41 protein-coding genes, 5 pseudogenes and 2 riboswitches are annotated in these 48,855 nt (G+C 71.7%); of the genes and pseudogenes, 17 read left to right on the forward strand and 29 right to left on the reverse strand.

The window, feature by feature from the left end; genetic code table 11:
- Positions 1 to 114, forward strand: a pseudogene (locus QC282_RS28355) (IS5/IS1182 family transposase); the annotation flags it as partial.
- Positions 115 to 168: 54 nt separating this feature from the next.
- On the opposite strand, the gene QC282_RS28360 reads toward QC282_RS28355, so the two are convergent.
- Positions 169 to 654, reverse strand: coding sequence for a Rho termination factor N-terminal domain-containing protein (locus QC282_RS28360; protein ID WP_279552434.1), 486 nt, complete (start codon positions 652 to 654; stop codon positions 169 to 171).
- A gap of 437 nt (positions 655 to 1,091) precedes the next feature.
- Here QC282_RS28360 and QC282_RS28365 point away from each other — a divergent pair, with 437 nt between their 5' ends.
- A complete protein-coding gene (locus QC282_RS28365; protein WP_279552435.1) occupies positions 1,092 to 1,625 on the forward strand; it encodes a hypothetical protein in 534 nt (177 codons plus the stop codon).
- A gap of 67 nt (positions 1,626 to 1,692) precedes the next feature.
- Here QC282_RS28365 and QC282_RS28370 read toward each other — a convergent pair whose 3' ends face one another.
- The 4 genes from QC282_RS28370 to QC282_RS28385 form a co-directional block, all read right to left on the reverse strand.
- On the reverse strand, positions 1,693 to 2,097 hold the full coding sequence (locus QC282_RS28370) for a hypothetical protein (protein ID WP_279552436.1): 405 nt from the start codon (positions 2,095 to 2,097) through the stop codon (positions 1,693 to 1,695).
- Positions 2,098 to 2,145: 48 nt separating this feature from the next.
- A complete protein-coding gene (locus tag QC282_RS28375; protein ID WP_279552437.1) occupies positions 2,146 to 2,718 on the reverse strand; it encodes a hypothetical protein in 573 nt (190 codons plus the stop codon).
- A 70-nt stretch (positions 2,719 to 2,788) separates the two neighbouring features.
- Positions 2,789 to 3,523 (reverse strand): DUF2071 domain-containing protein, encoded by a 735-nt coding sequence (locus QC282_RS28380; protein WP_279552438.1) that lies wholly within the window; start codon positions 3,521 to 3,523, stop codon positions 2,789 to 2,791.
- A gap of 128 nt (positions 3,524 to 3,651) precedes the next feature.
- Positions 3,652 to 3,909: a hypothetical protein gene (locus QC282_RS28385; protein ID WP_279552439.1), complete on the reverse strand. Its 258-nt coding sequence runs from the start codon at positions 3,907 to 3,909 to the stop codon at positions 3,652 to 3,654.
- 1,763 nt (positions 3,910 to 5,672) lie between these two features.
- On the opposite strand from QC282_RS28385, the gene QC282_RS28390 reads away from it, so the two are divergent.
- Positions 5,673 to 6,248, forward strand: a complete 576-nt coding sequence (locus tag QC282_RS28390) for a class I SAM-dependent methyltransferase (RefSeq protein ID WP_279552440.1) — start codon at positions 5,673 to 5,675, stop codon at positions 6,246 to 6,248.
- 153 nt (positions 6,249 to 6,401) lie between these two features.
- On the forward strand, positions 6,402 to 6,689 hold the full coding sequence (locus QC282_RS28395) for a hypothetical protein (protein ID WP_279552441.1): 288 nt from the start codon (positions 6,402 to 6,404) through the stop codon (positions 6,687 to 6,689).
- Between the two features lie 94 nt (positions 6,690 to 6,783).
- Here QC282_RS28395 and QC282_RS28400 read toward each other — a convergent pair whose 3' ends face one another.
- From QC282_RS28400 to QC282_RS28420, 5 genes are all read right to left on the reverse strand, one after another.
- Entirely contained in the window at positions 6,784 to 6,954 is a 171-nt protein-coding gene (locus QC282_RS28400) for a hypothetical protein (protein WP_279552442.1), read from the reverse strand.
- A gap of 36 nt (positions 6,955 to 6,990) precedes the next feature.
- Positions 6,991 to 7,347 carry a PRC-barrel domain-containing protein gene (locus QC282_RS28405; protein ID WP_279552443.1) on the reverse strand — a complete coding sequence of 119 codons (357 nt, stop codon included), beginning with the start codon at positions 7,345 to 7,347 and terminating at the stop codon, positions 6,991 to 6,993.
- 344 nt (positions 7,348 to 7,691) lie between these two features.
- Positions 7,692 to 7,892, reverse strand: coding sequence for a hypothetical protein (locus tag QC282_RS28410; protein WP_279552444.1), 201 nt, complete (start codon positions 7,890 to 7,892; stop codon positions 7,692 to 7,694).
- 335 nt (positions 7,893 to 8,227) lie between these two features.
- Positions 8,228 to 8,794 (reverse strand): VanZ family protein, encoded by a 567-nt coding sequence (locus QC282_RS28415; protein WP_279552472.1) that lies wholly within the window; start codon positions 8,792 to 8,794, stop codon positions 8,228 to 8,230.
- 157 nt (positions 8,795 to 8,951) lie between these two features.
- A complete protein-coding gene (locus QC282_RS28420; protein WP_279552445.1) occupies positions 8,952 to 9,935 on the reverse strand; it encodes a YihY/virulence factor BrkB family protein in 984 nt (327 codons plus the stop codon).
- 837 nt (positions 9,936 to 10,772) lie between these two features.
- Here QC282_RS28420 and QC282_RS28425 point away from each other — a divergent pair.
- The 3 genes and pseudogenes from QC282_RS28425 (at position 10,773) to QC282_RS28435 (ending at position 12,915) form a co-directional block, all read left to right on the forward strand.
- Complete coding sequence (locus QC282_RS28425) at positions 10,773 to 11,126, forward strand: hypothetical protein (protein WP_279552473.1); 354 nt, start codon at positions 10,773 to 10,775, stop codon at positions 11,124 to 11,126.
- A 58-nt stretch (positions 11,127 to 11,184) separates the two neighbouring features.
- A pseudogene (locus QC282_RS28430) lies at positions 11,185 to 11,971 on the forward strand (transposase).
- A gap of 785 nt (positions 11,972 to 12,756) precedes the next feature.
- Positions 12,757 to 12,915 carry a hypothetical protein gene (locus QC282_RS28435; RefSeq protein ID WP_279552446.1) on the forward strand — a complete coding sequence of 53 codons (159 nt, stop codon included), beginning with the start codon at positions 12,757 to 12,759 and terminating at the stop codon, positions 12,913 to 12,915.
- 311 nt (positions 12,916 to 13,226) lie between these two features.
- Here QC282_RS28435 and QC282_RS28440 read toward each other — a convergent pair whose 3' ends face one another.
- Complete coding sequence (locus QC282_RS28440) at positions 13,227 to 13,592, reverse strand: STAS domain-containing protein (protein WP_279552447.1); 366 nt, start codon at positions 13,590 to 13,592, stop codon at positions 13,227 to 13,229.
- A gap of 7 nt (positions 13,593 to 13,599) precedes the next feature.
- Positions 13,600 to 15,165 (reverse strand): PP2C family protein-serine/threonine phosphatase, encoded by a 1,566-nt coding sequence (locus tag QC282_RS28445; protein WP_279552448.1) that lies wholly within the window; start codon positions 15,163 to 15,165, stop codon positions 13,600 to 13,602.
- A 147-nt stretch (positions 15,166 to 15,312) separates the two neighbouring features.
- Here QC282_RS28445 and QC282_RS28450 point away from each other — a divergent pair, with 147 nt between their 5' ends.
- Positions 15,313 to 16,146, forward strand: coding sequence for an RNA polymerase sigma factor SigF (locus QC282_RS28450; RefSeq protein WP_279552449.1), 834 nt, complete (start codon positions 15,313 to 15,315; stop codon positions 16,144 to 16,146).
- A gap of 98 nt (positions 16,147 to 16,244) precedes the next feature.
- Positions 16,245 to 16,547, forward strand: a pseudogene (locus tag QC282_RS28455) (ATP-binding protein); the annotation flags it as partial.
- A gap of 429 nt (positions 16,548 to 16,976) precedes the next feature.
- Here the strand turns inward: QC282_RS28455 and QC282_RS28460 are convergent.
- On the reverse strand, positions 16,977 to 17,963 hold the full coding sequence (locus tag QC282_RS28460) for a ferric reductase-like transmembrane domain-containing protein (RefSeq protein WP_279552450.1): 987 nt from the start codon (positions 17,961 to 17,963) through the stop codon (positions 16,977 to 16,979).
- A gap of 269 nt (positions 17,964 to 18,232) precedes the next feature.
- Positions 18,233 to 18,383: riboswitch (cobalamin riboswitch) on the forward strand.
- A gap of 251 nt (positions 18,384 to 18,634) precedes the next feature.
- Here QC282_RS28460 and QC282_RS28465 point away from each other — a divergent pair.
- From QC282_RS28465 to QC282_RS28485, 5 genes are all read left to right on the forward strand, one after another.
- Positions 18,635 to 19,429, forward strand: a complete 795-nt coding sequence (locus QC282_RS28465) for a hypothetical protein (protein WP_279552451.1) — start codon at positions 18,635 to 18,637, stop codon at positions 19,427 to 19,429.
- A complete protein-coding gene (locus QC282_RS28470; protein ID WP_279552452.1) occupies positions 19,398 to 20,147 on the forward strand; it encodes a class I SAM-dependent methyltransferase in 750 nt (249 codons plus the stop codon). Before QC282_RS28465 ends, QC282_RS28470 begins: the two co-directional genes overlap by 32 nt.
- An 89-nt stretch (positions 20,148 to 20,236) precedes the next feature.
- Positions 20,237 to 20,358: riboswitch (cobalamin riboswitch) on the forward strand.
- 48 nt (positions 20,359 to 20,406) lie between these two features.
- The gene (locus QC282_RS28475; RefSeq protein WP_279552453.1) at positions 20,407 to 21,426 is read left to right on the forward strand and encodes an ABC transporter substrate-binding protein; all 1,020 of its coding nucleotides are present in this window, start codon (positions 20,407 to 20,409) and stop codon (positions 21,424 to 21,426) included.
- On the forward strand, positions 21,423 to 22,538 hold the full coding sequence (locus tag QC282_RS28480) for an iron ABC transporter permease (protein WP_279552454.1): 1,116 nt from the start codon (positions 21,423 to 21,425) through the stop codon (positions 22,536 to 22,538). Before QC282_RS28475 ends, QC282_RS28480 begins: the two co-directional genes overlap by 4 nt.
- The gene (locus QC282_RS28485) at positions 22,535 to 23,320 is read left to right on the forward strand and encodes an ABC transporter ATP-binding protein (protein ID WP_279552455.1); all 786 of its coding nucleotides are present in this window, start codon (positions 22,535 to 22,537) and stop codon (positions 23,318 to 23,320) included. The genes QC282_RS28480 and QC282_RS28485 overlap by 4 nt, the downstream gene beginning before the upstream one ends.
- 847 nt (positions 23,321 to 24,167) lie before the next feature.
- On the opposite strand, the gene QC282_RS28490 is transcribed toward QC282_RS28485, so the two are convergent.
- Positions 24,168 to 24,656 carry a GNAT family N-acetyltransferase gene (locus tag QC282_RS28490; protein WP_279552456.1) on the reverse strand — a complete coding sequence of 163 codons (489 nt, stop codon included), beginning with the start codon at positions 24,654 to 24,656 and terminating at the stop codon, positions 24,168 to 24,170.
- Between the two features lie 56 nt (positions 24,657 to 24,712).
- Here QC282_RS28490 and QC282_RS28495 point away from each other — a divergent pair.
- Positions 24,713 to 24,835, forward strand: a pseudogene (locus QC282_RS28495) (ATP-binding protein); the annotation flags it as partial.
- Positions 24,836 to 25,265: 430 nt separating this feature from the next.
- Here the strand turns inward: QC282_RS28495 and QC282_RS28500 are convergent.
- Positions 25,266 to 26,489, reverse strand: a complete 1,224-nt coding sequence (locus QC282_RS28500) for a PP2C family protein-serine/threonine phosphatase (RefSeq protein WP_279552457.1) — start codon at positions 26,487 to 26,489, stop codon at positions 25,266 to 25,268.
- A gap of 522 nt (positions 26,490 to 27,011) precedes the next feature.
- Between QC282_RS28500 and QC282_RS28505 the strand changes: the two genes are divergently transcribed.
- Complete coding sequence (locus QC282_RS28505) at positions 27,012 to 28,106, forward strand: glutamate--cysteine ligase (RefSeq protein WP_279552458.1); 1,095 nt, start codon at positions 27,012 to 27,014, stop codon at positions 28,104 to 28,106.
- 50 nt (positions 28,107 to 28,156) lie between these two features.
- Here the strand turns inward: QC282_RS28505 and QC282_RS28510 are convergent.
- From QC282_RS28510 to QC282_RS28550, 9 genes and pseudogenes are all read right to left on the reverse strand, one after another.
- A pseudogene (locus tag QC282_RS28510) lies at positions 28,157 to 28,264 on the reverse strand (aminoacid decarboxylase); the annotation flags it as partial.
- A 180-nt stretch (positions 28,265 to 28,444) separates the two neighbouring features.
- Positions 28,445 to 31,159 (reverse strand): SWIM zinc finger family protein, encoded by a 2,715-nt coding sequence (locus tag QC282_RS28515; protein ID WP_279552459.1) that lies wholly within the window; start codon positions 31,157 to 31,159, stop codon positions 28,445 to 28,447.
- The gene (locus tag QC282_RS28520) at positions 31,156 to 34,005 is read right to left on the reverse strand and encodes a DEAD/DEAH box helicase (RefSeq protein WP_279552460.1); all 2,850 of its coding nucleotides are present in this window, start codon (positions 34,003 to 34,005) and stop codon (positions 31,156 to 31,158) included. The genes QC282_RS28515 and QC282_RS28520 overlap by 4 nt, the downstream gene beginning before the upstream one ends.
- 192 nt (positions 34,006 to 34,197) lie before the next feature.
- Positions 34,198 to 34,773: a sugar kinase gene (locus QC282_RS28525; RefSeq protein ID WP_279552461.1), complete on the reverse strand. Its 576-nt coding sequence runs from the start codon at positions 34,771 to 34,773 to the stop codon at positions 34,198 to 34,200.
- Positions 34,770 to 35,936, reverse strand: coding sequence for an ROK family glucokinase (locus tag QC282_RS28530; protein ID WP_279552462.1), 1,167 nt, complete (start codon positions 35,934 to 35,936; stop codon positions 34,770 to 34,772). The genes QC282_RS28525 and QC282_RS28530 overlap by 4 nt, the downstream gene beginning before the upstream one ends.
- Before the next feature lie 204 nt (positions 35,937 to 36,140).
- A complete protein-coding gene (locus QC282_RS28535; protein WP_279552463.1) occupies positions 36,141 to 36,932 on the reverse strand; it encodes an ATP-binding cassette domain-containing protein in 792 nt (263 codons plus the stop codon).
- Positions 36,929 to 37,957 carry an ABC transporter permease gene (locus QC282_RS28540; RefSeq protein WP_279552464.1) on the reverse strand — a complete coding sequence of 343 codons (1,029 nt, stop codon included), beginning with the start codon at positions 37,955 to 37,957 and terminating at the stop codon, positions 36,929 to 36,931. The genes QC282_RS28535 and QC282_RS28540 overlap by 4 nt, the downstream gene beginning before the upstream one ends.
- Positions 37,954 to 38,958, reverse strand: a complete 1,005-nt coding sequence (locus QC282_RS28545; RefSeq protein ID WP_279552465.1) for a sugar ABC transporter substrate-binding protein — start codon at positions 38,956 to 38,958, stop codon at positions 37,954 to 37,956. The genes QC282_RS28540 and QC282_RS28545 overlap by 4 nt, the downstream gene beginning before the upstream one ends.
- Before the next feature lie 224 nt (positions 38,959 to 39,182).
- A complete protein-coding gene (locus QC282_RS28550) occupies positions 39,183 to 39,920 on the reverse strand; it encodes a GntR family transcriptional regulator (protein ID WP_279552474.1) in 738 nt (245 codons plus the stop codon).
- A gap of 128 nt (positions 39,921 to 40,048) precedes the next feature.
- Here QC282_RS28550 and QC282_RS28555 point away from each other — a divergent pair, with 128 nt between their 5' ends.
- Positions 40,049 to 41,071 carry a Gfo/Idh/MocA family oxidoreductase gene (locus QC282_RS28555; protein ID WP_279552466.1) on the forward strand — a complete coding sequence of 341 codons (1,023 nt, stop codon included), beginning with the start codon at positions 40,049 to 40,051 and terminating at the stop codon, positions 41,069 to 41,071.
- Positions 41,072 to 41,224: 153 nt separating this feature from the next.
- Here the strand turns inward: QC282_RS28555 and QC282_RS28560 are convergent, their stop codons facing one another.
- The 5 genes from QC282_RS28560 to QC282_RS28580 form a co-directional block, all read right to left on the reverse strand.
- Positions 41,225 to 42,259: a hypothetical protein gene (locus QC282_RS28560; protein WP_279552467.1), complete on the reverse strand. Its 1,035-nt coding sequence runs from the start codon at positions 42,257 to 42,259 to the stop codon at positions 41,225 to 41,227.
- Between the two features lie 5 nt (positions 42,260 to 42,264).
- Entirely contained in the window at positions 42,265 to 43,104 is an 840-nt protein-coding gene (gene ddaH, locus QC282_RS28565; protein WP_279552468.1) for a dimethylargininase, read from the reverse strand.
- Complete coding sequence (locus QC282_RS28570; RefSeq protein WP_279552469.1) at positions 43,101 to 43,898, reverse strand: 4'-phosphopantetheinyl transferase superfamily protein; 798 nt, start codon at positions 43,896 to 43,898, stop codon at positions 43,101 to 43,103. Before QC282_RS28570 ends, ddaH begins: the two co-directional genes overlap by 4 nt.
- A gap of 60 nt (positions 43,899 to 43,958) precedes the next feature.
- A complete protein-coding gene (gene fabG, locus QC282_RS28575; protein WP_279552470.1) occupies positions 43,959 to 44,663 on the reverse strand; it encodes a 3-oxoacyl-ACP reductase FabG in 705 nt (234 codons plus the stop codon).
- A gap of 153 nt (positions 44,664 to 44,816) precedes the next feature.
- Positions 44,817 to 48,710 (reverse strand): amino acid adenylation domain-containing protein, encoded by a 3,894-nt coding sequence (locus QC282_RS28580; RefSeq protein WP_279552471.1) that lies wholly within the window; start codon positions 48,708 to 48,710, stop codon positions 44,817 to 44,819.
- Between the last annotated feature and the right edge of the window lie 145 nt (positions 48,711 to 48,855).

Genomic DNA, 48,855 nt, shown 5'->3' on the forward strand with positions numbered 1-48,855 from the left:
TGGCTCGCCGGCTGCCGCCGCCTCCACCGGCGCTACGAACGCAAAGCAGACCACTTCCTCGCCTTCACCAGCATCGCCTGCACCCTCATCTGCTACCGCAGGCTCACCAAATGAGATGACGTCTAAGGCGTGATCATGCCGGTCCGTCCTGGCCACCGATTCGCCGCCCTAGGACCCGCGCTTGCCGCTGATCGCGTCGATAAGCTCTTCCTTGCGCATGTCGTGAACACCGCTGAGGCCCTTGTCGCGGGCCATGTCGCGCAGCTCGTCCATGTTCATCTCGCGGAGTTGCTCCTCGGAGACCTCCTGGGACGACGCCTCGGACGTTCCAGACATCTCTGCCCCGCCGCCCATGGAGGCTCCGGCAGGCGTCGTCGCGCTGGGCGGGGACGTGGGGTACCCCTCGCCGGCGTCGCTCGATCCCATCTGCTCGGCCGGCCGACCCAGCAGCTGTTCCGTCTCGCGGCACTCCTTCGCGGACAGCTCGAAGTACGGAGTGCCCGCGAACTCCTCGGCAGCGTCCGCGCTCGCGCGCAGGACCGTGCGGGTCGCCTCGATGATCGCCATCGTCGTCGGCGCGTCGTATCCCGTCTGGCGGGCCAGGATCCGGGCCGCGACCGTACACAGGTCGGCGCAGTCGTTGTCCAGGCGCACACTTGATGGACATCACGATCTTTTCCGGGTCCTGCTCGGCGGCGGCCGCGTCGGCGCAGGTCAGGCAGACGCCGGCGCACTCGTACAGCTTGTCGACCGCCTCACCCAGCATTCTGGGCGGCATCCCGGTCTCGGCGGGGTAGGCGTCGAGCAGCTTCTCGACCAAGGACACGGCATCCTCCGTGCATCAGGAGGTGGGGTCGGAAACGTCTGTTTCGCGCGATTCGCGCCACGGGTATCCGCACCTGCGCTCGCCGCCCACTCCGGCGGTGTGTAGCGGGCCGCGGATCTCGCCGGTACTCTGCGCGGTCCGTGTGCCGGGCCCGGGCGGCGTGGGAGAGATAGGGCGACACGGTCGGGGTACTCCCCGCCCACCGGGACGCCGACCGCCGCGCGACCGGTGGGTGAAGGCGGTCGTACCGGGTACTCGCCAGGGCATGATCAAGCGCGCACTGTGGCAGGGACTGCTCGCGGGTACCGCCGGAGGCGTCGTGATGACTCTCGGCGAGAAGATCGAGCAGGCCGTCACCGGCCGGCCCGACTCCCATGTGCCCGCGCGGGTTCTGCAGCGGCTGACCGGCCTGCCCGAACGACCCGGCTCCCAGCCGCTGCCGGTCAACTGGGCCATGCACTACGGCCAGGCCGCCCTCCTCGGGGTGCTCCGGTCGGTCATGGCCCAGGCCGGACTGCGCGGACCGGTCGCCTCAGCCAAGTTCGCCGTCGTCCGCCTCACCAACGACCAGATCCTGGAGAACGCGACCGGCGTCGGCGCCCCACCGCAGACCTGGCCCCGCAAGGAACTCGTCGTGGACCTGCTGCACAAGGCCGTTTACGCCTTCGCCACGGGTGCCGTCGCCGACGTCCTGGCCGCCCGCGGCGGCCCGGGTTCCGGACAGCGCCACGCCGCCGCCCGCCCCGGCCGCCACGCCCACGTCGGGCCCCTGCCCCGCAGGCATGCCTACGGGGCATGAATCCGGCAGTCGTCACCGAACGGCGCGTCAGGAGCAGCTGTCCGGGCGGTCAAGGGAAGCCGCTCGTTCACCGTCGGCCGCTCCTGACGTCCCCTGTACTCCGCGCTGGGGACGAACGCAGCCAGGCGGTGATCCATCCGGTCTGCATCGCGGCGTCGAGGAGGTACGTCGGCCGAATCCGCCCCTTGGGTACGTAGACAAGGTCGACGGCCAGCAGGGTGAGGGCGGTGCCCAACCCGATGCGGCGGGCGTGGCCCGGGCCTTGCGCGTCCCCGGCCGCCGCGAGCTGGGCGACGCCGGCGGAGGCGAGTAGTCCGCCCGTCGTCATCTGCAGCCACACGTCGGTCTTCGGGCCGAAGACCCACTCGAAGCTGCGCAGGTGCAGCAGGGGCCACAGTCCGCCCACGATGTTGAAGGCACCGTGCGCGACCGCGAGCGTGTGGGCGGGCTCCCGCACTCCGGTTCTGCTCAAGAGACATCCCTTCGTAGGTTCCGGCCGGGTACCCCTGCCCAGGCGCCCTCAGTCCGGGCCGAGTTCGACCGTCGTCGTGACCCGGGTGGCGGAGGGGTTCCTCGGCGCCGAACCGAACCCGAAGCGCACGGGCGGCTCGACCGGTGCCATCGCCCCGAGGTCCGCGCCCTCGTAGTCCGCCGACACGGCACGGATCGGCAGCAGGTCCCTGGCGCCGTACCACTCCCGGCGGCCCCGGCCGGCACTGCCGCGGGTGCGCACGCCGGGCAGCAGCAGGCGGGCGGGCCGGTCCGTCAGCGCGCTCCATGCCGGACGGCGGGCGAGCGCGCCGGGCACGGTCCGCAGCGCGAAGCCCAGAAGCCCTCGCCGGCCGGTGATGAAACGCAGGTCGAGTGGCCCGGCGGTGATGGTCCAGGCGTCGTCCGTGACGCTCACCTCGACCGGGACCACATGGACCGTGTCGAAGATGTAGGTGCCGCTGATGAAGTCCGCTGTCTCGCGTGTGGGGGCCAGCAGCAGCCTGTGCCCGTCGGCCCGCTCCAGCATCACGTCACTGAACGCTCCGAAGGGTGACTGTTGCCAGTGTCCGAGCACGATCCGTGTGCCGGATGAGGTGCCCATGCCCGCGATCCAGCCGTCGAAGCGCACGCGCCGGCGTCGCGTGACGGCGCCGGAATTCGGGCGAGGGGTGTCAGGAAGGCTGGGAGACGTGCTCCGGGACGCACGGCCTGGAGGGCCCGAGCCGTACATGCCTGACTCCTTCCGAGAAATGCACCAAGGGCTCACCGAGGGGGGCTTCCCGCAGGCCCGCCGCGGCGGTCAGCGTCTCCTCCAGTACATCGACGCCGGCGGTGGCCAGCGGCCACGGCTCGTGCTCGACGGGCGTCTCCCAGAGCATGCCGAGCCTGCGGGTGTACGCCCGCCAGCGCGAGGTCAGCCACACGTCCCGCTCCGTCGGCTCGATCGGGTCGCCAGGCCGGACGACCAAGCGGTAGGACGCGTCACCGATCCATCGGGAACCGGAGTACGAGACGGTGTCCCCGTCCGTCGACACGCGGAGGGTGCCCGGGTTGTACGGTGCGCCGATGGCCCGGGCCGCCACCATCGGGGGGAAGGCGACCTCGATGGACAGGAACCAGAGCCCGTCCCGGCCGTCACGGTGCCGTACGTACGTGCGCAGGTTGGTCTCCGCGAACGTCGGCAGGCCGGGCAGCGAGGCGGGAACACCGGGTGGTCGCACGTCCGCCATGACAAAGGGGGTGAACCCCACCCAGGCGGCCCCCTCGTACTCGTCCACGACCAGTCCCCCGGGCAGGAGCGCCTGGACCGCCTCAGGCCGGAACTGCCAGTGGACGAACGTCTGCGTCAGCCAGCCCGCCCGCAGCGCCGGCAGGCGCACCCGCTGCTCTGCTCCGTATGCCGCCACGGGTGTCGGGTCCCCTGCGCATGAACGAAGGAAACCCACGGTGCCTGGCACGGCGGGCGGAACGGCGCCGCGCCGGGCCATGAAGAGGGCCAGGACGCCGGGCGTCCGGGCGAAACGCCTCGCCCGGCTCAGGGAAGGTAGTAGGTCTGCCGCAGGAACGCGGCCGTGTCCCGCAGGGCCTGGGTATAACCCGCCTTGTAGCGCGCGTCGGTGTCGGTGCGCCGGCTTTCGGCCTCCGCCCACTGGTCGAGGTGCAGGGCGATGTCGAGGTGGTTGCGGTAGAGCGTGCCGTGTACGCCGTCGAGGGCCGCTCGTGTGCGCTCCTCGTCCCAGTCCTCAAGCTCGCCGGTATCGAAATCCAGCAGTTCCTCATCAGGCCGCTGCACGGTTTCCTCCTTCGTTCCCCTCGGGCCGAGGACGAGCAGTCCGGTCGTCCCTTGCAGGTACCCGTCATCGGATCCCAGTCGCGTCTGATGACCGGCTTCCAGACGACGGACTTCTCGTCGACAGACAGGAAATAGCGTCGCTTCTCCTCGCGGTCTGCCACTGCACCTGGCTGAGGCCGAGTGCGCGCGCTTCAGCCAGCACGGCCTCCATCAGTACCGGAACCACCCCCCGACCCCGTGGCCGTCCCTCAGGAACAGGCAGTCCATGCCGCCCTACCGCGGCGGGTCCTCGCCCGCCTGCTCCTGACGTGGGGCCGTTGCCGGGGTTCATCCGGCCTGGTCGGCCGTTTGCGGTATGTGCAGGTGGGGGCCCGGCTGCTCATGACCACGACGCCACGCCGTCGGATGCGGCAGAACCGGGTCCTGTGGCTGCTGGACCGCCCGGAACGAGACCCTCGGAACGACTGATTTGGCCCGCGGAGGGCCGGAGTACAACGGTGCTCACGCCAGCCGCTGCACTGCGTCACAACCTCTGTGCACAGAAGCCCCGGCGGAACTTCGTCGTGGCACGGAGCCCGTATGGAGGGTATGGAGGGGGCCTACAGGAAAGCGGACCGCAATGCGGGAAAGGCGTTGGGCTTTGCAGGGGTGAAGGCTACGACTTGGTTGGTCTCGAAGAGTCCCGGGTCGGATGCTGCGCGTCGGCCGTGCGACGCGTGTCGTCACCGCGTCTTCCTTCGGGTGCTCGAGAGAGGAGAGCCGGAGTGCGACGTGCTCACGGCGGACAAGTAACCCCACGTACTCAGAGGCCCCGCCGGGCCGCACCTGCGGGGCTTCTCGTCGCACGCCGTTACAACCCGTGCCATGTGGTACCGCGGGACGGACCCAGGATCAGCACTGGGGCCTCTTCCGGCCCGTGAAGGGTGTTCGGCACTGTCTCACTCACGCCCCAGACCCTCTCACGTCTCACGAAATCCCACACAGCCGGGGAAACCGGTGACCCGATGCATCCGCGGCTCGACTCGTCGGGCACTGCCGACGGCCTCATCGATCGAGACTGAGTCTCTCCTACGTGTCTACTGCCGACCCCCGTCCGCACCCGTGCCGCAACCAGACCTGGACCTTGCGCTGAGCGAGGTAGCCACACTGCTCGCCGAACCTGACCCCCTCAACCGCCGTCTCCCAGATCCGAGCCGGTCTCGCCGCGCTCTAGCTGGCCCGCGACCGAACAAGCTCCAGGGTGGACCCGTTGCGCGACGTCCTCGCCGATGCAGCTGCTCTGGACGCGTACCCCCCGGGACGTCCTGACCCACGCTGTCACGTGCGCATCCCTGACCGGCGAGCAGCGTCGCAAGCTGGACAGCACGTCGCCGCGTCAGGACTGGGGGCGCGGCGCTTGCCCGAACACTACATGTACGCGCTCACGCAGGACAAGGGAGAAGTCTGCACTTCGCAGCTGGTCTGACATGCCCATTCCGCCCCCCGGCAGCGTCACAAGTCGATCATCACCTGGAAACCTCATTCGTCACAGCCGTTTCCGACGGCGATTCGGCCGGACCTCTCCGCTCGGGAACGGCCCAAAACACCGCGTCCGCACGTTCACCCCCTTGTACTCCAAGGCCCTCAGCGCGTCCGGAATCGAGCGCGTTCGATTCCGGCGTCGCGTCGTTATGCCGTGCACCGCCGACCAGGCCCGGACTGATGCAGGACCTGCGGAACCTCCAGCAGGACCAAGCCGCCTAAAGCTCCGAAGGGAACAACGCGTGACCGCCTCCCCCGTCGACTACTGGGAACCCCTGTGGGCCTCCGGCCGCCGCTATCGGCAGATCACCGACACCGAGACGCGACTCCTCGCCGGCCACCTCGGCCCCGGGCACGGTCGGCCGGCCCTCGACGTCGGATGCGGCGACGGCGCCTTGGCCCGCCACCTGCACCATCAGCTCGGCTACCGGACCACCGGCATCGACTGCGCTCCCAGCGCCGTCACCGTCGCCACGGATGCTGGCCCGAACTCAAGCCGTCAGCCCCGATTCCAGGTCATGGACTTCGCCGCTGACGACCTGAGCGAGCTGCCCGACCCCGCCTACGCGGTCATCACCTGCCGGCTCGTCTTCCGGTTCATCACCGACAAGGCCGTCTTCCTGGAAAAGGTCCGTCAACTCCTCGTCCCCGGCGGGACCTTCTGGATGGTCACCGAGCTCGCCGACCGGCGGGCCGACGACGATCCCCTCAAGAGCCTGGGCATCACCACGCCCGACGTCGAACTCCTCACCGCCCGCTGGTCCACCGTGACCGCCGTCGACCTCGACCGGCTGGCCTGCTTCGCCCTCCGCCCGTGACCCAGCACTTCCGATCGGAGATCGGCACTCAGGCCCGCCACGCCACCGTCCACGACGCGCAAGCCGCTCAGTACGCCCCCAACGCCAGCATTCCGACCCGCGCCGCACCCACCGTCGCGGATCCCGCATGACCCGATCGACGAAAGGCCCACCGTGACGACACCTCCCACCACCGAACTCGACGACATGGGCGCCCTGCGCCACCAGCTGGCCGACCAGCTCACCGACGCAGGCCACATCCGCACCCCCGCGGTGAACAACGCCCTGCGCACCGTGCCCCGCCACGCTTTCGCCCTCGAAGTACCAGCCGAAAAGGCGTACACCAACGACATCGTGCCCACCCGCCGTAGCGACGACGGCCGCACCGTCAGCTCGGCGTGCGGGCGGTGGTCAGCGGGTGCACCGCCCTTCCGCACCCAGGATCTTCCCGAACGTCCGTGAACGTGGAGCTTCCAGCAGTGACTCATGGATCAATGCCGTGTCGACGACAAACACGGTGAACGCCGCGGCGGTTGAAATCTGGGGCTGTCTGGCGTTATCGGATGGGGCGGCGGCCGGAGCGCCGGGACCAGCGCACCGCGATGAAGGCAACAGCGGCCACGAGGACCACGATGCCGATGATCAGCAGATAGCCCAGCCCTTCCACCACCACGCCGACGATTCCCAGCACGACGGCGACCAGAACGAGAAACAGGAACAGAGCCATGACACGAACACGTCCTTCGGGATGAGCACGGGACGGTCAGCGGCGCGCGAGTTGCCTCTCGCCGCCCGCACCCGGCCGGTAGGTCAGGTCATAGTGCTGGAAGATCGCTTCCTCGGCCTCGGCGGGCAGGATGTCGTCCATGCCGACCGTGGGCGCCTTCTTCACCAGCGCCTTGTCGTAGGAGACCTTGACGTAGTCCGGTCCCAGGATCGCCTCGTCGAGGGGCACGAAAGCCAGCTGGTGACGGGTGGGAAGCCCGATACGGACCGTGGCCATGGCCGGTTCGTCGGTGGTGGTGTCCACATAGACGGCTTCGAGCACGCCGATCTTGCGGCCCTTGGGGTCGACGACGCTATGGTTGCGCCACTCACGGATATCGGCTGCATGGATCATGGTCTGTCCATCTCACTCTGCTCTGTCGTCTGGTTCGGTCAGCACCGCCTCGTCACCCTCGCCCTTACCGGCACGGGCAGGCGTCAGCCCTATCAGCATGGCCCCTGGGAACGGATCGCGGTGATCGCTTCGGCGAGCTGCCCACGGCAGCCTGCCCACATCCTCCCGCCCCGCCGCCGCAGCGGCCGGGCTCTCGGCGTCCTCCTGTTCCGGTCGTTCACGCTCACCCCGTGAAGGGTGCCCCGAAACCGGTTCCCCCAACGCCCCGTCCGGACGCTGCCGCGTCCGACATGGCCCCCGCATACCGGCCGCCGACGGGAGGGTCGCCCCGTCGGAGCGCGAGGTCAGTGGACCCGATCGGTGCACCCACCCAGCTCGAAGCAGTGGTCCGCCGGCGGCGCGTCCTGCCCTTCCGCCCGCCTCTCCTGGAGCCTGGTCACGTCCGAGGCGAGCTCGGGCAGTTCCTCGCGCAGCCGGGCCGCCCACCCTTCGGCCAGTGCCTGGCCGAAGGCGTACAGCTCCCCGTCGACGCCACCGACCGCCACCAGCACCCCCGCGCTGCGAAGGAATCACCATCGCGCCGACTGCCCCGGGAACCTTCCCCCGCCGCACCAGGGCCTCGGCCGCAGCCCGGCCCGGGCCATCGCCGCCTCATCGACCGGCGGCGGGCCCGGCGGCCCGGGCGGGCTCCAGCATCACCACTGACGTCATGGACGGCGGCTCGGACCAGCACTGTCGTGACCGCCCTGCTCGCCGACCTCGTCGACACCGCGCGACACCTCACCCGCCGGAGGGGCGGCTGAAAAGGCTCCCTACGTTGTTCTGCGGGATACGGTGAGCCCTCCGTATGGTTGACCCGCCCAGGGGTGCCGGGTGTGGTTCAGAAGAGTTGTGTCGAATCCGTAGCAGTCACCGGATGTTTGGTGAACCGGTGCCACCAGTGACGGCGCCGGGGATGCACTGCACGGCCCAGCCGGAGGCCGATCAGCAGGTAACCCAGAAGAGCGCCCGTGGTGTTGAGCAGAACGTCATCGATGTCGAAGGTACGCCCGATGATCAGGGCTCCTTGGACGAGTTCCACGAGGAGCATCACGAGAGCGGTGACCACCGCAACCCGGGCCAGCCCTCGCGTTCGGGGCACCAGCACCGGCAGCAGCACACCGAACGGCACACCCATCACGATATTGCCGCCGAGCTGCTTGACCGTGTCGAGGGACGCGGGCTGGGCGAGATAGGCACGGATGGAGTCACCAGGGCGCAGATTGCTGTGCGTCAACGGCACGGACGCCGCCGACGGTTCCAGCGTCAGCCGGGCCAGTACCACCGCGAATCCCACCATCGCCGCGAAGGCCAGCAGCATGGCCAGTACCCGGCCGAGCACAGACAGGGGAGGTTTTCCGGGAACCCGGTCCCCGGGTTCCGTCGAGGTCTTGTCACGCAGGACCATCCGCGCCATTACAAGCTCCTAGCCACATTGGTTTGCTTGGACGTTCCGATACCCGCGTCGTGAAGCGGCAGGCGCTGCGCGGGAGGGGGTGCCTGGGGGGAGGGAATGAAGTGGCTGGCCGATCGGGACGAGGGCTGGGCAGCTTATGCCCTGTCGGTCATCGACGGCGGAGTTTGGCCAGTTCGGCGTTGAACTGGGCCCCGGTGAGGAGGGCCAGGTTGGACAGCCACAGCCACACCAGGAAGACGATGATCCCGGCGAGCGATCCGTACAGCCGGTTGTACGTTCCGACGTGCGAGACGTAGAGGGCGAAGCCGGCGGAAGCGACGAGCCACAGGGCCACGGCCAGAGCGTCTCCCACGAGCCTCTGCCGCACCCCGCGTGTCCCGGCCGGGCCCGAACGGAACAGCACCAGCACCATGATGGCGACCAGGCACAGCAGGAGCGGCCATTTCAACGCGTTCCACGCGGTGCCGGCCATGCTGCCCATGCCTACGAGCCGGCCGACGGTGTGGGCCGCTTCGCCGGTCAGGATGAGCACCAGGGCACTGGAAACCAGAAGCATCAGCAGCACCACGGCGGTCATCACCAGCCGTGGTGCCGTCCTCCACGCCGGGCGCAGATCCTCAACGCCGTGCATGACGTGCAGGGCCCGGCGGAAAACCCCCAGATAGCTGGAGGCGGACCACAGAGCGCCGATCATGCCGAAGACGGCCAACATCCAAGCAGCTGTGTGCTGCTCCGCCATGCCCTGCAACGCGCTCTGCATGACGGGACGGGACTCGGCCGGCACGACAGCGATCACGTTGGCGATCAGGTTGTCGGTGGTCGAAGCGCCGACGATTCCCAACAGTGAGACCGTGACAAGGAACGTCGGGAAGAGCGCCAGCACCGCGTAATAGGTGAGGGCGGCAGCGAAGTCGGTCACGTTGTCGTTCCACACCGAGGCAGGGGTCCGCCGCAGAGCGGTACCGATGTGCTGCCAGCCCGGCAGGTCGCGCGCATACGTCGGGGGCGGCAAGGGCGCTGTGGTTGCCTGGCGTGTCTGCAAGTGGTGCGCAGGAATCTCTGTTCTGGAGCGGGACAGCGGCGCGCGGTCGGCACCGCCCGGCTCGAACGCAGGCGTTGGCGAGCTGCTCATCAGACGGGCGCCTCCCCCTCGTGCCGTGTGCCGTCGTCCGGCTCCTGTTGGCAAGGTTCCCCGACGAGCCGTTCGTACGTCACCCCGGGCGGCACGTCCCTCTCACCGACGCGCGATCTGCCTGGAGACATCGGCGTACCCGCATCTGTTCGTGCCGCAGAACCTATCCGCTGCTCCGCCGGACAGCCAACTCCCTCACCCTTCAGGGCTTCAAGATCAACAACTGGCGGCTGCGGCGCTCGTCTAGGCGCACACCGGGCTGGTATGGACACCGGCCGAAGCATTGTGCGACGCCCTCACCTGAGCCGCGGAGACAGCGTCACTTCACTGCGCTGGGCGAGGCCGGCTTTCCCGGCCACGGCGATGCCGTCACCAACTCGCAGGGGGCAAACAACCACTCACCACGGCCGACCGACATCACCAGCGACGGTCAGGCACGAGGCCGATGCACTCAACTTCTCGCCCCTCGTTCCGGTCCAAGCCAGTGGGACCTCAGGGGTGTTGTGCTGGAAATTGGTGCAGCCTGGGCACTCGAAGGCAGTGCAGTCCTCGTAGTCGGGCACGACTTCAGTGCCGACCCAGAGATCCGGCGACTCAGCCATCACATTGCGCCTGAATGGCCCCCGGACGCTCGGCCCAGCATCGCCCTCTCCCCGCCGTGGCGGCCAGCACGATTGGTCCCAGGAAGCGGCTCGTCGTTCGCCTGAGGGCTGTCCCGTAACTGCTGGTCACGGAGCTGGGAGGGTGCGGAAACTGCGTAGCTGCTGAGTTCGCGGTGCCGGTATCGTCCGGTCTCGACCCGTCGTATGGGCGGCCTACGTTCAGAGAGCGATGCAGATGACCAGCCAGCGAGCAACGACGCCCCTGTGGCGCCCCACCGGCCCCAAGGAGCTGGATCTGGTTCGGGAGCTGAACTGGCGTGCCTGGCCGCCCCGGCTGCCCGAGCAGCCGATCTTCTACCCGGTCCTCAACGAGGACTACGCGGTCAGGATCGCGCGGGACTGGAACGTGAAGCACGATGGCGCCGGGTTCGTCACTCGTTTTGAGGTCGAGTCGGTGTTCTTGAGCCGGTATCCCGTACAGCAGGCCGGCGGGCAGACGATCCTCGAGCTCTGGGTTCCGGCCGAGGAGCTGGACGACTTCAACGCCCACATTGTCGGCGAGATTCAGGTGGTGCACGAGTTCCGCTGAGGCGGGGAGGCTTGCTGACGGACCTGCTGACCGGTGCGATGATCCTGGCGCGGCTGGTGTGATCACGGCGTCGGAGCCGTCCTGAATGGCCCGTTTCCCGGGCTGAGCCCGCGTGCCTTCGGGAAGCTGCTGACGGTGCTGCGGCGTGAGGGTGCGGATGCGGTCCGCAAGGGTCGGCCGTGGAGCCTCTCCCTGGAGGACAGGGCACTGCTGGTCGCGGCGTACTGGCGCACGAACTTGACGATGCGCCGGCTTGCCCCGCTGTTCGGGGTGTCCAAATCCGCGGCGGACCGCGTGATCGACCGTCTTGGGCCGATGCTCGCGCTCCAGCCCCGCAAACGGTTCGCCAAGGACACCGTGCTCATCGTGGACGGCACCCTGGTCCCCACCCGCGACCACACCATCGCCGAGCAGTCGAAGAACTACCGGTACCCACCAACCACCAGGTCGTCATCGACGCCGACACCCGGCTCGTCGTCGTGGTCGGCCGACCACTGCCCGGCAACCGCAACGACTGCAAGGCGTGGGAGGAATACGGCGCCAAAGCCGCCGTCGGCAGGACACTCACGATCTCCGACGGCGGCTGTCCCGGCACCGGACTTGTCATGGCCCATCGCCGCCGCAAGGGCGAAGACCTGCCCGACTGGAAGGAAGCGCACAACAAGTCGCACAAGCAGGTCCGCGCCCGCGTCGAGCACGTCTTCGCCCGAATGAAGACCTGGAAGATCCTGCGCGACTGCCGCCTCAAAGGGGACGGCGTCCACCACGCCATGCTCGGCATCGCCCGCATGCACTATCGAAGAGAGGCTTGTAACTGCCGAGGCGCGCAACGCCGAGCACCGTGAAGTACCAGTCAGCCCCGCAGCGCCCGCCATGGCCTGGCGCCACGAGCACCTCGCCGGAATTCCGCTCGACCGTGTTCTCGTCGCGGGTCTAGTGCTGCGGCAACCACTGGCCAGCCCGGACACCTGTTCACCGGCCTTCGTCGAACAGGTCGACGCGGAACTTGCACGCCTCGAGGCACCCGTACTGACCCGGTTGCCCGAAAGTCCCGCGAGTGGACGACTCCGCCGGGAGCCTCTTCACCAACCGTGCTCGACGATGTCGATGACGACTACAGGACGGCCGGTAGTGACGGCTGCGGTCGGGCAGAGGGCGGATGCGGATCAGCTCAGGGCTCGAACGAGTCCTTCCTACTGGGCCTCCGAGAGCGTTTGACACGCTGCACGCCAGGAGCTCGGTTCCGGTGCTGCCCCTAGCGTCACAGAGCGAAGTCACGAAGAGTGGGGAGCATCCATGGCCACGAGACACCGGACTACTCAGGAACCGCCCGTCGACCTGCCGGTCGGCTTCAACGCGTGGCTTTTGGACTGCGTCCCCATTGCTGACTGCAAGACGTGCCAGTCCGAGTGGCAGCGCCTCAACGCGGCCAAGGAACTCGGAGACATCACGGAGGCCGCGAAGCATGCCACCGAGATCCGCGACCACGCCTCTGGGGCTCGCCGATGACCATGGACATGCAGACCTACCGGGACGGCCGTAAGCAGGCCACGGAGACGCGGCGGAGGCCATCCGCGAGGCGCGGGCCGGTCTCGGCCTCCCCGAAAGCGTCTGGGGCAGCGTGCGCCCGATGGTGACCCACAGCGGCAAGCCGTACGTGCATCTCGGCATGGTGCGAGCGGACGTGGCCGAGAAGATGGCTGAGGCCATGCGGACCCCGGCCGAGGCCGTTGAGCAGGCCGGTCGGGCCGCGCGGCCCGACCGTTGCTCGTGGCTCGTTACCTCCTGACGGCGACCTGGAACATGGGACGCCCCGACGGTTCTGGAACTCCAGCGCCCCATCCTGGTCCGGCGTCAAAGGCGGATCAGCCGAGTCCGCGCAGGCTGGACGCCCTCGATCAGTACGGGAAGAGTCGCCGTCATAGGCGGCCGACGCCGACAGCGGATCACTGCCCCCGTCTTCTGTCCCTCATCCCCCGCCGTCTGCCCCCATGCAACTCGCCCCGATCCGCCCGAACCGATGTCAATTGCGTCCGCTGTCGTGGTGGCTGCCCCGCTGGATCGCCGCACAAGCCTCTGGTCCGGCAGACCAGAAATTGCTTACCTCTGTGCGGAGGCGGGCGGGCTGTCGGTCACGTCGGCGGCTGTGGCATGGACAGGCAGGAACGAGTCGACGCCGGTCATGCTGAGCATGCGCATCAGGCGGTCGGGGACGGCGGCGAGGCTGAGCGAGCCGCCCGCTTCCTGGGCCGCGTGCCAGATGCCGATGATCGCGCTGAGACCGGCGGAGTCACAGAAGCCGACCTGTGCCAGGTCCAGGACCAGGCGCGGGTGTCCTTGCCGAATGATCTCCATGGCCCCGGAGCGCAGGGTCGGCGCCGTCTGCACGTCCACATCCCCGACGATCATGGCGACCGCGAGGCCGGGGTGGGGGTGCTGGGCGGTCAGGTGAAGCGTGTGGGTCACTCGTTCATCACTCCCGGCCGAAGTGTTCGGGTGCGGCGGTGGTGTGGGCGGTGGTGGCGACGCCGGTGTCGGGTGCGGTTTCCGGGTCAGACACGGACAGGGCCAGCAGGGCCACGTCGTCTCCGGCTCCGTCGGGCATTGAGGCCAGCAACGTGACGGCGTCTTCCATCAGGGCGGCGGCGGTGAGGGGGCCGGTGCGCTGGTGGAGGAAGCCGGTCAGGCCGTCCTCGCCGAGCATGGCGCCCTGGGGGGTGCGGGCTTCGGTCAGCCCGTCGGTGTAGAGGAACAGGCCCTCCCCGGGGGCCAGCAAGAAGGTGGTCTGGGCGAAGTGTGCCTGGGGGAAGGCTCCGATGAGCATGCCGCCCTTGGGCCGGACCGCCTTGACCCATACCGCGCCGCTGTCGTCGGGGCGCACATGGTAGGCCGGCGGGTGCCCGCCGGTGGCCACTGTGACGCTGAAGCCGCCGTCCCCCCGGGGTGCCAGGAGGCCGAAGAGGGCGGTGCAGAATCTGCTTCCGGCGGTGACGTCGGTGAGCAGGGCGGTATTGAGCGTGCGCAGGACAGTGACAGGGTCCGGGTCGATCTGGGCCGCGACGCGCAGGGTGTGGCGGGCCAGGGCGGTGACGGTCGCCGCCTCGGGGCCCTTGCCGCACACGTCACCGAGGAAGAACGCCCACCGGCTGCCGCCGACGGGGAAGACGTCGTAGAAGTCGCCGCCGACATCATGGACGGAGGCAGTGTGATAGTGGCAGGCCAGCTCCAGGCCGGGCACCACGGGAAGCGCCGGGGGCAGCAGGGTGCGCTGGAGGGTGGAGGCGAACGCGGCGATGGCGGTTTTGTCATTTTCCGCCTGTTCCCGCGCCGCCCGTTCCACCTCCCGCCGCTCCTGCTCGGTGCGTAGTGCGCACAGCGCCGACAGCCGCAGCTCCAGTTCGTCCAGCACGATCGCGGCAAGATCGGCCAGTGTGGCGATGTCGTCCTCGGTGATGGAGCGCGGCTTGATGTCCAGGACGTTGACCGTGCCCAGCCGGTGGCCGTCGGGGGTGATGATCGGTGCGGCGGCGTAGAAGCGCACACCCATTTCTCCGGCGACCAGCGGATTTTTCGCCGCCACGGGATCACGAAGGGTGTCGGGAACGACGAGCGCGTCATCGCGCAGAATGGCTGAGCCGCACAGGCCCGGATCGCGGCCGATCTCCTTGACGCCCTGCAGGCCGTGTGTGGCCTTGAACCAGATGCGGTCGGTGTCCACGATCGTGACCGTGGCCACCGGGACATCGAAGAGGCGGGCGGCCATGGCCGCCACCCGGTCGAACGCGCCGTCGGGCGGAGTGTCGAGGACGTCGTAGCGGCGTACCGCCGCAATACGGGCCGCCTCCACATGTGGATCCGGGACCAGCTCGGGGCGCCGCCCGGGCGCCGGGTGGGCCGCCGAAGCCTGCTGCGTCATCGGCTTTCCTCTCCGTCGATGGGCCACCGCGAGCGAGCGACACGAACCGACGCAGCCTAGATCGCGTCCACGTCCGAACGCCAATGCCGCAGTGAACACCAGATCTGCGGCAGCATCGCTCACCTCCTTCCGGCGCTCCTGCTGTGGCCTCGCATGCAAGATGCTGCTTCCCCATGTGCAGGAGTGCTCCCGCCGAGTGCGGGTATGCGCCCTGTCGTCGGTGCGCGGTTGCCGGCACGGTACGGAGTCGGACACGTGGGAGGGCACATCATGACGGTGACGGCGGATGCGCGAATAGCCGAACTGCCGGAGGTCGCCAACCCGTCGCAGGTGGCTCCCAAGGACGCCCGTGAACTGTCGCGGCTGTTCTTCGACCAGCTGGCGGCGCTTGAGGAAGGCACTGCCGAGTACCAGTACGCACGCAACACGCTGATCGAGATGAACATGTCCCTCGTCCGCTACGCGGCCGCCCGCTTTCGCAGCCGCGGGCCGGAAGAGATGGAAGACATCGTCCAGGTCGGCATGATCGGCCTGATCAAGGCCATTGACCGGTTCGAGATCAGTCGCGAGGTGGAGTTCACCTCCTTCGCCGTCCCCTACATCGTCGGTGAGATCAAGCGGTTCTTCCGCGATACCTCCTGGGCCGTCCACGTCCCCCGCCGCCTGCAGGAAGCCCGCGTCCAGCTGGCCAAGGCCACCGAGGAACTGCGCAGCCGGCTGGGCCGCACCCCCACCGTCACCGAACTGGCGCAACTGATGTGCCTGAGCGAGGACGAGGTCAACGAAGCCATGCTGGCCTCCAACGGCTACAACTCCGCATCCCTGGACGCCGCCATCGGCTCAAGCGAGGACGGCGAGACCGTACTCGCAGACTTCATCGGCACCGAGGACACGGCCCTGGAGCTGGTGGAAGACTTCCACGCCCTGGCTCCCCTGATCGCCGAGCTGGACGAACGCGACCGGCGCATCATCCACATGCGGTTCGTCGAAGAACGCACCCAGGCCCAGATCGGCGAACACCTGGGCGTGTCCCAAATGCACGTCTCGCGCCTGCTGAACCGCACACTGACCCGACTGCGCGAAGGCATGCTCACCACCCACTGACCACGAGCCGTCGGCAACGCTCCACCCGGGCTTTCCGGGCCGGGGCACCCGACCAGCCCCGGCGTAAAACCGTGTCGACAGGCGTAAGGCCCAATGCAGGGGTGGTGCGGCTGGTCGTCAGCGAAGTGTTGACCAACGCCAGCAAATACGCACACGGCCCATGCCTGCTCGACCTCCAGCTGAACAAGGGCCGGGTGGGAGTCACCGTCTGGGACAGCGACCCCACGCCGCCGACACCCAAAACCCCTGACCCGCGCCGGATCGGCCAGCACGGACTGGAAATCGTCATGGCCGTGAGCCAGAGCTTCGAAGGGCACCGGGAACCGGTCGGCAAACGCACCATGGCCGCCATCGTGCTCGCCGACGGCCCCGACGGGAACGCCTCCGGGCACCAGCCCTGAGGAGTTCCCCGCGTCCGCGGCGGTGTGAGGCCGGGCGGGGCGGGCGAGCAAGCGGGGGCCTCGGGCTGTGCGGCGCGGGCACCGCCCGCCACCCACCGGGCTCTCGAAGAACAGCGCGTGGCAGTGCTGGGTGATGTTCTGCAGGGCGGTCAGTTTGCTGTCCTCGCTCAGATCCGAGATCCACACCCCGCGCGCGGTGCTGGAGTAGCGCACCGCTAGATCCGGGAGCCGCGACCCGGTGTACGCGAAGAGGAGCTGCACGGCGTGGTCGGTGAGGTACTTGGTCGCCTCGTCGACCTGGGCCCGCCAGCGGGCGCGTCCCTCCCGCAGTGCGGTGCGGACCGTGTGGGTCGCCTCCGGCACGACGGGTGCGGCAAGCAGACGGGTGACCACGGACAGGACGCCGTGCCGCCCGCTCGGTGCCGGCCGTCAGTCCGTTTCCTGGGCGTGCGGTGCCGTCGCGGGCGGATGGGTCGGACGCTCCCGTCCGCCGTCTCGGCCGGACACCACCACGACGACCAGCCCGGCAACGACGGCTCCGGCGACGACGCGTCCGGCCGCGCGCGCCCACCAGGCCGGACGGGCCGCGCCCGCGCCTCCCCTCGGCGGGCCCAGCCGCTCGGTCCGCCGAGCAGGTCTCAGCAGACGGATCAACAGCAGTGCGGCGACAGGTAGTTGCAGCAGCCACAGGACGGTGCGCGGCCACTCCCCGTACCAGACGTTGGTTCCGTACAGCAGTGTGTGCCACACACTCAGCACGTAGACGACGATCACGAAACGGTGCAGCCGCCGCCAGGTGTTCGCTCCGATGCGGTGCCGGGCGTAGAACAGCAGCCCGAGCGGGACCGCCAGGTACAGGGCACCCTGTCCGAGCGGGATGGCGATCCGGCCGGTGCCGGAGTCGTACCAGCCGGGCACGAAGCTGTCGGCGAAACCCACCCACAGCCGCTCGGCCCAGTCCACCTTCGTCTCGTAGCGTACGAGTTCCGCAGCGAACATCAACGCGTGCGCGAACATCAGCGCCATCGTCGTCAGGCTCGTGGTGCGGTGCCAGCGCTCCAGTACTTGCCGGGAGACCGGCAGCCGGGCGGGGCGCGGTCCCGACAGAAGCAGACCCAACATGACCGTGCCCCAGGCCCACAGCAGCCCGGACCAGCCGAAAGCCTGGCTGAGCAAGTACATCCAGTAGGTGCCGGCATCGTCCATGAACGGCATGACCGCGACAGTGTCCGAAGCACCCGACTCCATGCGTGCCCACAGAAGGGCGAACACGAGAGCCGTGACCACCACCGCCGCAGTGGCGTCGGGCAGGGCGGAGCGCAGGTCGCCGCGCAGAGCGACGCGGTCCCCGGGAGGCCGTTGCCTTCCGAGCGGGGCAGCTGCCCCGTCTTCGTCCGGCCTCGTGTCTGACGTCATCAGGGGCCTCCCGGGCACGGGCCACCGCGGCAACGGTGTGCATGTGTCGTGAGGCAACAAGTCTGGCTGATGGGGCAGCGATCCCCTGAGGCGTTATCCGGCCAGAGCCGCCACGACAGCCGGACGGGGACACACGTGGTCTCTGCCTCCCCTTCACATTCAGGACAACCGCCGAATCCCCACTGTCGCAGGAATACGAGCGCCCTTACGCTGATGCACGCAGTCGGTTCGCGCCTCCCGTCCGCCCGGATGCCCCGGCGGCGCGACGCAAGAGGGAACCCGGTGCGAATCCGGGGCTGTCCCGCAGCGGTGAGTGGGAACGAAAGCCGTCGATGTCACTGGGCCCGCGTCAGGGCCGGGGAAGAGACGGCCGGTAGGTGTCCGCCCTTTCGGCGGATGTGCCCGCGAGTCCGAAGACCTGCCACTGCGCCCGCGTCCCGCGCGGGCTGTGCACATGACCTCGTGGACTGGGTCGGCGGTATGGGCGGTCGTACATCGTGCGTGCGGCCGCGCCTCCTTCCCTGTCGCTGTCCAAGGCCCAGTACGGAGGAGGATGCTGTGCCGAACCCAGCCGCTTCGCGTCGGCCTTTCCGATCCCGGGCCGACGTGCCGTCCGACGGACCGGAACAGACGATCCACGCACCCGTCGCAACGCGGCACTCAACGCCGGGATGGCGGTCGGCCCGCTCATCGCCGGACCGTTCGTCCTGTCCTCGCCCGGCTGGCTGTTCGCGGCCGTCACGACGCTGTTCCTCGCGGTCACAGCGGGACACGCACGGCTGCCCGGAACCGACGGGACGCACCCCACCGAATCGAAGGCAACGGCCTGCCCGAGCCTGCTGGCCGGCGTGGCATTGCTGCCTTTCGCCGCCAACGCGCTGGCCTTCTACCTCTACTTCCACTTCCAGCACTTCCTGGCGGTGTACGCCGTCGAGCGCGCCTCCAGCGCCTTCTACAGCGTGGTGCTGCTGGTCTGCTTCACGCTGGTCATCGTCGTACAGCCGCTCGCGTCCGGCCTGATCCGGCGCATGCCGTACGCCCTCGCCCTCGCGGTCGGCTTCACGGGCCTGGCGGCGGGCCTGGCCGTGCTGGCGGCCGGTACCCGGGCGGCACTGCTGACGGGCGGCGCGCTGATCACCCTGGGCGACATCGTGCTGTTCCTCAAGAACGACCTGGAGGCACTGCGCCGCAGCCCCCGCTCCGACGCCGTGGTCTTCGGCCAGCAGCGGCTGGCCGCGGGCCTGGGCGCCTGCGCGAGCGGCGTGCTGGGGGGCCAGTTGTACAGCCTCGGCGAACGGGCCGGACACACCGGCTGGTTCTGGCTGCTGGCAGCCGCCCAGTGCCTGCTGCTTCCCCCTCTGCTGCTCACGCTGCGCCGCCACACGGCGCGGTGCCCTGTCCCCGACGGCGACCATGAAGGAGCACTGACGCGCGATGACACGGACGGGCGGATTCCAGGACGATGACTTCTGGACCGAATTCCATGACTTCCTCTTCTCCGAACAGCGCTACGAGCAGGCCGAGGAACTCCTCGACACCTCTCCCCTGCTCGCCCTCCCGGACGGATCACGCGTGCTGGACCTGTGCTGCGGGCCGGGCGTGTTCACCGTGCCCCTCGCCCGCCGCGGTCACCGCGTGACCGGAGTGGACCTGAGCCCGGCCATGCTGGACCGGGCACGCAAGCGGTCGGCCGACGCCGGTGCCGACGCGACGTACGTGCGGGCCGACGCACGCGAGTACGAAGCACCAGGCGGCTTCGACGTCGTCCTCAACATGTTCACCTCCTTCGGGTATTTCGAGGATCCCGCCGACAACGAGCGGGTGCTGCGCACCATGCACACCTGCCTGGCACCCGGCGGCACGCTCGTCCTGGACCTCGCCGGGAAGGAGCTCCTGGCCCGCAGGGTCACCCCGCCCAAGGTGGTGCGGCGGGGCGACGACGTGATGGTGCAGACCGACACCGTGCTGGACGAGTGGGCGCGGCTGCGCAGCGAGTGGATGCTGGTCCGGGGCGAGCGGGTGACGCGGGCCACCTTGACGTGGTTCGTGTACAGCGCGGTGGAGCTGCGGCGCATGGCCGAGGAGGCGGGGTTCGGCCGCGTGGAGGTCTTCGGCGGGTTCGACGGACGCCCTTACGACGAGAGCGCCGAGCGGCTCGTCCTGCGGGCGGTCCGCGAAGCGTGAGGAAGGCGGGGCGTGCGGCCGGATCCGCACGCCCTTTTGCCGTCGGCTCAGGGAACCGTAGGATCGCCTGGTCATCGCCGCGACGGGAGACAGGAAGCCGGTGCAAATCCGGCACGGTCCCGCCACTGTGACCGGGGAGCGCCCCTCCGACATGCCACTGCGCACCGCGCGGGAAGGCGGAGGGAACGTCGATCCGGGAGTCAGGACACTGGTCCGTCGCGGGCCCGATCCGAGGAGCGCGGACTCCAGGAGGCTTCACGTGTCCCAGCTGTTCACCCCTGCCCGCACGCGCGGGTTCCTTCGTGCCACGGCCGCTGCCGTGGCTCTCTCATCAGTGCTGCTGACCACCGGCTGCGGTTCGCCCGACGAGAGCGGCGGGGACGCGAAGGCTGCCGTGCCCGCGGGCTTCCCGGTCACCATCGACAACTGCGGCGTGAAGACGACATACGACGAGCCGCCGTCACGGGTGGTCACCATCCACCAGCACCCGGCAGAACTCATGCTCGCCCTCCGTCTCAAGGACCGCGTGGTCGGCACGGCCTTCCCCGACTCCGCCGTCCTGCCCGAGCTGAAGAAGGACTACGAGGCGATACCCGAACTGGCGAAGAAGGAACCGTCGTTCGAGAGGATCCTGGACGCCGAACCCGACTTCGTCTACGGCGGCTACGGCAGCGCCTTCGCCGAGAACGAGGGCCGTTCCCGCACAGCGTTCGCCGACGCCGGCATCGACACCTACCTCAACCGCGAGTACTGCGGCAAGAAGCAGGTGACCATGAAGGACACCTACGACGAGATCCGCACCATCGGCACGATCTTCGGTGTCCCGGACCGGGCCGACAAGCTGGTCACGGACTTGCAACGCCGTGTCGGCAAGGCCGCCACCGAGGTCGAGGGCGAACCCGGGGTGCCCGTCTTCGTCTACGACAGCGGCGACAAGAGCGCTTTCACCGCCGGCGGCAAAAGCCTGGGCACCGACTTGATCCGCCTGGCCGGCGGCGAGAACGTCTTCACCGACCTCGACGACGTCTTCGGCGACGTCTCCTGGGAGCAGGTCGTCGAGCGCAAGCCGGAAGTCATCGCCATCTACGACTACGCCGGCGCCGGAAGCGTCGATGAGAAGAAGAAGTTCCTGCTCTCCCAGCCCGCGCTCGCCGACGTACCCGCCATCAGGAACAAGCGGTTCGTCGTCCTGCCGCTGACCGCCACCCTGGTCGGTATCCGCTCGGCCTACGCGGTCGACGACCTGGCCCGCGGACTGCACCCGAAGAGCTTCCGGTGACCCAGGTCGCCACCGGCTCGCCCGCCGAACGGACGGTACAACGGCGGAAGGCCACCGAGTCACGAACAGGCCGTAAGCGGCTGGCCGTCACGCTGCTGGTGCTCACCGCCCTGCTCGTCGTCTCCGCTACGGCGGGCCTCGCGATCGGCTCCGTGCATGTACCGCCGGGCCAGGTGTGGGGCATCGTGACGCACACGCTGGGCGCCGGCTGGCAGGAGCCGGACTGGTCACGGGCCCGGGCGACCATCGTGGTGGACGTGCGGGCGCCGCGGGTGCTGCTCGGTGCGGTCACCGGCGCCGGCCTCGCGGTGATCGGTACCGCTCTGCAGGCTCTGGTACGCAACCCGCTCGCCGAGCCGTACCTGCTCGGCATCTCCTCCGGGGCGTCGCTCGGCGCGGTCTCGGTGATCGTGTTCGGGTTCACCCTCTTCGGACCGGCCTCCCTGTCGGTGGCCGCCTTCGTGGGCGCCCTGGGCGCCCTCCTGCTTGTGTACGCCACCGCCCGCACCGGCGGACGCATCACCTCGTCGCGGCTGGTGCTGTCCGGAGTGGCGATCGCGGCGGTACTCACCGCGGTCCTCGATCTGCTGCTCCTCACCACCGACCGGGGTAACGAGGCCCGCGCGGTCCTCGCCTGGACCCTCGGCGGACTCGGCGGCGTCAACTGGGACACGCTGTGGCTGCCGAGCACCGCCCTGCTGCTCGGCATCGGCGTCCTCATGGTGCAGGCCCGCAACCTGAACCTGCTGCTGGCCGGCGAGGAGGCGGCCACCACGATGGGACTGGACGTGGCCCGCTTCCGCGCCCGCCTGTTCGTCCTGCTCTCCCTCGTCACGGGCGTCCTGGTCGCGGCGGCCGGACCGATCGGCTTCGTCGGCCTGATGATGCCCCACATCGTGCGCCTGTTCGTCGGCGGCGACCACCGCCGGGTCCTGCCGATGGCGGCACTCGGCGGAGCGGTCTTCCTCATCTGGGCCGACATCGCCGCACGGACGATCGCCGCACCGATGGAAATACCCGTCGGCGTGCTCACGGCCCTGTGCGGCGGGCCGTTCTTCCTGTGGCTGATGCGCCGGGACGCCCGGCGCGGCACCGACCGAGGAGTGGCATGACCGCGACCGAACTGAGCGTCGACGGCGTCACGCTCACCGCCGGAGCGCGCCACCTGGTGCGCGACGTCTCCCTGAACGCCCGCCCGGGCGAGACCATCGGTCTCGTCGGCCCCAACGGCAGCGGCAAGTCCAGCCTCCTGCGCACCGTCTACCGCGTCCTGCGGCCAGACAGCGGCCAGGTCCGGGTTGACGGAGGCGACGCCTGGGCGCTGCCGGTGCGGCAACTGGCCCGCACCGTGGCGGCGGTCGTCCAGGACTCGGCCGCCGACTTCGACCTGGCCGTCCGCGAGGTCGTCGCCATGGGCCGTACCCCGCACAAACGACTCCTCGCCGGTGACACACCCGAGGACGCCGAACTCATCGACCGCGCACTCCACGCGGTCGACGCCGTCCACCTGGCCGCCCGCCCCTTCGACCGGCTCTCCGGCGGCGAGCGCCAACGCGTCCTCATCGCACGCGCCCTCACCCAGCAGCCCACCCTCCTCGTCCTGGACGAGCCCACCAACCACCTCGACATCCGCCACCAACTGTCCGTGCTGGGTGCCCTGCGCCGCCTGCCCACGACCGTGCTGCTGGCCCTGCACGACCTCAACCTGGCCGCCTACTACTGCGACCGCCTCTACGTCCTGCACGCCGGCGAAGTCACCGCCTCCGGACCACCCTCCGAGATCCTCACCCCTAAACTCCTGGCCGAGGTCTACGGAGTGGCAGCGGAAGTCGCCACCCATCCGCGCACGGGCGCCCCGCAGGTGACATTCCTCCCCGAAGAGCCACATATCTGAAGCGCGCTCCGGCGGCGGCCCCGACTCCTGGCGCGGCGAGTACAGCAAGACCTACGTGCATGCCCGACAGGACTACGCCGACATCATGGACGGACTCCGCAACGGCCGGTTCCGGGTCGTGACGCGCGACCTGATCAACACCCTCGAACTCACCGCCGGCAACCGGTGTCGCGGTTCGGTCCCTGCAACTGGCGCAAGCAGGGGCCTGAGTACGTCATCGAGCACATCCTGCGCAAGGTAGAGACCGAGCTCTACGCGCGCGTCCGGGGCACGCACGACGTCTCATCCGAACGAAGATTCTCCCAGGACGCCCGGAATCATGCGTAAGCGGTAGGCATTGTCCCCCCGCACGGGCCCGTCCACCCCGCCTCGAGAGACAGTACGGCCGAGTCCTCCGAAGACGGTGGACCTTGCCGAAGCACTGGGCCCAGCCAATCCGGCGAGGTGCGGCGGAAAGTGGGTGTCGAGCGGGACCGGATGACCGTCCGTTCTACTGCCAGTATTTCTCCACAGTCGCCGCCGGTGTCCATCTTCCTGGGGTGCGGCTCCTTTGGAGGGACTCTGTATCGGAGCCAGTCTTGGCGGCTACCAGGCTGGGGCGCCACGTCACTCCCTGGCGTGATCACGTCTGTGGGTGTGATGTGTGACGCCGCGCCGATCCCCAGCTTCACGGCGACCGCCTACATCGCGGCCCACTCAGTTGGGTAGTTGGGACGGATCTCCGCGATGGCGCAGGCGATCACCCCGCCAGGGCAGAGGCGACGGCACGGAGCGCGCAGCTCCAGCGGCTCCTGCGTGGCGGCCACCATGCGGGCGAAGCCGGTGCCCCGCCGAACGGCACACCGCGTCATTCCGAAGGAATGCGAAACTCGAATTCGGGACGGTCCCACGGCACAGCGGGCGGGCTCGCGAGCGCGGTCCCGATCCGCACTGCACCGGCGCGGTGGTAGAAGTCCTCGGCGGGAGGATGCGACACGACCCTGACGCGGTCGAGGCCGGCGGCACGGGCCTCGGACTGCATGTGCGCGACGAGCAGTCGTCCAATACCCCGCCCTTGCGCTTCGTCAGCGACGAACAGCAGGTCGAGCTCCGGTGGAACGAGAACGAGCGAGTAGAACCCGAGGACCCGGCCTCCATGCTCGTCGGCACCGACGGCCACAAAGGCGCGGTGGGCCTCGATGTAATCAGGACCGACCCGGTAGCCCGCGACTGCGGCTGCGTACTTACCCTCGTGGGCGCCTGAGCCACGCACGAGCCGCGTGAGCCGTTTGGCATCCCGCGCGACGGCCCTCCGTATCGCGATCGACCGGCAGATCGGGGAAGTGCGTGAACTCATCGGGAGAGTATTTCGCACCGGAGCGTGCCTGTCATGCGGCGGGTCGGCTGCCGGGTCCCGGGAGCGAAGGCGGGCGCGGTCTCGCGCTCGTGGCGGCGCCGGCGCGGGACTGGGGCAGCGAGCCGCTGCCGTGGGGGAAGCGGGTGTGGGCGGAACTGCACGGGAAGGAACACGGATGACCGGGGAACAGGAACGGCGCGCGTGGGTGGGCGACCTGATCCACGACGAGGACGGCCGACCGGCGCGCGATCGTGGCGGACGTGCGCGGCGGCGCCACAGTGGGTGCTGCGGCCGGAGTACGGGACGCATCGGTGGACTTCGAACCGGCCGGACCGGCTCCGGGTGATCAAGCCCGTGAAGAGAGAGTGCGGGACCACGACGCCTCATGCCCGCAATTTCGGAAAGCCCTGGCCGGTGGTGATCCCCGGCCGGGGCTTCGTCGTGTCACGAGCCGTCACACTCTGTGCGGAGCGAGACGAGGTGCGCTCATCTGGAATGCGCCGGGGCCCAACCCAACGGCTCTCGCGGATGCGCTCGCGCACCTTTCAGCGGCCCGGACCAGGGCGTGGACGGTGCCCCCGGAACTCTCCTGGCCTGCGGGCCTGCGATTCAGGGGACCAGCTTCTCCTGGTGTCCGCCGCGCCATTCGGTGAGCAGTACGGTGGCGTCGTCGTCGAGTTTCCCGCCGTGGTGATCGACGACGGCGGCCATCAGCCGGCGCAGGGTCTCGTGCAGGGTGTGCCGACCGGAGTGATGACGCCGTACGAAGTCGGCGAACCGGTCCCGGCCGAACTGCCTGCCACGGGTGTCGCGGGCCTCCACCACACCGTCGGTGTACAGCAACAGGCGGTCGCCGGGCTCCAACTGCTCGGCGCACTCGGTCACCGGCAGGTCCAGGCCGGTGCCCATGGGGCCGGCCGGAGGGCAGGCCAGCTCGGTCGTCCACCGGCTGTCGCGGATCAGAATCGGCAGGTGATGGCCCCGGTTGATCCAGGTCAGCCGCCCGGTGTCCATGTCGAGGTCGGCCAGGATGCCGGTCGTGTAGCGGCTGGTGCCGAACTGGTCCAGCAGCGTCTGTTCGATCCGCTCGCTGGTCTCGGCCAGTGACGCGCCGTGGCGGCGGGCGTTGCGGCAGGCTGCCACGGCGAGGTTCGCGGTGATCCCGGCGGTGGTGTCGTGGCCCATGGCGTCGAAGACACTCAGGTGGAGCACGCTGCCGGTCACGGCGTAGTCGAAGGCGTCTCCGCCGACCTGGTAGGCCGGTTCCATGACCGCGCCCACCGTCACGTCGTGACCGGCGTACGCGGGCGGAGGGGTCAGGTTCCACTGCATCTCCGCCGCCACGTTCATCGGCTCGGTGCGCACCAGGCGCGCGTAGGAGTCGCTGAAGGACCGCTTGCTGAGCAGGAGCAGGGCGGTCATCGACGCCAGGTCGCGCACGGCTTGGCGGGTCTCGTCGTCGTCGGTGTCGGTGTCGGTCCGCAACACGCCCAGGCGCTCCACGCCGTCGGTGACAGCCACCCACCACCGTCGGCGACCGTCCGGCGCGTTCTCCGTCGTCGACTCGGAGAGAAGACCCACGCGCTGGTACGCCTGACCGGGCAGGCTCCCCTGGACGGTGAACTCCTGCCCGTCGGCCCCGGCGTCCGGGCCCTTGCCCGTGAGCCGGCGCAGCACCGTTTCGCGGAGGTCGACGACGAAGACGGCCGTGTCGTACGCCCCGGCGCCGGCGGCGTACGCGTTGATGAGCTCCGGCAGTTGCTCGAGCGTGGCGGTGTGGCTGACCTGCATCAGCCGTACCAGCGCCAGCGCCGCCACACCTCTGTCAACCACGGGCCACACCCATCGGGAAGCGATCGTCCCGGGCAGGCGGGCACAGGGCGGACGACGGGCAACCGTCGGTGCCGCGCATCCGGCGCGGATCCACTGCGCCCCGGCCGGCCCGGACCGTGTGCCCGCGTCCCGGCGGTGCCCCACCCCCCGGGGGACATCCCGGCGGCACGGGGCGGACCATCTGCATGACGGCTCCCTTCCCGCTCGGCAGACACCGGCACCAGATTATTGCGGGGTCACCCGTTCCCGGACAACTGCATGCAAACCAGACTTGCAGGCCACCAGCCTGCCATGCGGGGTCGCCGCGCACCCGACGGTCGCTCCCGGAGGCCCGCTTCCGACGTCACGCCCGTGCCTCCTATGTGATCGCGGTCGACGCTCCGACGCCGGCGGGCAGGCCGAACAGCGGTCCCGCGGCAGTTTCGGGCAGGCGGGGGCGACTGCGGCCACGCCAGGTGGGAACACAGAACGCACGCACCGCCTCATCGGTCAGCGGTGCCCGGCGGGTCGGGAAGGCCGCACATGACAACCGTCGGTGTCGAAGAGGAATACTTGCTGGTGGAAGCGGCCACCGGCCGCCTGAGCCCGTACAGCGAGAAGGTGCGGGCCGCCGCCGGTCTGGAGCCGTTCGTCGCGGCGGACGAGATCCAGTTGGAGCTGCTGCAGGCGCAGGTGGAGGTGGCCACCCCGGTCTGCGGCACCTTGGACGAGGTCGGCGGACACCTGCTGCGGCTGCGGCACGCCGTGGCCCGCGCGGCGGAGACGTACGGCTGCCGGATCCTGCCGAGCGGCATCGCGCCCATGGTGCAAGGCAGTGCCGTGGCGGTCACGGACAAGGCGCGCTACCGGGCGATGCTGCGGCAGGCGCCGCAACTGGTGGCGGAGCAGACGGTCAACGGCATGCACGTACACGTCGCGGTACCGAGCCGTCGCAGCGGCGTGGAGGTACTCAACCGGCTGCGGCCCTGGCTGCCCACACTGACCGCCATGGGGGCGAACTCCCCGCTGTGGGACGGGCACGACACCGGCTTCGCGAGCTGGCGCACGCTCGTCTTCGACCGGTGGCCGGTCAGTGGGATACCGCCGCACTTCACCGACGACACCGACTACGACGCCCGGGTACGGCACCTGCTGTCCACCGGCGTGATCGCGGACAGCGGCCAGTTGTACTGGCAGGCCCGGCTGTGCGAGCGCTATCCGACGGTCGAGGTCCGCTGCCTGGACGTACAGCCCCGCACCGACGACGCCGTGATGTTCGCCGGTCTGGTGCGCGGCATCGTGAACACGGCGATGCGCGAGGCCGCTGACGGGCGCGCGGCGCCGCAGACGAGCCCCGAGCTGCTGAAGGCGGCGATGTGGCAGGCCGCCCGTCACGGACTGAGCGGAGAGTTGATCGACCCTGCCGGCCGCCGGTGCCGCGCGGGTGACGTGGTGTACCAGCTGGTGGAGCATGTCGGCCCCGCGCTGGAGGAGGCCGGCGACACTCGCGAGGTCGGCGCCCTCGTCCACCGTCTGCTGCGGGACGGCACGGGTGCGGACCGGCAACGCCAGGTCCTGTCCAGGGGCGGCCCGGACGCCGTGATCGACATGCTCGCCGAGGCGGCCGTCATGCCGTGACACGACCTGCGTGAAGGCAGCCGATGACGGCAACCGGTGCCCGCCGACAGTGCCTGCGGGATCACGACCCCGTGCTCGACGCCGGTGCGCAGGCAGTCCAGCACCTCGTTGGCGATGACTTCACCGGGAGCGACGGCGGGCACCCCCGGCGGATACGGCTGAGGTCGCGGATGCGCTCCGCAGGGTGCAGCGCGGCGTCCCGGAGATCGCGCCCGTGTTCGACCATCTGACGGCGCCGGCCGCCGAGGGTCGCGTAGACCGGGGAGGAGGCGCTGGTGCTGCCCGGCGGGGCTGCGGCGTGGTTCCGCGGGAAGTGCGGCGGTCTGATGCGGACACCGTCACGTCGTGTCCGTGGTGTTCGACGGGTCCGGCTCCTCCGTCCCGTTCGGTGTGCCGAGGCCCGTGAGGGCGCCGACCGGGTCGAGGTCGGGGGTGCCGCGCGGCCACCAGTCGTCGTGGCCCGGCTCCGACTCGTACGCGTACCACAGTCCGTCGCGGCCGAGGCGCAGCTGGAGGTGTCCCCCGGGGTGCGTGAGGGTGTTGTGCCAGGGGCGGAAGGCGGGGAGGTCGGCGGCCAGGAGCAGGGGGCGGGCCCGGTCGAAGCGGCCGGCGGGCGGGTCCCAGAGCTCCTCGAGAACGGTGAGGCCGGCGCGTCCGCCCTGCCGCCAGGCGGCGACCGCGCGGGCCAGGTCGGCCGGGGTGCGGCCGGTGGCGGTGGCTAGGGAGGAGTAGAGCGAGCGGGTGCTCGCGGTGAGGCCGGAGCCGGGGCGGGCGGCGGCCAGGCGCACGGCGTCCTGCCACAGCGTCAGGTCTGCGACGGGGTCACGGCCGGTGGTGAGCAGCGCGTGGGCGCGGGCGGCGGCGTCGGTGGCGAGCTGGTCCAGCGCGAAGGGGTCCGGGCCGCCCGGTGCCGCCGGGTAGACCGGGGGCTGCTCGGGGTGCGGGGGCGCGGGCAACGGGGGTGGCGGTGCGGGGAGTTCCCGCCGGGCCAGGGCGTCCGTGGCGCGGACTCCGGGGAGGGCTGCCGGTGCCCGGTCCTGGGCGGCGCGGGCGGCGCGGGCGGCGCGGGCCGCGCTGAGCCGGGACAGGGCGTCCAGCAGCCGGCGTTCGCCCCGGCCGCGCAGCAGGAGCAGCACGAAGGGATCGGCGTCGAGCAGCCGCGCCGTCTGGTAGCAGAGCGCGGCGGCGTGCTTGCAGGGGTGACCGGAGTCGGGGCAACTGCACTGCGGGGCGAGGTCACCGGGGCCGGGCAGCAGGGGCACTCCGCAGTCGGCGAGGGACTGCGGCAGCTCCTTGTCGAGGAGCGCCGCGATGTGCCCGGGGCGGTCGGCGGCGGCGTCCAGGAACCTGTCCCAGTCGGCGTCGTCGAGCGTGCGCAGCCGCACCTGCACGCGGTAGGGCCGGGGCCGGGTGCCCTGCACGTACGCGAGCACGAGCCCCGGCGTGACGGTGATCGCGTCGACGTGCCCCTGCTCGGCGTAGCCCCGGCCGCGTGCCAGCCGCTTGGCGTCCAGCGCGCCCTCCTCCAGCGCCGCGACCCACGCGTTGCCCCACCAGGTCCCGGCGAACGCGCCGTCCCCTGCGGGACGTGCGGGCAACGCCGGGAAGGTCCGCCGCAGCTCACCGTCCCGGCCGGGGGCGGCCATGGAACGAGGGGTCGTTGCGGGCACGGGCGCGGGCGCGGTGGCGGTGGCGGGTGGAGGTGCGGGGCTGGTGGACTCGCGGCTCCGTGGGCCGGGGGCGGAGTCGGGGCGTGTGGTGGACGGGCGTGGGCGGGGGGCGGTGGACGGTTCGCCGGGTGAGTGCTCGGGGGTGGCGGGTTGGACCGACGGGCCGGAGTCGGCGGCCGACCGGGGGCCGTCGGACGCCGGGGCGACGGGTGCGGCGAGCCCACGCCGACCGCGTTCGGACGAGGCGGTTCCACGGGGGGCCGACCCGCGGGCAGCCGATGCACGCTCGGGTGCCTCGTCCTCGTCCGGCCGGGGCTCGGGGTCGGGGTCGGGGTCGGTCGCGTCCTGCGGGAGACGGAAGGCGCCCGCCAGCAGTTCCCGCAGCTCGCGGGCGCGCGCGGCGGCGTCGCTCCGGTCCTCCCGCGAACCGGCACCGGCGGCACCCCGCTCATCACGGCCGTGGCGTACGGCCCCCCGTCCGCCCTTGCCGCCCCGGGCGCCCCGGGCACCCGCACGCTCGCGGGACGTCGGTCCGTCCGGCGCCCCGTCGGCTCCCGCAGCACCTCGGCGTGCGGCGCGCAGCGCCTCGCGGGCCACGTCGGCCGGGCGGGCCGGACGGGGCGCGGTCCGGGCTGCACGCTGGTCGGGGTGCTCGGCGTCGGCGGGGAGGGCGGGGTCGGTGGATACGACGGAGTCCGTGGGGGCGGCGGAGTCGGTGGGAGCGGCGGGTACGACGGAGTCCCCGGCGGCGGCGGAGCCGGTGGGTACGACGAAGTCGGCGGGAGCGGCGGGTACGACGGAGTCCCCGGCGGCGGCGGAGCCGGTGGGTACGACGAAGTCGGCGGGAGCGGCGAGGGCGGCGGAGTCGGCGGGAGCGGCGGAGGGGGACTCGGCCCCGGCCGACCGTGTCCCAAGGCCATCCCCGTCCCCGGGCTCCCCCGAGCGGCGCCCGGCACCGACCGGCCGCACCGCGCGTTCCCCCGCGACCCCGGCGCCGCCCACTCCCCGGCCCCCGGCATCCGAGTCCCGGCCCCCGGCACCGCCCGCTCCCCGACCCCCGGCATCCGAGTCCCGGTCGCCGTCGGCCGGTGTCGGGCCCTCGTCCGTCTCCCCCGGCGCGGCCCCGGCGTCCGCCCGCGCCTCAGCGACGTCGGTGTCCGTTCCGTCCGGTGCTCCCTCCGCCGCACGCCGGGAGGCCATCGCCCGGCGCAGTGCCTCGCGGGCGATGTCGGCGGGGCGGGGTTCGGTGTGGCCCGCGGACGGCTCCCGTTCGTCGGCCGGCGGCTCGGTGTCCACGGGCCTGCCCCCGGGGTCGCCCGAGGCGGCCCGTCGGCTCGCCTCCCGCAGGGCGCGCCGGGCTTCCTCGGAGGGGCGCGGGGTCATGACGGCCTCCGGAGGGACACCAGGTCGGACAGGTCGCGGTCCGTCAGTTCCGTGAGGGCCGCCTCCCCGGAGCCGAGGATCGCGTCGGCCAGGGCCCGCTTGGACTCCAGCATCTCGGTGATGCGGTCCTCCACCGTGCCCTCGGTGATGAGGCGGTGGACCTGGACCGGCTGGGTCTGGCCGATGCGGTAGGCGCGGTCGGTGGCCTGTTCCTCGACGGCCGGGTTCCACCAGCGGTCGAAGTGGACGACGTGGCCCGCGCGGGTGAGGTTCAGGCCCGTGCCGGCCGCCTTCAGCGACAGCACCAGGACGGGTGTGGCGCCGCTCTGGAAGCGGTCGACCATGTGCTCCCGCTCGGGCACGGGCGTGCCGCCGTGCAGCAGCTCCGCCGGGACGGCGCGCTCGGCGAGGTGCGCGGTGATCAGCCGGGCCATGCCGACGTACTGCGTGAAGACGAGCGCGGAGCCGTCCTCCGCGAGGAGGGTGTCCAGCAGCTCGTCCAGCAGGACGAGTTTCCCGGACCTCGCGGCCTGCCGGTCGCCGCCGGACAGCTCCTCCTTCAGGAACAGGGCGGGGTGGTCGCAGATCTGCTTGAGCGAGGTGAGGAGCTTCAGCACCATGCCGCGGCGCGCCATGCCCTCGGCGGTCTCGATGGCCAGCATCGACTCGCGCACCACCGCCTCGTACAGCGCGGCCTGTTCTCGGGTGAGCGGCACGGGACGGTCGGTCTCGGTCTTGGGCGGCAGCTCGGGGACGATGCCCGGGTCGGACTTCTTGCGGCGCAGCAGGAAGGGCCGGACGAGGCGGGCCAGCCGCTCCACCGCCTCCTCGTCCTCGCCGTTCTCCACGGCGCGCGCGTGCCGGGCGCGGAAGGACTTCAGCGGGCCCAGGAGGCCGGGGGTGGTCCAGTCGAGCAGGGCCCACAGTTCGGAGAGGTTGTTCTCGACGGGGGTGCCGGTGAGGGCCACGCGCGCGGGGGTGGGGATGGTGCGCAGCGCCTTCGCCGTGGCGGAGTAGGGGTTCTTGACGTGCTGGGCCTCGTCGGCGACGACCATGCCCCACGGCTGTACGGCGAGGACGGGTGCCGCGCTGCGCATGGTGCCGTACGTGGTGAGGACGAAGCCGCCGGGCAGGTCGTCCAGGGTGCGGTCCGGCCCGTGGAAGCGGCGGACGGGGACGCCGGGCGCGAACCGGGTGATCTCCCGCTGCCAGTTGCCGAGCAGGGAGGCCGGGCAGACCACCAGCGTCGGTTCGCGGCGGGCGCGCTTGAGGTGCAGGGCGATGACGGTGATCGTCTTGCCGAGGCCCATGTCGTCGGCGAGGCAGCCGCCGAGGCCGAGGGAGGTCATGAGCTCCAGCCAGGCCAGGCCGCGCAGTTGGTAGTCGCGCAGGGTGGCGTGCAGGCCGGCCGGCGGTTCGGCGGGGCGGACGCCGGCCGTCAACCGGTCGCGCAGGGCGGCGAGGGCGCCCGCGGGCACCGCCTCGACGGTCTCGCCGTCCACCTCGGCGGTGCCGGTGAGGGCGACGGACAGGGCGTCGACGGGGTCGAGCAGGCCGAGGTCCCGTTTGCGGGCCTTGCGGACGAGGGCGGGGTCGACCAGCACCCACTGGTCGCGCAGCCGGACGACCGGGCGGTGCGCCTCGGCGAGCGCGTCCATCTCTGTCTCGCTGAGCGGGTCGCCGCCGAGCGCCAGCTGCCAGCGGAACCGCAGCAGGTCCTCGCTTTCGAAGAACCCGGTGCCGTCGGTCGCCGAGCCGGGCGCGGGCCGGACGACGGCCGTCGCGGTCAGGTCCTGCGCCAGGTCGCGGGGCCAGTGCACGGCGACACCGGCCGCGGCGAGCCGGGTGGCGGCGACGCCGAGCAGGTCGCTCAGCTCGTCCTCGGACAGCGCGAGCACGTCGGGCACGTCCTGCTCGCCGAGCCGGTCGAGCGGGGGCCAGACCCGGGCCGCCCGGCGCACCGCGAGGGCGGCGTCGACGCGCGCGCGTGGCCCGAAGGCGTCGTCCGCCTCTCCCGCCCACAGGGCCGCCGCGTCGGCCACCAGGGTGGGGTCGGCGAGGCTGTGCACCTGGACGATCGCGGCGCCCGCGGTGCGCACCCCGGCGTCGGGGTCGCCGTCGAACAGCTCGTAGGCCGACAGGTCCAGCCGGAGCGAGATCCGCACGCCCGCGTCCATGCCGGCGGCGACCTCGGCGGCCCAGTCGTGCGCGTGCGGCAGATGCTGGGCGGTGCTCGCCGCGAACGGTTTCCCGGCGGCGTAGGGGGCGGCCGGGGTGCGGGGCAGGGTGTCGGCGACCGCGTCGAGGAAGGCGCGCATCAGCGCTTCCGGTTCGGGCAGCAGCAGCGGGCCGGGGCCGGGCAGCGGGACCGCGTGCCCCTCGTACGGGAGGGCGGCGGCCACCGCCCTCAGGTGCGCGATGTCGTCCTGGTCGAGGGGTCCGGCCCGCCAGGCGTCGTGTCCGGTGGCGGTGAGGCCGGGCAGCAGGCGGCCCCGGGCGGCCAGCCGCAGCGCGTGCAGCGCGGCGGCGCCCCAGCAGGCGGTGGCGGGGTGGGCCGCCGGGTCGTGCCGGGCGCCGGCCAGCAGCCCGAGGGCCTCGCCGACCGGGAGCGTGAGCGCCGGGGTGGTCCTGCGGCGTACTCCGGCGCCGTGCCGTCGTACGACTGTGAGCTCCGTGGGGTGCGCTGCCGCGGCGGGCAGCGGGCCGCCGTCCGGGTCCCAGAAGGCGACGGTGCTCTCGCGCGGCAGGGGCGCGGGCAGGAAGACGGCCGCGAGCCGGGCGGGGACCGGACCGGCGGCGGGCCCGGGCTCCCCCGCCCGCTCGGCCACGGCGACCGTGCCGCTCATACGTCCTGTCACCTCCCGCCCCACGGCTCATGTGTCTTCGACTCTACGGGCGGGGTCTGACAACCGGCCCCGGAGCCGGGCCGGCGCGGGACGACCGCACCGGACCGGCGACCGGCGGCGGGTGCCACGACACCGGCCCCGGCGGCCCGCCGCGCATGCCACGACACCGGCCCGCGCGACCCGCGCGGGGTGCTACGGCACGGTGCGGGAGACGACGTAGACCATGACGTGGTCCGGGTTCGACAGGTTCACCACGACGTCCTGGGTGGGCGCCGGGTTCTTCTGCCTGTGGGCCAGCCCCCACCACCGGCCGTCGTCCGGGAACTTCCAGCCACTGACCTTCTGGTCGCGGGCGCCTATCGTCACGTCGCCCTTCCTCAGGTCGCCACGGGTGACGCCCATGCCGGTGAGGAACGCGTCGAGGCCCGCGGCGGTGGTGCCGAACTGGACGTAGAGCCGGCTGGTCTTCCAGTTGTTGGTCTCGTAGTAGGCGATGCGGTCCGCCGGATGCGGTATCGGCACCTGGTAGAGACGGCGCTGCACCTTGGACGGCCAGCCCGCGGTGAGGCCGGTCGCCGAGTACTTGGCCTCCTTGTCCCGGCCGCTGTCGCGGCTCTGGTTCGCGGAGATCACGAGGTAGCCGGCCGGGATGCCGATGAGCAGCACGATGGTCAGCAGGGTGAGCGCCCTGCGGCGGATCATGTGCCGGCGGTCCTCGGCGGGCCGGGGCGGCTGGTCCGGCTTCGCCGGATGCGGTACCGCGGTCACGCCGAGCCCTCCGTGGTGCGCCGGAACTGTTCGGTGGTGCGCCGGAACTGGGCGTACCGCTCGTAGCGCTCGTAGCGTTCCACGCGGCGGCGCTTGGCGCGGCGGAAGCGGCGGGCGACGAGGCGGGCGAGGTCGGCGGCGCCGACCATGCCGGCCTCGGGGCCGAGCTGGGCGCGGGCGATGCGGGCCTCGGGGCGGTAGCCGCGTCCGGTGAGGTTGCGGCGGAAGGCGTCCCGGGCGGGCCCGATCAGCAGGTCGTCGGCGGCCGAGACGCCGCCACCGATCACGAAGCAGGACGGGTCGAGGGCGGCGGCGAGGTTGGCGATGCCGACGCCGAGCCACTGCCCGATGTCCTGGAGCAGTTCGATGCACATGGCGTCGCCCTCGCGGGCCAGCTCGGTGATCATCGGGCCGGTGATGTCGGAGATGTTGCCCTTGACGTGCTCGATGATCCCGTAGGCGACCGGGGAGTCGGCGGCGGCGAGCTCGCGGGCCTCGCGCACCAGGGCGTTGCCGGAGCTGTACTGCTCCCAGCAGCCGCGGTTGCCGCACGGGCAGCGGTGGCCGCCGGGCACGACCTGCATGTGCCCGAACTCGCCGGCGACGCCGTACTTGCCGCGCTTGACCTGGCCGTCCTCCAGGATGGCGCCGCCGATGCCGGTACCCAGCGTGATCATGACGAGGTGGTCCTCGTCGCGGCCGGCGCCGAAGCGCCACTCGGCCCAGGCGGCGGTGTTGGCGTCGTTGTCGACCAGGACGGGGACGGACAGCCTGCCGGAGATGCGGTCCCTGAGGGGTTCGTTGCGCCAGGACAGGTGCGGCGCGAACAGGACGCGGTTGCGGTCGGCGTCGACCCAGCCGGCCGCGCCGATGCCGACGGCGTGCACGTCGTGCCGGTCGGACAGGTCGAGGACCAGCTCGACGATGGTGTCCTCGACGACCTTCGGGCTCTTGGACTTGTCCGGGGTCTCCGCGCGGAGCTTCTCCAGGATGTTGCCGTCGGCGTCGACCACGCCCGCCATCACCTTCGTGCCGCCGATGTCGATACCGACGGTCGGCACGCGGGGTGCCGTCAGGTGCGAGCGGCGTTCCCGGGTGCCGACCGTGCGGAGCACGGGGCGCCGGGAGCCGAGGGGGGCGCTGAAGTCGCGGTAGGTGCTCATCAGGGCCGATTCTGCCGCACGGTCACGGACAACACCGAACAGGGCAGGACGGGGGCGGTGCCCGGTCGCCGCCGGGTGCGGGCGGTCCGTGGCCGGTCGCCCCGGGGCGGCGCGGCCGTGGGCCGGCGCGGGCCCGCGCCCCGTCCGCGGCGCGGCGGCCCGGGGTGCCGTTGGTCGGGGCGGGGCCGTTCGCGGCGCGGTTCTTCAGCGGCGTCGCAGCTCGTGGCGCAGTTCGTCGAGCTCCGTGCCGCCCGCCATCTGCGTCGTCAGTTCGTCCAGGGTGATGGCGTCCCGTTCGTGGTTGCCGACCATCGCCCCACGCTTCAGCAGGACGAACCTGTCGCCCACCAGATGGGCGTGGTGCGGGTTGTGCGTGATGAAGACGACACCGAGGCCCTGGTCGCGGGCCGCCGCCACGTACTTCAGGACCACGCCGGACTGCTTCACGCCGAGGGCCGCCGTCGGCTCGTCCAGCACCAGGACCTTCGCGCCGAAGTACACGGCCCGCGCGATCGCCACGCACTGGCGTTCGCCGCCGGACAGGGTGCCGATGGGCTGGTCGACGTCGCGCAGGTCGATGCCCATGCGCAGCAGCTCGGCGTGCGTGGTGCGGCGCATGTGGTCGACGTCCATGCGCTTGAAGGGGCCGGCGCCCTTGCGGGGCTCGGAGCCGAGGAAGAAGTTCCGCCAGACCGGCATGAGCGGGACGACGGCCAGGTCCTGGTAGACGGTGGCGATGCCGCGGTCCAGGGCCTCGCGCGGGGAGGCCAGCGTGGTCTCCTCGCCGTCGAGGCGGAGGGTGCCGCCGTCGTGCCGGTGCAGCCCCGCGATGATCTTGATGAGGGTGGACTTGCCCGCGCCGTTGTCGCCGAGGACGCAGGTGATCTCACCCGCGTGGACGTCCAGGGAGACGGCTTCGAGGGCGCGGACGTTGCCGTAGTACTTGCTGACGTCGGACAGTGCGACGAGCGGCGTGCGCTGTGCGGTCTGCGTCACTTGGTGGCCTCCGCGCGCTTGCGGACCCAGGCGTTGAGCAGGGTCGCGAGGAGCAGCATCGCTCCGAGGAAGAACTTGAACCAGTCGGGGTTCCACTCGGCGAAGACGATGCCCTTGCTGGTCATGCCGAAGATGAGGGCGCCGACCGCCGAGCCGACGGCGCTGCCGTAGCCGCCGGTGATCAGGCAGCCGCCGATGACGGCCGCGATGATGTAGATCAGCTCGTTGCCGACGCCCTCGCCGGACTGGACGACGTCGTACGAGAACAGCAGGTGCTGGCCGGAGATCCAGGCGCCGAGCGCCACGCCCATGTAGAGGCCGGTCTTGGTGCGGGCGACCGGGACGCCGACCGCGCGGGCCGCGTCCTGGTTGCCGCCGACGGCGAAGATCCAGTTGCCCGCGCGGGTGCGCAGCAGGATCCAGGAGGCGACGGCGACCAGGGCGAGCCACCACACGATGGTGATCTTGAAGCCGACGCCGCCGACGGTGAGGGTGGAGGCGAAGACGTCGCGGGCCGTCGGGAAGCCCTCCATGTCGGCGATGGTCTTGGTGGAGACGGTGCCGCCGATCAGCTTGGTGAAGCCGAGGTTCATGCCGGTCAGCATCAGGAACGTGCCGAGCGTGATGATGAAGCTCGGCAGTTTCGTGCGGGTCAGCATGAGGCCGTTGAAGGCGCCGATCGCCAGGGTGGCCAGCAGGGACACGCCGACGCCGACCCAGACGTTGGCGGTCATCCCGTAGCTGAACATGGACGAGATCAGCGCCGACGAGGTGACCATGACGCCGGCGGACAGGTCGAACTCGCCGCCGATCATCAGCAGCGCGACCGGTACCGCCATGATGCCGATGGTCGAGGCGGCGTACAGGACCGTGCTGAGGCCGGCCGCGCGCAGGAAGCCGTCGGCGGCGAACGCGAAGAACACGAGGACGGCGATCGCGCCGACGACCGAGCCGAGCTCCGGGCGGCCGAGCAGGGCGCGCAGCGGAGACCTCGGCAGAAACCTTTCGTCAGTGAGGGCGCTCATCGGGTGCCCCGCTTCGTGTACTCCTCGAGCTCGGCCGCGTCGGCCCTGGTGATGATCTGCGGCCCGGTGAGCACCGGCCGGCCGCCGCCGAGGACGTCGGCGTTGTACTTGTACAGCCACAGCAGGTCGACCGCCTCGTAGCCCTGGAGGTAGGGCTGCTGGTCGACGGCGAAGCCGAGGGTGCCGTCCTTCAGGCCGGCGGCCACCTTGGCGTTCAGGTCGAAGGTGTCGATCTCGGCACGGCTGCCGGCGGCCTGCCCGGCCTTCACGGCGGTGTCCGCGTAGGGCGCGCCGAGCGTGACGACCGCGTCGACCGCCTTGTCGGACTGGAGCTTGGCCTCCACGGCGGACTGCACGTCCGGCATGCTCGTGCCGTTGACGTAGAGCCGCTGCACCGTGCCGCCGAAGGTCTTCTCGACGCCGTCGCAGCGCTGCTCGTGACCGACGTTGCCCTGCTCGTGCAGGACGCAGAGCACCTTCTTCTTCCCGCGCCCGTCGAGCTCCTCGCCGACGGCCTCGCCCGCGATCGTCTCGTCCTGGCCGATGTGGGTGAGCGCGCCGAACTCCTTGGACTTCTCCGAGCCCGAGTTCACGGTGACGACCGGGATGCCGGCCTTCGCGGCGCGCGCGAGGGCCGCCTTCATCGCGTCGGGCTTGGCGAGCGTGACGATGATCCCGTCGACCTTCTTGTCGACGGCCGCGTCCACGAGCTGCGCCTGCTGCTGCGCCTCGTCGTCGTGCGAGTAGAGGAAGTTGATGTTGTCCTTGACGGCGGCCTGCTCCGCGCCGCTCTGGACGATGTCCCAGAAGGTGTCGCCATCGCCCGAGTGGGTGATCATCGCGAAGGTCCAGCGGGGCGTGTCCACCGCCGCCCTCCCCTGGGCCGCCGCGGCCTTGCGGGCGTCCTCCGCCCGCTTGCCACCGGTGCTGCTGCACCCCGCGAGGGAGGTGCACAGTGCCCCCGCCAGCGCGATGCCTACCCAGGTCCGAAACCGTGCCACGAGGCCGTGCCCTTCTTGCTGTGTTGTCCTGCTGTGTTCTCTTGCTGTGTTCCGTGGTGCGCGAGGGGCAGGTCGCGGATTGTCCCACCGGCCCCAAACGCCCCATTGTCGAACACAGGGATCATGCATCCGGCGACCGGGGAGGGCGACTCGGTCGCATTGTCCGGACATTGAGACGAACCCGGCGGCGGAGACGGGCCGGGACCGGACGGTGCCGGCCGGACTCAGGGCCGTACGAGGAGCTGGAACTCGAAGGAGTAGCGGGACGGCCGGTAGGTGTGCGTGCCGTACTCCACCGCGCGGCCGGTGTCGTCGAAGGTGACGCGCTGCATGGTGAGCAGCGGCGCGCCCTCGGGCTCGGTGAGCCGTTCCGCCTCGGCGGCCGTGGCGGCGCGGGCGCCGATGGTCTGACGGGCGCTGTGCAGGGTGATCCCGGCGGCGCGCATCAGCCGGTACAGACCCGTCGCCTCCAGCTGGCCAGTGTCCAGTTCGAGCAGGCCGGGCGGCAGGTAGTTGCACAGGTACGCCATCGGCTCGCCGTGCGCGAGCCGCAGCCGTTCGACGCGGTGCACGTCGCTGTCCTCGGCGACGCCGAGCGCCGCCGCGATTTCGGCGGAGGCCGGCACGACCGCGTTGACCAGGACTTTCGTGGCCGGGCGCTGGCCCGCCGACTCCAGGTCGTCGTAGAGGCTGCTCAGTTCCAGGGGGCGTTTGACCTGGCTGTGCACGACCTGGGTGCCGACGCCCCGGCGGCGCACCAGCAGTCCCTTGTCGACGAGGGACTGGATGGCCTGGCGGACGGTGGGCCGGGACAGGCCGAGCCGGGCCGCGAGCTCGATCTCGTTGCCGAGCAGGCTGCCGGGGGTCAGCGCGCCGTGCTCGATCGCGGCCTCCAGCTGCTGCGACAGCTGGAAGTACAAGGGCACCGGGGAGCTGCGGTCCACACGGAGATCGAGCTGCACGGTCGGGTCCACTCCTGGTTTCGGCACGGCCCGAGCGTAGCTCCGTGCGTTGTTGACGGGAAGTTGTGTAGTTCGGTTGTCCGGACATACGCATTGACAGGGGCGGGGCGGGGCCGCACTTTGTTTCCATGCGCATCGGGGTCATCGGGACGGGCCGCATCGGCACCATCCACGCGAACACACTCAGCCGGCATCGCGACGTCGGGTCCCTGATCCTCACGGACACCGACGGCGCGCGGGCCCAGGAGCTGGCGCACCGGCTGGGCGAGACGGCGGCCCCCGGCGTGGACGAGATCTTCCGGTGGGGCGTGGACGCCGTGGTGATCACCACGGCGACACCGGCCCACGCCGACTACATCGGCCGGGCGGCGCGGGCGGGGCTGCCGGTGTTCTGCGAGAAGCCCATCGCCCTCGACCTGCCGGGCACGCTGCAGGCGATCGCCGAGGTGGAGGCGGCCGGGACGATCCTGCAGATGGGGTTCCAGCGCCGTTTCGACACCGGATACGCGGGTGCTCGGGACGCGGTGCGGTCGGGGCGGCTCGGGCGGCTGCACACCGTCCGGGCGATGACGTCCGACCAGGCGCCGCCGCCCGCCGCGTACCTGCCGCTGTCCGGCGGGCTGTACCGGGACACACTGATCCACGACTTCGACGTGCTGCGCTGGGTGACGGGGCGGGAGGTGGTCGACGTGTACGCCACCGGGTCCGACGCCGGGCCGCGGATGTTCCGGGACGCCGGTGACGTGGGCACGGCCGCGGCGCTGCTCTCGCTCGACGACGGCACGCTGGCGACGGTCACCGGGACACGGTTGAACGGCGCCGGTTACGACGTCCGCATGGAGCTGGCCGGGGAGCTCGACCAGATCGTCGTCGGCCTGGACGACCGTACGCCGATCGCGTCCACCGAGCCGACCGGGCCGCCCGCCGCCGACAAACCGTGGTCGGGGTTCCTGGAGCGCTTCGCGCCCGCCTACGCGGCCGAGCTGTCGGCGTTCGTGGAGGTGGTGCGGGGCGAGCGGCCCAACCCGTGCGACGGGCGCGAGGCGTTGCAGGCCCTGCGCGTCGCCGAGGCCTGCGAGGTGTCCCGCCGGGACCGCCGACCGGTACGGCTGGTGGAGATCCCGGGCGGGCGCGAGTCGCCGACGGGGTGAGTCCCACTCCCCGTGACCCGCGCCCGCGCCGCGGGGCCGGGCGCCACCCCTCCACCCGGCGGTTCCCGTCGAGCGCAGCCGCGGAGGCGCGTTTCGTGGCGCCCCGTGCGGTGCCGGTGGCCACGGCTCCCGCGCCTCGTGCCGGGCAGGTGTTCACGACGACCGGTGCCGCACCTCCGAGTCGGCCGCCACGGACGCCCACAGCTTCTCCGTCACCTCGTCCAGCTGCTCGAACCGCTGCGTGATCCGCTTCAGCACGGAGGGCGCGGACGTCGCCTCGTAGCGCAGGGCGAGCACGCCCATGGCCTCCCAGTGCCGGGTGGCCTCCTCGTGCAGGGTCAGGCTGCGGTCCGAGGCGCCGGCGACCTCCAGGGAGCGGGCCATCAGCTTCAGACTGGGCACCGCGTACAGGACCGAGGCGTGGTGGAAGAGGCGGCGGGCGCCGAGCGCGGCGCGTTCGGGCGGCCCCGCGAAGCACTCCTCGCACAGCGCCCGGTAGCGGCGGACCGCCTCCCGGAAGCGGTCCTCGGCGAAGAACCGCTCCGCCTGACGGGCCAGGGCACCGCTCAGCTCCGCGCCGTCCGGACGTCCCTCACCGGTCGCCTGCGCCCGGCCGTCGGCGCGGAGGTCGTCGGAGACGGCGTAGAAGAAGCCCATCGCGTCGTGCGCGTCGCTCTTGATCCGGTCGGCCGTCGAGCGGATCAGGTCGTCGAAGGTCACCACGGCGCGGCAGCTGAACGGCTGCGGGCCGACGACGAGGCTGTCGTGCACCTCGACATGGCCGTGATCGGCGGCGATCTCCCGGACGACGACGGCGTGCAGGTACGGGTTGTTGTCCCGGTAGACGTCGGCGTAGTTGAGGTGAGCGGTGTTGACCCACACGATGACCGCCCGGTGCCGCTCCAGCAGGGCTTCGAGCTGCGGGCCCGGCGCCCCGAAGTCGATGGCCTCCTTGTGCACCGTGAAGGCCGACCGGGTCATGCCGAGCGCGCCGGCCTCCTCGACCGGGAAGATGTACTCCGGATACCCCGACTCGTCCAGGCCCGCCTGGAACAGGTAGCCGTCCCCGCGTTCGAAGACGGCCTGTTCCTCCACCGGGCGGCCGGCGATGCCGGCGAGGACCGAGTAGCTTCCGGTGAGGCAGTTGACGGCGGTCTCGTCGAACCGCTCGATGATGTGGCTGTCCATCGGCGTCAGCCCCGCAGTTCGAGCGTGCAGCACTTGACGCTGCCGCCGGCCTTGAGGAGTTCGGTCAGCTCCACGCCGACCGGCTCGAAACCGCGCTCGGCGAGCCGGCGGGCGAGTCCGGTGGCCGCCTTCGGCAGCAGGACGTGCCGGCCGTCGGAGAGCATGTTCAGCCCGAACACCGCCGCGTCCTCGTCGGTCGCCAGGACGGCGTCCGGGAACATCTCGCGCAGCACCGCCCGGCTCCCCTCGGAGAACGCCTCCGGGTAGTACGCCACCTCGTCGTCCGACAGCACGGCGAGCGCGGTGTCCAGGTGGTAGTACGACGGGTTCACCAGCCGGAGACTGGTGACGGGCAGCCCGAAGAACTCCTGGGCCTCGAAATGCGAGCGCGGGTCGGTGCGGAAGCCCGTGCCGGCCAGCAGGCGGCGGCCGACGACGAGGTAGTCGCCCTCGCCCTCGTTGATGTGCTCCGGCCAGTACAGCTCCTCGAAGCCCTGCCGCCGGAACCACTCCAGATAGCGGGGGCCCTCCGCGGTGCGCTCGACGTGACGGAAGCGGGCGCCGAACACCTTGCCGTCGACCACCGTCGCGCCGTTGGCCGCGAACACCATGTCGGGCAGTCCCGGGACCGGCTCGATCTCCAGCACGGTGTGCCCGAGTTCCCGGTACAGGTCGCGCAGCCCCTCCCACTGGCGCAGCGCGAGGGCGCCGTCCACGGGCTTGCCGGGGTTCATCCACGGGTTGATGGAGTAGGTGACGTCGAAGTGGCGCGGGGGGCACATCAGGAACCGGCGCGGGGTCGCCGTCCGGTTCCGGTCGTCTCTCACGGACTGGTTCGCAGTCATGCGTGCTGCTCTCCTGGATAGGCGGAACGAGAGGAATCGGGGTCGTTCCCGCCGTCGACGGCGGGGGTGGTGCGCGCGACGGCGGCGGCGGTGAGGCGGCCGTCGGGACTGCTCCAGTCGGCGAACCGCCAGCCGGCCGGTGCGCCGGGGTCCGTGAGGTCGACGGCGCGCAGTCGGCCGAGCGTGGTGACGCCCACCTTCACCAGGGCCTCCTTGCGCACCCACAGGCGGAGGAAGGAGCGTGCGGGGTCCGGGGCGGCGCGGACCGCGGCGAGTTCCGCGGGCGCCAGCGACCGGGCGGCCACCCGCGCGTCGAACACCGCGGCCGAGGCGTCCTCCACGTCCACGCCGACGGGGCCCGGGCCCGCGGCGGCGGCGACCGCGCCCCGCGCGTGGGACAGGCTGACGCCGACGCCGGGGTGGTCGCGGAGGTAGGGCCGGCCGTGGTCCTCGCCGCCGCACCCGGCACACACCTGACCGAGCGTCAGACCGGCGGGCGGCACGCCGAGCAGGCGCGCCGCGCACACCCGTACCAGCGCGTGGGCGGCCAGGTAGTCCTCGCGGCGCTCCCCCGCCGGCAGTCGGGCGGCGCGGTGCTGTTCGTACGGGGCGAGCGTGACCGAGTCCAGCAGCGGCAGGACGTCCGCGGTGGCGCGCACCAGGGCGAGCGGGGTCATGGACGGGTCGGGTCCGTCCGGTCGCGGTACGGCCTCTTGCGGCGTGGCCGGTGCGGCGGCCCGGCGGGGGGGCACGGCCGGGGTCGTGCCGCCGGTGCGCGATGGCGGGATGGGCACTGCCTGTTCCTCCGCTCGTGGGTCGGTCGGCTCCGGGTGTCGGGGCTGTGGGGGTGCCGCTCAGTGGCCCATGCCGACTCCTCCGTCGACGGGCAGGACGGTGCCGGTGACGTAGCCGGCGGTCTCGGCGGTGAGGTAGCCGACCGCCGCCGCGACCTCCTCGGTGGTGGCCGTGCGGCGCATCGGCACGGTCGCCAGCAGGCTTCGCCGCTTCTCCTCGGGCATGGCCGCGACCATGTCCGTGTCCGTGTAGCCGGGGGCGACGACGTTGACGGTGATGCCGTGGCCCGCGACCTCCAGCGCCAGCGACCGGGCCAGGCCGATGAGTCCGGCCTTGGAGGCGGCGTAGTTGGTCTGCCCGACCGCGCCGGACAGCGCGACCGTGGAGGACATCAGGACGATGCGCCCCCAGCGGGCCCGCATCATGCCCCGCAGGACCGGCCTGATCCCGTGGAAGGCGCCCAGCAGGTTGGTGTGCAGCGGTGCCCGGAAGTCCTCCGCGGTCATGGCGGCGAGCGGCCGGTCCCGGGTGATGCCCGCGTTGTGGACCAGCACCTCCACCGGGCCCAGCTCCGCCTTGACCTGTGCGCAGGCCTCGGTCACCGCCTCGGCGTCGGTGACGTCGCAGCGCACGGCGAACAGCCCCGCGGGCGGCTCACCGGTGCGGTGGCTGACGGCGACCCGGTCGCCGCGGGCGGCCAGATGCCGTGCGACGGCGAGGCCGATACCGCGGTTCCCGCCGAGCACCAGGGCAGTTCGGGGCATGGTGAGTCCTTCTCCGTTTCCGGGCCTCCCGCGCGGGAGCCGGTCCGTGCGCCCGTACGGAAAGGCCGTCCGGGTCGGTGTTCGGGTCGTGGCGGCGCCGGGCCAGGTCCGCACAGGGGCGACTGCCGCGCGACGCCCCTGTGCGGACCCGGCCTAGCGGTCCCGCTCCGGTGGCCTGTCGCCGAGCGCGTCCAGCGCCTTGGCCACCAGGTCGCCGATCTCCCGGGCGGGCCGGGCGTTCATCATCTCCAGGTGGGTGCAGGCGATTCGGTGCTCCAGCAGCCGGCCCTCGACGTACGGCAGCCACGGTTCGCTGAACGAGGACGGCCGGTTCGGTTCCTCGGCGGCGACGAAGAACAGCACGTCGCCCCGGTACCGTTCGGGCCGGAACTGGTCGCGCAGCCGGATCAGGTTCTCCACGACGGCCAGCAGCCGCCGCTCGTCGGGCACGACCTGGCGTACGGCGGCCGTCTCCGTCTCGATCAGCTCGCGCAGGTCGGCCGGTTCGACCTCGTCTCCGGAGACCATCACCGTGTCCAGCATCGCGACGAGTTCGACCCGCTCGCCCTCGGCCTGCAGCCGCGCGGCCAGTGAGTGGGCGACCAGCCCGCCGAAGGACCAGCCGAGCAACCGGTACGGTCCGTGCGGACTGACGGCGCGGATCTGGCGCAGGTAGTCCTCCAGCAACTCCTGGTAGCTGTCCGGCATCCGTGCGCCGGCGGTGATGCCGCGCGCCTGCAGGGCGTAGACCGGCTGCTGCGCGTCCAGTCGGCGCATCAGCGCGGCGTAGCTCCAGCTGAGCCCGAATCCGGGGTGGACGCAGAACAGCGGGGGCCTGCCGCCGCGGGTGCGCAGCGGCAGCAGCACACCGAAGTCGTCGGCCGGGGCCTTCGCGCCCGGTGCGCTCGCGGGCGTGGCACCGGCCGGGCGCAGCCGCTGGGCCAGGCCCTGCACGGTCGGCGTCTCGAACAGGTCGCGCACGGTCAGTTCGGCGCCCAGCCGCGCGCGGATGCGGCGGACGAGCCGGATCGCGATGAGTGAGTGCCCGCCGATGTCGAAGAAGCTGTCGGTGGCCGACACCTCGGGCAGGCCGAGTGCCTCGGCGAACAGCGCGGCGAGCGCGGTCTCGTCCGGTGTACGGGGCGGGCGTCCGGCCGGGGCGCCGAAGCCGGGGTCGGGCAGCCGGCCCCGGTCCAGCTTCCCGGCGGGCGACAGCGGCAGCGCGTCGAGCGGCACGACGGCGGCCGGGACCATGTACTCGGGCAGCAGCCGGGCGACCGCGGCGCGCAGCCGGGCGGGGTCGGGCGTGGTGCCGGGTGCGGGCGTGACGTAGCCGACCAGCCGGCGTTCGCCCCGGCCGTCCTGGTGCAGGACGACGACGGCCTGGGCCACCTCGGGCTGTTCGGCGAGGACCGCCTCCACCTCGCTGGGCTCGACGCGGAAACCGCGGAGCTTGACCTGGTCGTCGGCGCGTCCGACGTACTGGAGTTGTCCGTCGGGGCGGCGCAGCACGATGTCGCCGGAGCGGTACATGCGCGCGTCCGGCGGCCCGAAGGGGTCGGCGACGAAGCGGGCCTCGGTGAGGTCGGGCCGGTTCAGATAGCCGCGGGTGACACCGGCGCCGGCGATGTACAGCTCGCCGGGCACGCCGACGGGCAGGGGCCGCATCCGGTCGTCCAGCACGTACAGGCGGGTGTTGCGCAGCGGGCGCCCGATGGGCGGCGCGTCGTGCCCGGGCCGGCCCTCGTCGTCGCGGGTGGCGGAGGAGCTGGCGTACACGGTCGTCTCGGTGGGGCCGTAGGCGTTGACCAGCCGGGCCCCCGGCAGGGCGGCCCGCAGCCGGGCGGCGACCTGCGGGGACAGTGCCTCGCCCGCCAGGACGAGGTGGTCGGCGCGCAGGTCGGGCGCGCCGTCGGTGATCAGCCGGTCCAGCACCGAGGGGACGCCGCTGACGAGGGTGCCCCGCCAGCCGCCGCGCTCGCCGATCTCCAGCAGGTCGCGGACGACTTCGATGCTGCCGCCGTTGAGCAGCGGCCCGAGGATCTCGAACACGGAGACGTCGAAGCTCAGGGAGGTGGCGGCGAGCACCCGCTCCAGCCCGTCGCCGAAGGCGTCCGCCGCCCAGGCGACGAGGTTGGCGATGTTGCGGTGGGTGACGGCGACGCCCTTGGGCCGGCCGGTCGAGCCCGAGGTGTAGATGCCGTAGGCGGTGTGGTCGGCGGTCACGGCACGCTCGAACGTGGCGTCACCGGGCGCGTCGAGGACAGCGCGCACCTGCGGGTCGTCACAGAGCAGGACCGGGGGTGCGCCGGGGCCCGCGGGGAGGCTGCCGACGGCGGACGACTCGCTGATCACCAGGGCGGGGGCGGCGTCCCGCACCATGAACGCCAGCCGCTCGGGCGGGTAGACGGGGTCGAGTGGCACATAGGCGGCGCCGGCTCTGAGCACGGCGAGCAGGGCGACGACGGTGGTGGCGGAGCGGTGTGCCGCCAGGCCCACGAAGTCGCCCTCGCCGACGCCGCGTTCGGCGAGCAGCCGGGCCATCCGGGCGGACGCCCGGTCGAGTTCGCGGTAGCTGAGGGTGTCCGAGCCGCAGACGACGGCGGTGGCGTCGCCGCGCCGGGCGGCCTGCCGCGCGAACAGGGCGGGCACGGTGTCGTCGGTGAGGGGTGCGGCGGTGTCGTTCCAGTGGTGCAGGACGCGCCGCCGCTCCTCCTCGTCCATCAGGTCGAGGCCGGCGAGGGGGGTTTCGGGGTGGGCGCAGACGCCGGCGAGGAGGTGGGCCAGGTGGTCCGCGAGGGCGTGGACGCCGCTGTCGTCGAAGCGGTCGGTGTCGTACTCGACGTAGATGCGGAGGTCGTCGCCGGACTCCACGAAGGTGAGCATCAGCTCGAACGCGGCCGTCGCGTTGGCGATCGGCAGGGACTGGGTGCGCAGTCCGGCCTCCGGCTGGGCCTGCGGGCCGGTGCGGACGTGGTTGAGGGCCAGCTGGAACACCGGCTGACGGCCCGCGATCCGGGGCGGGTTGACGGCCTGCACCAGCTCGTGGAAGGCCACGCCCTGATGGCGCATTGCCTGGAGGGTGCGGCCCTGGACCTGGCGCAGCAGCGGCAGGAAGGGCTCGTCGGTGTCGAACCTGGCGCGCAGCGGCATGGTGTTGACCGTCAGGGCGACCAGGTTCTCCGAGCCGGGTTCCAGACGGGTGGACAGGGGCACGCCGAGCACGATGTCCCGCTCGCCGGTGTAGCGGCCGAACAGGGCGAAGGCGCCGGCGGCGAGCACGGAGAACAGGCTCGCGCGGTGTTCCTCGGCCAGGGCGCGCAGTCGGGCGGCCAGCGGGGCCGGCAGGTCGCGGCGGTGGGTGGCCGCGTGCCGCCGGGTGGTGCCGCCCAGCCGGGCCATGGGCAGGTCCAGCGTCGCGGGCGCGCCGTCGAGTTCGGCGCGCCAGTGCTCCAGGGCGCGGGTCCGGCGCCGGTCGTGGGCCGCGGAGAGCCGGGCGGCGACGTGGTCGGCGTAGCTCGGGGCGGGCGGCGGCAGCGGGTTCGGGCGGCCCTCGGCGCACGCCCCGTACAGGGTGGTGAACTCGCGGGCGAGGACGTCGAGGGAGTCGCCGTCGGCGATGGTGTGGTGGGCGACGAGCAGCAGGACGTGGCGGTGCTCGCCGAGCCGGAACAGCGTGGCCCGCAGCAGCGGCGCCGCGTCCAGCCGGAAGGGCCGGTCCTGTGCCCGGGTGAAGTGCCGGTCGAGGACGGCGTCGACGAGGTCCGGGTCCGTGGCCGTGAGGTCGGTCTCCTCGACGGGTACGGTCACCGAGTCCGCGATCGACTGCCGCGGTCCGCCCTCGTGTTCGGTGATGCCCACCCGCAACGCCTCGTGCCGCTCGGTCAGGGCACGCAGCGCGCCGTCGAGGGCGGCGCGGTCGAGCGGGCCGTCGAGCCGCAGTGCCAGGGCCAGGCTGTGGGTGCCGGGCCGCTCGTGCGCCGCCTCGGCGAACAGCACGCTCTCTTGGGCGGGGAGAAGGGGAAGGCTCCTGGCCTCGTTGTTCATGTCAAGTCCCGTCGGCAGGGGGCGGGCGGGCACGGCCCGCGATGGTGCCAGGGGTGTCCGGTGCGCCGGGCGGGCGGCGGGCAGCGGCGCCCGCCCGGTGGACAGGGCGCTCCCGGGACCTGCCCGGCAGCTCCGGTCGCCTGCC

The organism is Streptomyces sp. DH24 (assembly GCF_029813775.1).
In the GTDB taxonomy this organism is placed as follows: domain Bacteria; phylum Actinomycetota; class Actinomycetes; order Streptomycetales; family Streptomycetaceae; genus Streptomyces.

Coding starts and splice junctions, on each gene's coding strand:
- QC282_RS28365 (WP_279552435.1), top strand. CDS start 1,092: ATGATCAAGCGCGCACTGTGGCAGGGACTGCTCGCGGGTACCGCCGGA.
- QC282_RS28375 (WP_279552437.1), bottom strand. CDS start 2,718: ATGGGCACCTCATCCGGCACACGGATCGTGCTCGGACACTGGCAACAG.
- QC282_RS28400 (WP_279552442.1), bottom strand. CDS start 6,954: ATGGCTCTGTTCCTGTTTCTCGTTCTGGTCGCCGTCGTGCTGGGAATC.
- QC282_RS28405 (WP_279552443.1), bottom strand. CDS start 7,347: ATGATCCATGCAGCCGATATCCGTGAGTGGCGCAACCATAGCGTCGTC.
- QC282_RS28415 (WP_279552472.1), bottom strand. CDS start 8,794: ATGGTCCTGCGTGACAAGACCTCGACGGAACCCGGGGACCGGGTTCCC.
- QC282_RS28420 (WP_279552445.1), bottom strand. CDS start 9,935: ATGAGCAGCTCGCCAACGCCTGCGTTCGAGCCGGGCGGTGCCGACCGC.
- QC282_RS28425 (WP_279552473.1), top strand. CDS start 10,773: ATGACCAGCCAGCGAGCAACGACGCCCCTGTGGCGCCCCACCGGCCCC.
- QC282_RS28435 (WP_279552446.1), top strand. CDS start 12,757: ATGGTGACCCACAGCGGCAAGCCGTACGTGCATCTCGGCATGGTGCGA.
- QC282_RS28450 (WP_279552449.1), top strand. CDS start 15,313: ATGACGGTGACGGCGGATGCGCGAATAGCCGAACTGCCGGAGGTCGCC.
- QC282_RS28460 (WP_279552450.1), bottom strand. CDS start 17,963: ATGACGTCAGACACGAGGCCGGACGAAGACGGGGCAGCTGCCCCGCTC.
- QC282_RS28465 (WP_279552451.1), top strand. CDS start 18,635: ATGGCGGTCGGCCCGCTCATCGCCGGACCGTTCGTCCTGTCCTCGCCC.
- QC282_RS28470 (WP_279552452.1), top strand. CDS start 19,398: ATGACACGGACGGGCGGATTCCAGGACGATGACTTCTGGACCGAATTC.
- QC282_RS28485 (WP_279552455.1), top strand. CDS start 22,535: ATGACCGCGACCGAACTGAGCGTCGACGGCGTCACGCTCACCGCCGGA.
- QC282_RS28490 (WP_279552456.1), bottom strand. CDS start 24,656: ATGAGTTCACGCACTTCCCCGATCTGCCGGTCGATCGCGATACGGAGG.
- QC282_RS28505 (WP_279552458.1), top strand. CDS start 27,012: ATGACAACCGTCGGTGTCGAAGAGGAATACTTGCTGGTGGAAGCGGCC.
- QC282_RS28515 (WP_279552459.1), bottom strand. CDS start 31,159: ATGACCCCGCGCCCCTCCGAGGAAGCCCGGCGCGCCCTGCGGGAGGCG.
- QC282_RS28520 (WP_279552460.1), bottom strand. CDS start 34,005: ATGAGCGGCACGGTCGCCGTGGCCGAGCGGGCGGGGGAGCCCGGGCCC.
- QC282_RS28530 (WP_279552462.1), bottom strand. CDS start 35,936: ATGAGCACCTACCGCGACTTCAGCGCCCCCCTCGGCTCCCGGCGCCCC.
- QC282_RS28540 (WP_279552464.1), bottom strand. CDS start 37,957: ATGAGCGCCCTCACTGACGAAAGGTTTCTGCCGAGGTCTCCGCTGCGC.
- QC282_RS28555 (WP_279552466.1), top strand. CDS start 40,049: ATGCGCATCGGGGTCATCGGGACGGGCCGCATCGGCACCATCCACGCG.
- QC282_RS28560 (WP_279552467.1), bottom strand. CDS start 42,259: ATGGACAGCCACATCATCGAGCGGTTCGACGAGACCGCCGTCAACTGC.
- ddaH (WP_279552468.1), bottom strand. CDS start 43,104: ATGACTGCGAACCAGTCCGTGAGAGACGACCGGAACCGGACGGCGACC.
- fabG (WP_279552470.1), bottom strand. CDS start 44,663: ATGCCCCGAACTGCCCTGGTGCTCGGCGGGAACCGCGGTATCGGCCTC.
- QC282_RS28580 (WP_279552471.1), bottom strand. CDS start 48,710: ATGAACAACGAGGCCAGGAGCCTTCCCCTTCTCCCCGCCCAAGAGAGC.